Source organism: Nocardia sp. NPDC127526 (genome assembly GCF_042672265.1).
Taxonomy (GTDB): Bacteria; Actinomycetota; Actinomycetes; order Mycobacteriales; family Mycobacteriaceae; genus Nocardia.
This window is the reverse complement of record NZ_JBHXVO010000030.1, coordinates 1-48741: the sequence shown is the minus strand read 5'-3', so window position 1 is coordinate 48741 and position 48741 is coordinate 1. Positions and strand designations below refer to the sequence as shown.

Here is a 48741-nt window from a genome sequence, read left to right as displayed (position 1 = left end):
TTTTGGCCGGAATCCACCGCACGGGAGTGGATCCCGGCCAAAAGCATGCCGGGATGACAAGTGGGCATGCGGGATGACGGGTGGATGTGCCGGGATGACGACGGGCGTGTCTGCCTGGTCGCTCAGTGGCAGGCTGTGGCGATGCCGGACATCCAGGTGCGGATCGCCGCCCTCTGTTCGGGCGGCAGGTCGGCTTCCAGTTCCGCCTCGCGCCGGGCGACGGCGATGCGGGCTGCGGCGAAGCGTTCCCGGCCGCGGTCGGTGATGTAGATCTGGTGGCTGCGCTTGTCGGTGGGGTTGGGCCGGCGTTCGACCAGTTGGTCGGCTTCCAGTCCGGCGACCATCTCATTGGCGGCCTGGCGGGTGCTGGCCACTTCCCGGGCGATCTCGGCGACCGACATGCCCGCCCGCGCGCCGACCATCATCAGGGTCGCGTACTGCGAGGTGGACAGCCCGAAGTCCTTGAGTTCCTCGCCGATTGCGGCGCGCATGTTCAGCCAGACGCTGCGGACCATGAAGGTGAGTGATCCGTTCTCGTCCCAGTCCCCGCTCAAGGGCAGCCTTCCTCCCGGATTGACAGGTACCTGACAATCAAGCATTCTTTGAATCGTCAGGTTCTTGCCAATTTTACCGAAGGTGTTCATGACCACGCCTCCGACGCTGCCCATTGCGCGGCAGCGAATGATCCTCGCCGTCCTCCTGCTGTCCTCCGTGCTGATCTGGTTGGACAACACCATTCTCGGCACCGCCCTCGAAACCCTCGCCGACCCGGTGCACGGGCTCGGCGCCAATCCGGCCGAATTGCAGTGGGCCACCGGCTCTTACACCCTGATCTTCGCCGCGCTGATGTTCACCGCGGGCGCGCTGGGCGACCGGTTCGGCCATCGGACCGTTCTCGCAACGGGATTGGCGCTCTTCGCCGCCTCCTCGGTCTGGGCCGCCTACGCCGGTGACGTCGGCCAGCTGATCGCGGCGCGCGCCGCCATGGGGGTGGGCAGCGCGCTCATCATGCCCCCGACCATGGCCATCGTCACCTGGACCTTCACCGGCCCGGCCCGGGCCGCCGCCATCGGCCTGTTCTCCACCTCCGCGGGCATCGGATTGGCGGCGGGACCGCTGCTCGCCGGTCTGCTGCTCGACCACTTCTGGTGGGGCTCGGTGTTTCTCGTCAACCTTCCGGTGGTGGCCGTCGCGCTGGCGGGAATCGCCGCGCTGGTCCCGAACTTTCGCAGCCCCACCCGCCGGCCGCTGGATCCGGCCGGTCTGGCGCTGTCCGTCAGCGGGCTCGGCGCGCTGGCCTACGGCCTGATCAAGGCGGGACAGGTGGCGTCCTGGACCCCGCTCGACGTGTGGGCTCCCATCGTCGCCGGAATGGTCCTGCTGATCGTCTTCGTCCTCGTCGAATCACGCAGCGCCCAGCCCAGTTTCGATCCTCGCCTGCTCGCCGAGCGCACCTTCGGCGGCGGCAATGCCGCTCTCGGCCTGCTGTTCCTCGCCATGACCGCCGTCGGCTTCTACGGGGCCTTCTATCTCCAAGGCGCACGCGGCTTCTCGCCCCTGGAAGCGGGCCTGGCCAACGCCCCCGCCGCCCTCGGCGTGATCGTCGGCGGCCCGCTCGGCATCCGGCTGGTGCGCCGGTTCACGCTGCGCCCGGTCGCCGTCCCCGCCCTCGTCACCGCGGCCCTGGCCATGGGCAGCTTCGCCCTCTTCGGCCTGGACACCCCGATCATCTGGAACGAGATCGTCGTGTCGATCCAGGGCCTCGCCCTCGGCATTGTGATCGGCACGGTGACAGCGGCTTTGATGAGCACCCTGCCCCTGGAACGCGCGGGCGCGGGCTCGGCCGTCACCAATACGGTCCGCCAGACCGGCAGCGTCCTCGGCATCGCCATCGGCGGCACCATCATGTCGATCGTCTACAGCCGCGCCATGGCGGGCTCGGTCCAGGACCTCCCGCCCGCGGTGGCCGACCGGATGCGCGAATCCGCCGAACTGGCCCGCCCCACCGCCGCCGCCCTCGGCCGCCCCGATCTCGCGCACGCGGCCGACGACGCCTTCGTCCATGCGCTGCACGTCGGCGCGCTCTGGGTCATGGCCTTCACCCTCGTCGCCGCCGCCGTCCTCGCGATCACCCTGAGCCCCAGCGGTATTCGGTCTCAGTCCGCCAGCTCGGCGGCCGATTCCCTGCCTGCCTCGGAGCAGCCCCGCAGAAAGTCGGTGATGACCTCGAGCTCGGCAGGCGAGTAGCGGTCGCACAGCGCGTCCATGCGCCCGTTCATGCCCGAGAGCATGCGGTAGAGCTCCGGGTTGCGGTCCCGCACCGCGCGGACGGTGACAGCGCGGCGGTCGGTGGATTCGGGGTCGCGTTCCCGGATCACCCAGCCGCCGCGCTGCAGGCGATCGAGGATGCCGGTGAGCGTGGCGGGATGCAGCCCGGCCAGGCGGGCCAGCGCGCTGGGGGTGAGCGGCCCGTGCCGGCTGACCAGATCAAGGCAGGTCCAGTCGGCGTCCTTGAGCTCGATCCGGCTGCCGAAACGCCGGTTGAGCAGGGACAACTGCGTGTTCAGCTCCCGCATGGCCGCCTTGACCTCGGTGGTCAGTCGCCGGCGCCGGCGAGCATCCTCCGAATCTAGTACGGAACTCATATTGTATGAACCTCAAATCATATTGTATGGTTCTCATATGATACGACGCCCGAAGGACAGCGGGGTCGTGACCGGGAGGACAACATCATGAACATCGTCGTTTTCGGAGCCAATGGGCCCACCGGCCGCCTGCTCACCGAACAAGCACTGGCGGAAGGGCATCGGGTGGCCGCGGTGACCCGCAAGCCGGAATCGTTTCCGCTGCGGCACGATCGGCTCGAGGTGATCGGGGCGGACGTCTTCGACCCGGCGGCCGTGGCGGAAGCCGTCGCCGGGCGGGACGCGGTGGTCTCCGTGCTCGGGGTGCCGTTCGGCAAGGAACCCATCACCACCTATTCGCGCGGCGTGGGCAATATCGTCGCCGGGATGCGGGTCCACGGGGTGCGCCGGCTGATCGCGGTGAGTTCCAGCGCGGTCGACCCGCACCCGTACCCGGGCGCGGGATTCGTGTTCAACCGGATCATGCAGCCCTATGTCACCAAGGTGATGGGCAAGACCCTCTATGCGGACATGACGCGCATGGAGGACCTCATCCGCGCGACCGATCTGGACTGGACCATCGTGCGGCCGAGCGGGCTGTACGAACTGCCGGAGGTCACCGACTACATCATGGCCGAGGGGCGTTCCGATCACCGGTTCACCTCGCGCCGCGATCTCGCGGCGAGCCTGCTCCGGCTCGCCGGGGATCGCGGCTATGCGGGGAAGACGGTCGGGGTCGTCACCACGGTCGACAACCCCGGCATGTTTCAGCTCATCCGGCAGGAAGCGTTCTCCGGCAGCTGATTCCGGCTCAGTTGTAGACCTTGGCCACTCCGTCGAGCAGTCGCTCCAGGGTTTCGTAGCCGGGCAGATCGACGACGTCGATCAGGTCCGGGGTCACCGGGACCTCGGTGCGGCTCGCGACCTGAGCGAACAGGGCCGGGTCGTTCGGGCGGAAGCCGTGTTCGGCCGCGAGACGCTGCAACTCCGCATCGGTGGACAGCAGCTTCCCGATCCGATCGCCGTTGTCGTTCAACGGCACCACCGTGTGCTGCGACAGCACGGTGGGCGAGGGATACATGAGCATCATGTCCGGCTTCAACCGGCCCTGGACCGCGGCGTCCACATACTGCGCCTCGTAGATCCACACCAGCGGAGCCGGGCCCATGCCTGCCGCCAGGTACTCCTGGAACGGCCCGTCCGTGCTGTTCTCGGTGTAGCCCTGCCGGGTGAACAGGCGCGAAACCCGCGACAGCGCATGGTCTTCGGCCGCGGTGCCGCGCACGATGGAGTTCTCGTTGGCGACGTAGGCCGCCACCGCCAGATACATGGCCGCCGAGCTCGAGGTGCGCGGATCGGTGGTGGAGATGAGCACATGCTTGCGGACCGGATAGGAGGTATTGCCCGCCAGCTCGTCCCACTGGGTGCCCTTCTCCACCAACTCCAGGTACTTCGCCATATCGAGGATGGGCGTTGGACCCGGCCGCACCACGCCCGCCGCGGTGAGCAGCTCGGCGATCGGCTCGAAGGTGGCGATGGCCATGGGGGAGGAGAACGGGGTGTACTTGCCGCTCACAGTGCGCTGCCGCTGGATTCGCTCGGCGGCGGTCGTGCTGGACGGGAAGGCGAAGTCGTAGCCGCCCAGATCCACCGAGGTGGCGATCTGCCGCGAACCGGCCGGATCCACCTCGGCCCGCACGCCGTGCTTCGCGAGCGTGTCGATCACCTTCGGATCGGAGAAGAACCCGATCTTTTCCGAGCCCACCACGCCGCGAATCGTGGTGAGCGTCGCCGGAGCCGCCGCCGGCGGCGCCGAATCCGGTTGCCGCACCGCCAGTGCCACCGCGACGACGAGCACCAGCACCACGGCCGCCGCCAGCCCGCCGAGAATCCGCTTATCGCCGGTCAAAGTGTCCAGCAGGTTACCGGCAGTCGAATTCGCTTTGTCCCCCACGGAAATTGCCGAAGCATTATCCGAATTCGACTGCGGGGTATCTTGTTCCGCCTCCTCGGGCGTCAGTTCCCGCCGCGCAATGCGCTCCACCAGAATGGGAACGAATTCGCGAATGGCATGGCCGTCGAACCGCTGCCGCACCGCCCCCACCACGGCCGTGACCTGGTCGGCGCCGTGTTCGTCGCCATAGGCTTCGACCAGGCGATTCGTCAGCTCCAGCAGAGCCTTTTCTTCCCGGGCAGTATCGACCGCCACGCTGTCTCCCTCGACCTCACACCGGAATTTGATTGCACGGCAGAGAAATACGCCTGCCGACGCGCGACAACCTTACCGGCATACCGCGCCGATTTCCGATCGACGCGGAAATCGGCGCGGTCCGGGTGGATATCGAATTCGGTCCGGGCCGAGGGAAATTCGGCCCGCTGATTCAGGGCTGACCTGGGAATGCGATGGTCGCCGGGTTGGCGCCCAGGATGGACTGCCATGTGGCCAGTCGCACAGCCGATTCGGTGAGCGCCTCGACCGCGGTGCGCCGCACCTCCGGCGTGCCCGCGGTCTCCACCGCCGCGCGCCAGGCGGTGGCGCAATCGGTTTCGACCGCGACCGCCAGCTTGGCCGCCGGAATCGGATCGTCCACCACGAAGGGGGAGGTGTACGCGGCATCCGGCGCGGGCACGGCCGCGCCGAGCGACTTCAGCGCATCGGCGGTCGCGTCCCGGCGCACCCGGTGCGCGGCGGTGTACTCCGAAACCAGCTTGGCCCGATCGATATTCGCATAGGCCGCGATGACGCCGTAGGCGTAGACGGCCGCGTACTCGGCGCCCAGAGCGGCCGTGAGCGCCTGCTGATCAGGTGTGGTCATGCGAGCAATACCCCCGCGTGCGTCGCGCAGGCGGCACTGATCGAGGCGAGCAGCCCGGCGCGGTAATCGGACAGCTGAACGGACAACTCGGCCGCCGACCGCCCGGCAGCGGTCAGCTGGTCGCGCAGGGTGGTCACCGCCGGCGGCGGTGTCGGCGCGGCAGGCGTCACCGGGGGCGTCCGGTACGACGGCTTGGTCCCGTCCCCGTAGGTGCCGATGGCGCGATCGATCTCGGTGCGCAGTGCGGTCGCGTGCTCGGTGCGCTGCGCCGCGATGGTCTCCAGCGCGCGGGCCTTGTCGGGCGCGGTGGCAATGGCCGCGGTCGCGGCGGCGGCGTCCACCAGCGCCGACTCCTCCTGAGCCAGCAGCGGATCCGGGGCCGCCGGGACCTTGTCGTCCGTGCACGCGCTCAGCACACCCGCGGCGGCGATGGCCACCGCGCCGCCGCCGGCCAGCCGCAGCACGGTGCGGCGGCCCACCGGGGGACTCGGGAATGGTGGCGAGGCGCTGGGCCCGCCCGGCACGGATACGCCGCTCTCACTGCTTGGCACGGATACATGGTGCCAGCCGTCGCAGCACGTTTGCCGCGCCAGGGCCGTCGGATACGCTGTGATCTCGATCGATTTACCGCCGCTACGGGCGCGTCGCTGCTGGACACGCCGTCTGCGCCCCAGCAAAACGCCCAGATGGGCACGCGTCGACCATGCCGAACTCGAGACCGATGGCTGGTCCTTTACACTCTTCCAGCGCGTTACGCTAGATCTTCGGCGGGGTATTTCGCCGTCTCGCCCGAAACCGCGCGTTGCCCGATCCGACAACTCAACCCGTCACAACTGAACCAGGAGCCGCCCCACATGCCGATGCCGACCGAGGAAAGGGTGAGCCAGCTAGTTGCTGGACTCGTCGAACGCCGAGGATTCGACCTCGAAGGCGTCGATATTTCGGCTGCCGGGACGGCGCACACCAAGGTGAAGGTGACGGTCGACAGCGACGGCTCCGCCGATCTGGACGCCGTCGCCCAATTGAGTTCGGAACTATCGGAAGCTCTCGACGAGGCCGGCGACTTCGGTGAGACCCCGTATCTGCTGGAGGTCACCACCCCCGGCATCGATCGCCCCCTCACCGAGCTACGCCACTGGCGCCGCGCCCAGGGCCGCAAGGTCAAGGTCACGCTGCGCCCCGGCGTCGAATCTCCGGAGGAGAAGGGCAAGTCGCGGTTCGAGGCCCGCGTCGGCGCCGCCACCGACACCGAGGTGGCGCTGGTCCTCGGCGGCAAGCGGAAACCACACCGGGTGACGGTGCCGCTGGCCGATATCGAGTTCGCCGTCGTCCAGGTGGAGTTCGCTCCCCCCGGCGCGGCCGAACTGGAACTGGCAGGGGGAGTAGCGCCGGGCCGTCCCCAGCCCGGCGCCCAGGAGGAATCCACTGAAGACGAAGCAGCAGCGTCCGATTCATTGACCGAAGGGATCGTGGAATGAACATCGAAATCGAAGCCCTGCGTGCGATAGTCGCCGACAAGGGAATCTCGATGGAGACGGTGATCTCCGCGATCGAGTCGGCCTTGCTCACCGCCTACCGGCACACCGAGGGGCATCAGCCCAACGCCCGCATCGACATCAACCAGAAGACCGGTGTCGTGCGCGTCATGGCCCGCGAGCTCGACGCCGACGGCAATGTCATCTCCGAATGGGACGACACCCCCGAGGGGTTCGGCCGCATCGCCGCCACCACCGCCCGCCAGGTCGTGCTGCAGCGGCTGCGCGACGCCGAGAACGAGAAGTCCTTCGGCGAGTTCTCCACCCATGAGGGCGACATCGTCGGCGGCGTGGTGCAGCGCGATGCCCGCATGAACGCCCGCGGCACCGTGGTGGTGCGCATCGGCAGCGAGGCGCACGGCGCCGAGGGCGTCATCCCGCCCGCCGAGCAGGTGCCCGGTGAGACCTACGAGCACGGCGATCGCATCAAGTGCTACGTCGTCGGCGTCTCCCGCGGCCCGCGCGGCCCGCAGATCACCCTGTCGCGCACCCACCCCAATCTGGTGCGCCGCCTGTTCGCCCTCGAGGTCCCCGAGATCGCCGACGGCTCGGTCGAGATCGTGGCCGTGGCCCGCGAGGCCGGGCACCGCTCCAAGATCGCGGTCCGCTCCACCGTGCCCGGCGTCAACGCCAAGGGCGCCTGCATCGGCCCGATGGGTCAGCGCGTGCGCAATGTGATGAGCGAACTGGCCGGCGAGAAGATCGACATCATCGACTACGCCGAGGATCCGGCCGCCTTCGTCGGGAATGCGTTGTCGCCGTCGAAAGTTGTCTCCGTCACGATCGTGGACCCCGAAGCGCGCGCCGCGCGGGTCGTGGTCCCGGACTTCCAGCTCTCCCTCGCCATCGGCAAGGAGGGTCAGAATGCCCGCCTGGCGGCCCGGCTGACCGGCTGGCGGATCGATATTCGCAGTGATGCGGCCCCCGACGTCGCAGGTGGAGTGCGTACGGAGGCGGGACGGGGCTAGAAACCCGGGAGCGCTGCGCGCGCTGTCCCGGTAGCGTCGATCGCGCTCGGATCGACCAAGATCGCAAGGTGGAACAGACCCCTCGGATGACAGCTTGGTAACTTCCAAAGGGTACGGATGCGGAGATCGGGACATGACAGCGGTACAGTGGACGCAGGCTCAGCGCGAGTCTCCGGCCCCTTCGCGTGCCGCACGGGAACGATCGAGATCAGAACCCGTACGGACCTGCATCGGATGTCGGAAACGAGAGTTGGCCGCCGAGTTGTTGCGAATCGTGGCGCAAGACGCTGGGGACTCCCAGACGATTGCGATCGTTCCCGATCCGCGGCGCAGACTGCCCGGAAGGGGTGCCTGGTTGCACCCCTCTTCGTCTTGTCTGAGTTTCGCGACCCGGCGCCGAGCATTCGGCAGAGCACTACGAGTGTCCGGATATCTGGATATCTCAGCCCTGGAGCATTACGTAGAGAACAGGCACGAGCACTCATGAGCACACCGTGAAGTCCCAGCGATGATCGGCCATCGGAAATAATCTGAGGTCGTGCGGGCGCCCCTTCCCAAAAGGGTTGCCACGCTCGACCTCTCAGTGAGGAGAGCAGTGGCAGGCAAGGCCCGCGTGCACGAGTTGGCGAAAGAACTCGGTGTCACGAGCAAAGAACTACTCGCGCGGCTCAAGGAGCAGGGCGAGTTCGTGAAGTCGGCGTCGTCGACGGTGGAGGCCCCCGTCGCACGCCGCTTGCGGGAATCGTTCGCGGCGAAGAACGCCCCGGCGAACGGCACCGCGAAGTCCGCAGCCAAGCCCGGCGATGCGCCGCGCCCGGCTGCCAAGCCGTCCCCGGCCAATGCCGGTCCGCGCCCCGGCGCACCCCGTCCGGCCGCACCGGCTCCGGCCGCTCCGGCTCCGGCCCCCGCGCCGAAGCCCGCGGCCGCCGAACAGGCCGCCCCGGCGGCTCCGTCCCCGGCCGCGGCTGCCAAGCCCGCTCCGGCGGTCCGGCCCGGTCCGGCCCCGAAGCCCGCGGCGCGTGAAACCGCCGCTCCCGCAGCGGCTTCCGCCGCTCCGGCCACTCCGGCGCAGCCGTCCCAGCGTCCGACCCCGGGCGCCCCGCGTCCGGCGCAGCCGGGCCAGCAGGGTCAGACCCCGCGTCCGGCGCAGCAGTCCGGCGCCCCGGCCCCGGGCCCGCGTCCGGCCGGTCCGAAGCCGGGTCCGAAGACCCCGCGCGTCGGCAACAACCCCTTCTCTTCCGCGCCCGAGCGGCCCCAGCCGCGTCCGGCGCAGCCGGGTCCGCGTCCGGGCCAGGGCCAGGGTCAGGGCGGTCCCCGTCCGGGCCAGGGCCAGGGTGGCCCGCGTCCGGGGCAGGGCGGTCCGCGCCCGGGTCCCGGTCAGGGCGGTCCCCGTCCGGCTCCGGGTCAGGGTGGCCCGCGTCCGGGTGGCGCCCAGGGTGGCGGCCCCCGTCCGGGTGGACCGCGTCCGAGCCCCGGCTCCATGCCTCCCCGTCCTAATCCGGGTGCGATGCCGCAGCGCGCGGCGCGTCCGGGTCCCGGCGCCGGTGGCGGCGCGGGTCGTCCGGCGCGTCCGGGTGGTCCGGGCGCCGGCCGTCCCGCCGGCGGCGGCGGTCCGTACCGCGGTGGCGGTGGCGGCGCTCCGGGCGCCGGTGGCGCTCCGGCCGGTGCCGGTGGCGGCGCCGCGGGTGGTTTCCGCGGTCGTCCCGGTGGCGGTGGCGGCGGTCGTCCGGGTTCGGGCGGCGGTCGCGGCGGTGCCGCGGGTGCCTTCGGACGTCCGGGTGGCGCGCCCCGCAAGGGCCGCAAGTCGAAGCGGGCGAAGCGCGCCGAGTACGAGTCGATGCAGGCGCCCGCCGTCGGCGGCGTGCGGCTGCCGCGCGGCAACGGCGAGATCATCCGTCTTGCCCGCGGCGCGTCGCTGTCCGATTTCGCCGAGAAGATCGGCGCCAACCCGGCCTCGCTGGTGCAGGCGCTGTTCAACCTCGGTGAGATGGTCACCGCGACCCAGTCGGTGAACGAGGAGACCCTCGAGCTGCTGGGTTCGGAGATGAACTACGTCGTGCACGTGGTCTCCCCGGAGGATGAGGACCGCGAGCTGCTCGCCAACTTCGACCTCACCTACGGCGAGGACGACGGCGACGAAGAGGATCTGCAGTCCCGCCCGCCGGTGGTGACCGTCATGGGTCACGTCGACCACGGTAAGACCCGACTGCTGGACACCATCCGTAAGGCCAATGTCCGTGAGGGCGAGGCCGGCGGCATCACCCAGCACATCGGCGCCTACCAGGTGCTGTCCGAGGTCAACGGTGAGGATCGACTGATCACCTTCATCGATACCCCGGGTCACGAGGCGTTCACCGCCATGCGTGCCCGTGGTGCGAAGGCCACCGATATCGCGATCCTCGTGGTCGCGGCCGACGACGGCGTCATGCCGCAGACGGTGGAGGCCATCAACCACGCGCAGGCCGCGGACGTGCCGATCGTGGTGGCGGTCAACAAGATCGATAAGGAAGGCGCGAATCCGCAGAAGATTCGCCAGCAGCTGACCGAATACGGTCTGGTCGCCGAGGAATACGGCGGCGAGACCATGTTCGTCGACATCTCGGCCAAGCAGGGCACCAATATCGAGTCGCTGCTGGAAGCGGTCGTCCTGACCGCCGACGCGGCCCTCGATCTGCGGGCGAACCCGGACATGGACGCGCAGGGTGTGGCCATCGAAGCCCACCTCGACCGCGGTCGCGGCCCGGTCGCCACGGTGCTCATCCAGCGCGGCACGCTGCGCGTCGGCGACTCGGTCGTGGCGGGCGACGCCTACGGTCGCGTGCGCCGCATGGTCGACGAGCACGGCGACGACGTCGAGGCGGCGCTGCCGTCGCGGCCCGTCCAGGTCATCGGCTTCACCTCGGTGCCGGGCGCGGGTGACAACCTGCTCGTGGTCGAGGAGGACCGCATCGCGCGGCAGATCGCCGATCGCCGCAATGCTCGCAAGCGCAACGCCCTGGCCGCGCGCAGCCGCAAGCGGATCTCCCTGGAAGATCTGGATGCCGCTCTGAAGGAGACCTCGGAGCTGAACCTGATCCTCAAGGGCGACAACTCCGGTACCGTCGAGGCCCTCGAAGAGGCGCTGCTCGGTATCGATGTGGGCGACGAGGTGCGACTGCGCGTCATCGACCGCGGTGTCGGTGGCGTCACCGAGACCAATGTCAACCTGGCCTCGGCCTCGAACGCGATCATTATCGGGTTCAATGTCCGGGCCGATGGCAAGGCGGCCTCCGCGGCCAACCGCGAGGGCGTCGACATTCGGTACTACTCGGTCATCTACCAGGCCATCGACGAGATCGAGAAGGCCCTCAAGGGTCTGCTCAAGCCGATCTACGAAGAGGTCGAGCTGGGTCGGGCGGAGATCCGCCAGATCTTCCGCTCCTCCAAGTTCGGCAATATCGCGGGCTGCATGGTGCTCTCGGGTTCGGTCAAGCGCAATGCCAAGGCGCGCCTGCTGCGGGACAATGTCGTGGTCGCCGAGACCGTGACGATCTCCTCGCTGCGGCGCGAGAAGGACGACGCGACCGAGGTCCGCGAGGGCTTCGAGTGCGGTATGACGCTCACCTACAACGATATTCGTGAGGGCGACGTCATCGAGGCCTACGAGCTGCGCGAGAAGCCGCGCGACTAGGAGTACAGTGCGATCGCTGGGTCCGGAGCAATCCGGGCCCGGCGATGCCGTACCGGTCCACGGGTTTCCGTGGGCCACTTACCAATCCGGCGCGTTCCCGCGTACGCCTTTTGGGCGCGTTGGTTTTACGAGAATAAGTGCGTGCGCGACACATGGGAGACAAGTTGTTCTTCGGAGCGCTCGAATTCGACATCCTGCTCGGCGATGTGCATTCGCTCAAGCAGAAGCGCTCCGTCATCCGCCCGATCATCGCGGACCTCCAGAGAATGGGTGTCTGCGCCGTCGAAGGTGGGGAACACGACCTTTACCGGCGTACGTTGCTCGGTGTGGCGATGGTCAGCGTAGGCATGAGCCATCTCACCCAGGTGCTGGACAAGTGTGAACGGCACGTGGCGGACCGCCCGGAGTTACAGTTGCTGGCGGTACGCCGCCGCGTCTTCGGACCCGAAGACTGAATCGATTACGTGAGGAGGGCATGGCCATGGTGGATCAGGCCAGGGCACGCCGACTCGCCAAGCGGATCTCCACGATCGTGGCTACGGCCATCGAATACGAGATCAAGGATCCGCGGCTGCGTTTCGTCACCGTCACCGATACCAAGGTGACCGGTGATCTGCGGGAAGCCACCATTTACTACACGGTGATGGGGGAGACCCTCGACGCCGAACCGGACTACGCGGAAGCGGCCGCCGGGCTGGAGAAGGCCAAGGGCATTCTCCGCTCCAAGGTCGGCGCGGGCACCGGCGTCAAGTTCACCCCGATCCTGTCCTTCGCCCTCGACACCGTCCCGGACGCCGCCAAGCAGATGGAGGAGTTGCTGGCTCGCGCCCGCGCCGCCGATGCTCGTGTCGCCCAGGTCGCGGTCGGCGCCACCTATGCCGGTGACGCCGATCCGTACAAGGCCGACGACGAAGACGACGACGAAGACTGACCTGCGGTCGCGAACCGGGGAGGAGACGCGCCGGTGACGGAACAGGTCGATCTGGCCGCGGCGGTGTCGGTGCTCGACACCGCCCGATCGGTCACGGTGCTCTGCCACGTCCAGCCCGATGCCGACACCATCGGCAGCGGGCTGGCGCTGGCGCAGGTGCTGCATCGGCGCGGGGTGCCCGTGCGGGTGTCCTTCGCCGAGCCGGCGGAGCTGCCGGCCTCCATGCGATCGCTGCCGGGCATCGAATTGCTGGTGCCCCCGGCGGAGGTGCCGCGGGAGGTCGACGTGCTGGTGGCGGTGGACTGCGGGAGCGCGGGGCGGTTGGGTGCGCTGCAGGACCGGCTGTCCGGTGCGCGGGTCAGCCTGGTGCTGGATCACCATCGCTCCAATACCCGCTTCGGCACCGTGAACGTGGTCGACGAATCGGCCGAATCGACCGCGGGTCTCATTGCCCGCATTCTGGACGCCTGGGGTGAGCCCATCGATCGCGATGTGGCGCATTGCCTCTATGCCGGGCTGGTCACCGATACCGGGTCCTTCAAATGGGCGCGTCCCGGCTCGCACGCGCTCGCCGAGCGGCTGCTGGCCACCGGTATCGACGGCGCGGGCATTACCCGCACGCTCATGGACACCCATCCCTTCGGCTGGCTGACCATGCTGTCGCGGGTGCTGGCCTCGGCGCAGCTGGATCGCGAGGCGGCCGCGGGCGCGGGGCTGGTGTACGCCTTCGTGCGCCGGGAGGATCTCGACGGGGTGCGCTCCGAAGAGGTGGAGAGCATTATCGACCTGGTCCGCACCACCTCCGAGGCCGAGGTGGCGGCCGTCTTCAAGGAGTCCCGCTCCCAGCCCGAGCAGTGGACGGTCTCGCTGCGCTCGCACGATTCCGCCGACGGCTCGCCCGGGGTGGACGTTGCCCGTGTGGCGACCGCGCTCGGCGGCGGCGGACATCGTTATGCGGCAGGCTATTCCACTTCCGGAACGCCGGAAGACCTGGTCGCGGCCTTGCTGGGGGAGCTCGGCGGGTGCTGAGGCACGGCGGATGTGATATCCGGCACGGACATCCACCTGCTCCCGGATGTAACGAATCCGGATTACCCGGCGCGGCTTAGCTATTCGATAGCGATCATCTACAAGAGCTGATCAAAGACAGTTTCTCTGTATTTGGCCGAACTGCGGAGCAGTCGGCACACTTCGAGCAATCCACTTGATAAATCTGCTTGGAGTAGTGCTGTGCGTAAAACGTCCCGTCTCGCGGTAGTCCTGGTCGCCACGGCGGCCGTCCTCGGTTCGGCGGCCGGAACCGCCGTCGCCGTCGATCCGCCCGCGACCGGCTCCCACTCGCCGGCGATCGCCCCTGTGAGCGACGCGGAGCGAGCCGAACTCGTCCAGCTCTCCGACCCGGCCACCCTGCGCGACCTGCACGACGGCGAGCAGCGCATGAACCGCATCGCCGCGATCTTCACCGCCCACAAGGACCGCCGCGGCATCTTCGCCGTCTTCTATCGCAACATCCTGCGCGACGCCAACCCGCTGCTCGATCAGGGCCGCTTCGACGACCCGGTCTGGGCGCGCAAGGTCAGCTACGCCTTCTTCCACGAATACCTGGCCAACCTGCACGGTCACCTCGCCGGCGGCCCGGTCACCCCCGGCTGGCAGCGCTACTACGCCATGGCCGCCGACCCCTCCCGCTCGGCGGGCCGCGTCGCCGGCGCGGGCCTCGACGCCCACCTGCTCATCGACTTCCCGAAGGCCATCGCCGACACCGGCACCCGCCTCTCGAACACCCGAGACTTCTTCACCATCGGCGACGCCCTAATCGGCACCACCCACAACATCACCGACGAACTGAAGTCCGAATACGGCGCCCAGCTAGCCGACTTCTTCAACCTGTACTTCGTCGGCAAAGCGGGCGACGTCGTCCTCGGCGACGGCAATACCAGCTACGTCCTGTTCCAGAGCGTCCGCGGCACCGCCCTGTCCCAGGGCATCGCCATGGAGAACCGCGTCACCGACGGCCCGGCCGAACTGTCCATGCAGGGCCTGTACTACACCGCCGAGGCCGTCTTCGACGGCTTGGAGGCCGCCGGCTGGGTCTGACAGATACCAGTCAGGCTGGTCACCTCTGACACCATTGCTGATGCGAGTGGGTTTCGAGGAGGCGGCACAATGGCTTGGCAGCAGATTTTTCTCATTGCGCTGGAGGACTACCGGCAGCGCCGAGAGACGGCTCATGTGCTGGAGTTGGGCCGCCGCTCGAACGCTGACAACAAGGGTCTCCTGGATCGCCTGGCCGACGCGTGAAAACTCCACGCTGCCAAGCTGATCGGTGCGCCCTCACTATGATGGCCGCTGGAATGGCGGACCCGTTGGCCGCGGGTGCCGGAGGATGAGTCTGGAGGAGAGCCTGCTGTGACGACCGCGCTGATCATCGGTGACGTTCAAGTGGGGATCACGGACGGTTATCCGTTCGCCAAGAGTGTCGTGCCGCCGCTCGCCGACCTGCTCCCGCGCGCCCGCGCGGCCGGTGTTCGCGTTGTGTTCGTGCGCTTCGCCATGCGGGGCAACGGGACTGATCTGCCGCCGGGCAACGCGATGTTCAAGTCGTTCTTCGAGTCCGGGGACGGGTTCCATGAAGGGTCGGCCGGAACCGAGATCGCGCTGCCGGTCGCGGACGAGGACATTGTGGTGGTGAAGCGCCGGGCGAGTGCGTTCGCGGGGACCGATCTCGACCTCGTGCTCCGGGCGGGCGGCGTCGATACGCTCGCGATCGCCGGGGTCGCGACCAGTGCGATGGTGGCCGCGACCTGCTATGACGCGGCTGATCGCGGATATGGGGTGACCGTGCTGCGGGACGGCTGCGCCGACGGTGATACGGCCGTGCACGACTTCTTCATGGACGCCGTCTTCCCCAGCCGGGGCCACGAGGTCGTGGCCTGTGCCGAGTGGAAACCTGCCTGACCACCGCGGGGCTGCCATGCCCGCGCGGGTGGGCCTGCCGAAGCTGAAGCGAATTGCCGAACGTAGGCCTCGGGGGTGCCGAGCACCGTGGTGATCTTGGTGGGTCCGACGCCGGCGCCGACGGCCGCGCGCCGGAAGTCGGGTTGCAGAAGGTCGCGTACGGGTAGGTGCGCGCGCCCCGGGATGACGCCCGGGTGGTGCGGTCGGCGTGCGCGGCCGTCGGTGTCGTAGGGGTGTGGGAGGGTGATCGGATGCGCAATGGTGAGGACCGCGGGGTGGACGGGGCGGGTGAGCCGGGCTGGGCCGTGGCGGACGTCGCGACGCGCAAGCGCGGGGACGAGGCGGTGCAGGCCGGGCCGCGGCGGATTCTCGGGATCGCGGTGCCGACGCTGGGGGTGCTGGTCGCGGAACCGATCTATCTGCTGTTCGATATGGCGGTGGTCGGCCGCTTGGGAGCGCTGGCGCTGGCTGGGCTCGCGGTCGGCGGATTGATTCTGGCACAGGTCAGTTCGCAGCTGACGTTTCTGAGTTATGGGACGACGGCGCGGTCTTCGCGGCGGCACGGGGCCGGGGACGAGGCCGGGGCGGTCGAAGAAGGAGTGCAGGCCAGTTGGATCGCGGCCGGGGTGGGGGTGGTGATTCTCCTTCTGCTGCAGGTGTTCGCGGGGCCGGTGACGCGGGCCATCGCGGGTGGCGGCGATATCGCCGAGGAAGCGTTGCCGTGGTTGCGGATCGCGCTGTTCGGGGTGCCGTTGATCCTGTTGTCCATGGCCGGGAACGGGTGGATGCGCGGGGTGCAGCAGACGCGGCGGCCGCTGGTGTATGTGGTTGCCGGGCTGGTGATTTCGGCGGTGCTGTGCCCGGTGCTGGTGCACGGGCTGTTGGGTGCGCCGCGGTGGGAGCTGGCGGGGTCGGCCGTGGCGAATGTGGTGGGGCAGTTGGTGGCCGGGGGATTGTTCGTGCGGGCGTTGTTCGTCGCGAAGGTGCCGTTGCGGCCGCGCTTCGAGGTCATGCGCGCCCAGTTGGTGCTCGGCCGGGATCTGATCGCGCGCAGTCTCGCCTTCCAGGCGTGCTTCGTGTCCGCGGCGGCCGTGGCGTCCCGGTTCGGGGCGGCCTCGGTGGCGGCGCATCAACTGGTCCTGCAGTTGTGGAACTTCCTGGCGCTCACCCTGGATTCGCTGGCGATCGCGGCGCAGACCCTGGTGGGCGCGGCGCTGGGGGCCGGGAACGCCCGGGGCGCACAGGGTCTCGCGCGGCGGATCACCGGGTGGTCCACGGCCTTCGCGGTGGTGCTGGCGGCGGCGTTCGCGGCCGGGTACGCGCTGATACCGCGGCTGTTCACCGAGGATCCGTCGGTGCTGGAACGCACCCACGTGGTGTGGTGGTTCTTCGTGGGACTCATCCCGGTCGCCGGTGTGGTGTTCGCGCTCGACGGCGTGCTGCTCGGCGCTGGTGACGCCGCCTTCCTGCGCAATGCCACCCTTGGCTCGGCCCTGCTGGGCTTCCTACCCGCCATCTGGCTCTCGCTCGCCTACGACTGGGGCATCGCCGGAATCTGGTCCGGGCTGGTCGCTTTCATGGTGCTGCGGCTGGTCGCGGTCTGCTGGCGGGCGCTGTCCGGACGCTGGGCCCGAGTCGGCGCGGAGGTGCCGCGCCGACTCGCGTGAGTCCGGAGTCGGTGTGTTGTCGATTCCGAACCTGCTTGCCGGCGATTCTGGACCTGCTTGCCAGCGGGGTGTGCACCGAGGAGAAGGCGGCGTCGGTCCGGGCGCACCTCGCGTCGGTCACCGGCGGCCGACTCGGCGTCAGGGGGCCGGGGTCACCAGGCCCGCTTCGTAGGCGGCGATGACCAGTTGAACGCGGTCTCGCGCAAGGAGTTTGGCGAGGATGCGGCTGACGTGGGTTTTGACGGTGAGGGGGCTCAGGACCAGGGATTCGGCGATTTCGGCGTTGGTGAGGCCGCGGGCTATGAGGATGAGGACGTCCAGTTCGCGGTCGGTCAGCGTCGAGATGGATGGGCGGGGAGCTGGATCGGGGAGGGTGCGGACGCGGGTGATGACGGCGGCGGTGGCGCTGGGGGAGAGGAGGGCTTCGCCGGCGGCGATGGTGCGGATGGCGTCGAGGAGGGCGGCGGGTTTGGTGTCCTTGATGAGGAAGCCGCTGGCGCCGGCGCGGAGGGCGGCCAGGACATTGTCGTCGGTGTCGTAGGTGGTGAGGACGAGAACCCGTACGCCCGCGAGGTTTTCGTCGGCGGCGATCTCGGCGGTGGCGGCGATGCCGTCCAGGTCGGGCATGCGGATGTCCATGACCACGACGTCGGCGCGTTCGGTGCGGGCCAGGGTGACGGCCTCGCGGCCGGTGGCGGCCTCGCCGACGACCCGCATATCGGCGGCCGAGGCGATGAGGAGGGCGAAGGCGCCGCGTACCAGGGCCTGGTCGTCCGCCAAGAGGACTCGGATCATGGGCGAGCCTCCATCGACGCATCGGTTGCCGGGTGCGGTGCGGTCCGCTCGGCACGGTCCACCAGGCGTGCGGCCGAGTCGTACACCGCCGACTCGGGTTCGCTGGCCGGAATGCGTGCGGCCTCGGGTTCGCTGGTCGGGATCGGTGTCGCCTCGGGTTCGCCGGCCGGGGTGGGTGCGCCCTCGGGCATGTTGGGCGGGATCGGTGCAGCCACGGGCTTGTTGGGCGGGATCGGGGCCGGTGTGGGGCTCGAGTGGCCGCTGACCGGGAGTGCGGCGGCGATCTCGAAGCCGCCGCCGGTATCGGTCGCGGAGACGGTGCCACCTATCGCCGTGGCGCGTTCGATCATGCCGCGGATACCGAAACCGGTGGTGGCCATGGAGTTTCCGGGGTCACCGTGCTGCCGGCCGCGGCCGTTGTCGGTGATGCCGATGAGCAGGCGGTCGGTGCGGTAGTCGAGGCGCACGGTCGCGATGGTTGCCTGTGCGTGTTTGGCGATATTGGTGAGGGCCTCTTGAATGATGCGGTAGCCGACCAGTTCCACGGTCGGAGCCAGTGGGCGCTGGTGTCCGGCTGTCACGAATTCCACGGTGACTCCGGCGGCTTCGGCGTGTTCGGCCAGCGCGCGTACTCGGGTGAGATCGGGCAGGGGCTCTCGGGAAGCGTCGGTCTCCCGGGCGCCCCCGCTCGGGGCGCGGAGCACGCCGACGGTCGCGGCGAGTTCGGCGCGGGCGTCGGCGCAGGCGTCGGAGATGGTTTCCAGTGCATCGATGACGGTGCGCGAGTCGGCATGTCGCTCGGTGAGCAGGTGCGCGGCCACCCCGGCCTGCACCTGGATGACGGTGATGGTGTGCGCGAGGAGGTCGTGCAGGTCGCGGGCGATGCGCAGGCGTTCCTCGGTGACCTGGCGGCGGGCCTCCTCGTCGCGGGTGCGTTCGGCGCGTTCGGCGCGATCCAGGACTTCGGCGATGTAGGCGCGATGCAATCGGACCGCTTCACCGGCCACGCAGGCGAGCACGATCCAGCCGACCGCGCCGAAGGTTTGCAGTGCGGTGTTCTCGTTCGCGGTGCGGGAGAAGAGGATTCCGCCGGCCGCGAGGGCCATGACAGCGAGGATGACGCCGGCGGTGCGGCGCCGGTTGCCGTGCCGGGCGACCGTGTACAGCGCGAGGATGGTCGAGGGAATGATCGCCTCGTGCGGGAATTCGTTCGCATGATACGGAATCGCCAGTGCCGTATGGGTGATCAGCACCGCCATCGGATACCTGCGCCGCGCGATCAACGGCAGGGTCGCCGACACCAGCAGCGCGATGCCTGAGCCGTTGATCTGTTCGCTCGCCGGTATCAGGAAGCTCGCCACCAGTTCCGCGAGCAGGACGAGGCCCATGAGCAGGCCGTCGATCCACCACACGCGGTTCATTCCCGCCATTGTGCGGCAGTGGCGGGCCGGGCGTGTACTCCGTGCGGAGTATTCGCAACAGCCGACCCCGGGCGGACGTTTTCTCGTCGGCTTCCCGCGACGCTGCTCTCATGCCCGATGCGAGGAGTCAATCATGGGAATGAAAGCCAGAGCGCTACTGCTCTTCGGCCTGTGGATCGCGGTGCTCGCCGCGATGGTGCCGTTTGCCGGTGGGCTCGATGATGTGAAGTCCGACAAGGAAACCGATTACCTGCCCGCCTCGGCGCAGTCGACCATGGCCGCGCAGCTCGAGCAGACGTTGCCCGGCGGGACCGAGAACGTCTTTCTCGTGGTGTACGAGCGTGATTCGGGTGTCACCGAGGCGGATCGCGCCACCGCCGCGGCCCAGTACAGCGCGTTGCGGGCGACGTACGGCAGTGCGAGCGGACCGGATCGGCCCATTGCCTCCGCCGATGGGAAAGCCCTGATGTATCCGGTTATGGTCGGCGAATCCCATGGTGAACCGTCTTCCTACATCGAGGAATTCCGCTCGGCCGTGGCCGAGCATCCCGCCGGGCTGACCGTGCAGGTCGCCGGGCCCGGGGCGCTCTCGGCCGATTTCGAGGGCGCGTTCGAGGGCATCGACGAGCGGCTGCTGCTGGTGACGGTGCTCGTGGTGACCGTCATCCTGCTGCTCACCTACCGCAGCCCGCTGCTGTGGCTGGTGCCGCTGCTCGCGGTGGCGGGCGCGAACCTGCTGTCCATGGCCGCCGTGTACGGCCTGGCCAAAACCTTGGACGTCACCGTCAACGATCAGAGCGCCGCGGTGCTCACCATCCTGGTCTTCGGCGTCGGCACCGACTACGCCCTGCTCATCGTCGCCCGCTATCGCGAAGAGCTGCGCCATCATTCGGATGTCGTCATCGCCATGCTGGCCGCGCTGCGCCGCTCGGTCCCCGCCATCGCCGCCTCCGCCGCCACGGTCAGCCTCGGCCTGCTGTGCCTGCTGGCCGCCGATATGAACAATGCCGCCGGCATGGGCCCGGTCGGTGCGGCCGGCATCCTGTGCACCCTGCTGGTCATGGTGACCCTGTTCCCCGCCCTGCTGGTGCTGTGCGGCCGCTGGATCTTCTGGCCCCGCGTGCCCCGCCCGCAATCCGGCGCCATCGCCCGCGCGACCCTGTGGGATCGCATCGGCGCGCATATCGCCCGCCGCCCGGTGGTTTCGGCTGCCGCCTCGGTGGCCGTGCTGGCCATCCTCGGCCTCGGCCTGCTCGGCAACACCGGATCCCTCTCTCGCGCCGACCAATTCGTCGACACCCCGGAATCGGTCCACGGCCAAACCGCCATCGCCGCGCACTTCCCCGAACGCGCCGGCACCCCACTGCTGGTCATGGCCCCCAACGCCGTCCGCGACACCGTTCTCCGCGCCGTGGAATCCGACCCTGGCATCGGCTCGGCAGAAGCGGGCCGCGCCGGCCCCGAATTCTCCGAGATCACCGCCATCCCACGCGACCCCGCCGACTCGGCCACCGAATACGCCACCATCGACCGCCTCCGCACCAACCTCGGCAACCTGGCCCCCGGCACGGTAATAGGCGGCCCCAGCGCCTCCAACCTCGATATCGCCGACGCCTCCACCCGCGACCGCTGGGTGGTCATCCCCCTCGTCCTGTTGGTGGTGACCGCTGTTCTCGCCCTGCTCCTGCGCTCCCTCGCCGCCCCTCTCGGCCTCCTGCTGACCGTCGTCCTGTCCTTCGGATCGGCTTTGGGCGCAAGCGTTCTCGCCTTCGAACACCTCTTCGGCTTCACCGGCTTGGACTCGGGCCTGATCCTCTTCGCCTTCCTGTTCCTGGTAGCCCTCGGCGTCGACTACAACATTTTCCTGGTGAGCCGCGCCCGCGAAGAGGCCCGCCGAATCGGCACCCGCCCCGGCATGCTCCGCAGCCTCTCCGTCACCGGCGGCGTGATCACCTCCGCCGGAATCGTCCTGGCCGCCACCTTCGCCGTCCTGACCACCCTCCCCCTGGTCTCCCTGGCCCAAATAGGTTTCGCCGTAGCCTTCGGCGTCCTCCTCGACACCCTCCTGGTCCGCTCCATCCTGGTCCCGGCCCTCACCATGCTCGCCGGCGACCGCGTCTGGTGGCCCGCCCGCCTCCCGCGCCCCGTACCGGGTCGATCCCCGTCCACCACACGGGATCCCGAATCCATCATGGTGTAGCGGAAACCCCGAAACAGTACATCCCAACAGCGAAAAACAGCACCCGACCAGGAATAATGGTCGGGTGTCAGCTGATCTTCACGCCCGACTTCTCGACGATGCCGCGTTGGAATCCTCTTCGGTGGTCGCGAACAACGCCATGAACCGCCTTCGCGGCCTGTCCGGCGTCAACAGCTATGCCCGCGAACTCGGTTTCGATCCCTACGAACGCCTGGCAACCATCCTGCGCGGCAACCCGCATGCCGCGGTCCGCTGGATCGACGTGTGCTGCGGTTCGGGGCGGGCGCTCCTCGAGGCCGAGGACCGCTTCGCCACCGAGTTCCCCACCGCCGACATCGCCATCACCGGCATCGACCTGGTGAACCACTTCCTCGCCACCCCGCGCACCCCTCACCTGCGGCTGCTCACCGCCAGCGCCGCCACCTGGCACCCCGACGCCCCCGCCGACCTGGTCACCTGTGTCCACGGCCTGCACTATCTCGGCGACAAACTGGCCGTGCTGACGGCCATGACCCAATGGACCAGGCCCGGTGGATCCTTCGCCGCCGATTTCGATCCCCACGCGATCCGCAACCCCGACGGCTCCTCGGCCGCCCGCCCGGTCCTGGCCGAGTTGCGCGCGGCCGGCCTGACCTACGACCGGCGTCGCCGGCGCCTGTCCGGCACCGACTTCCGTCCGCCGAATTTCACCGCCGCCTACCTCGGCGCGGACGACACCGCGGGCCCCGGCTACACCGGCCAGCACGCGGTGACGTCGTACTACGACTTCGGGTAGCCACGTGCCGGACCGGTCTAATCGATGGCCTTGCTGATCAGGGTGATCGCCGCGAACACTCCGCCGACGACGATCAGGCCGTAGTGGTTCGTGGATCTGGAGTAGTCGTAGGTGGAGGCGGCGATGGTGATCGCCGCGATCAGGAATAGCAGGCGCTTCATGGTGGCTCCCACGGCTTCGATTTCACCGTAGAAGATCGATTTCTGTTGTGCCACAGCGGAATAAGCGACTGGCAGTGCAGCGGCGGGGATGGGGCGGCGTTCGGCGGGACGGACCGCCCAGTCCCTGTGGAGCCGCTATACGAGCAGTTTGCCGCCGTCGATGGTGATGATCTCGCCGGTGATCCAGGAGCTGGAGGGTTCGGCCAGGCGGGTGATCCAGGAGCTGATGTCGTGGACGGTGCCGATGCGGCCCGCGGGGACGGAGGCGGCGTATTGGGTGTACCAGTCCTGGACGGCCTCGGGGGGCATGCCGGCAATGCCGAGGATCGGGGTGTCGACCTGGCCGGGAGCCACGCCGTTGACTCGGATTCCCTTGGGGCCGAGTTCGACTGCCCAGCTGCGGACGAGACTGTCGACGGCGGCCTTGCTGGCGGAGTAGACGGAGGAACCGGCTCCGGCCAGACGGGCGGAGATGCTGGAGACGAGGACGATATTGCCGCCCACGCGCAGCAGGGGCAGCAGGCGGGCGGTGAGCAGGACTGGGCCGGTGACATTGATGTCGAGCTGCGCTCGGACCGCGTCGGCGTCGAGCGCGTCGAGAGGCGTGTTGCGGAAGATGCCCGCATTGTGGACCAAAACATCGAGGCGGCCGCCGTGCTCGGTGATCGCCGCGGCTACCGCGTCGGCGCCTTCGGGCGTGGTGACGTCGGCGACCACCGGGATCAGTGCCGGATGTTCGGCGGCGGCTTCGTCGAGGGTTTCGCGGCGGCGGCCGGTAATGACGACACCGGCCGCCCCCTGTTCGGCGAACGCCAGCGCCGCTGCCCGCCCGATACCGGTGCCGCCACCGGTGACCACGATGTACTGATCGGCAAACGTCTTCTCGGACAAGATCTCTCCTTCGAACAGCGGCCAGGGTGACCGAGTGCACGAGGAGCCAACGTGGTACACGCGAAGATGTATTCCCGTGCATGGAATCTGCCGGGCGATTCGCGGGCAGCGCGGGGCTATTGCGTCGGTGCGGGGATTGCGTTGATGAGGCCGCCGTCGATGAGCAGATCCTCGCCGTTGATGTAGGACGCCTCGGGAGAGGCGAGGAAGGCCACGGCGGCGGCCACTTCGTCGGAGGAGCCGACGCGTCCGGCGGGGACCGTTGCGGCGACGGCGTTTTGGGCGGCGACAGGGAGTTCGGCGCGGAAGGCGGGGGTGTCGATGTACCCGGGGCTTACCGAGTTGACGCGGATTCCCCTGGGGGACAGTTCGGTGGCGAGGGTGCGGGCCAGGTTGTGGACTGCGGCTTTGGTGGCGGAGTAGAGGGCGGAGGCGGGGAAGCCGCGGTAGGGGGCGAAGCTGGCGTTGATGACGATTGCGGCCCGGTCGGACAGCAGGGGGATGGTGTGCTGGAGGGTGAAGAAGGCCGTTTTGAAGTTGGTGTCGAGGACGCGGTAGAACTCGGATTCGGTGACGTCGGCGATGGGCTGGAAGGAGCCGATGCCCGCATTGGCGAACACCACGTCGAGGCGGCCGTAGCGGTCGCGGATGGTGGTGGCGAGGGTTTCGATATCGGTGAGGTTCGTTGCGTCGCCGGGGATTCCGGTGGCGCGGTCGCCGATCTGTGCGACGGCCTCGTCGAGGCGGGCCTTGTCGCGGCCGGTGATGATCACCTGTGCGCCCTCGGCGGCGAGGCGGTGCGCGGTGGCCAGGCCCATGCCGCTGGAACCGCCGGTGACCAGAGCGATCTTGCCGTCGAATCGGAAGCTGTTGTGTGTCATGGGCACAAGCGTGCCGTCGGCGGCCGGGGGTAGACAGTGCGTGTTTATGGTGGGTGTGGCACCACCAGGATCGCGCGGATCGGCATCACCCGGATCGGCGGGTCAGCTTGCTTCGGTCAAAGGTTCGGCGAGACGTAGGTGGGGGAGGCGTTCCAGGCGCGCCGCGGTGTCGGTGGCGGGCTGCGGGTTGTAGAGCACCAGATGCCAATCCGGATGGTCGGCGACGGTGAGGGTGGTCGCGTCGAAGTACAGCTCACCAGCTTCGGGATGGCGCAGGGCGTTCACGGCCTGGACGGGGACGCCCACGTCGTGGCGTTCCCACAGGGCGGCGAATTCGGGGCTGCGTGCGCTGAGCCGCTCGACCACGCCGCACACCTCGGGTTGGCCGGAGCAGTGCGCGGTATCGGCGCGGAAGGCGGCCACCACGGCGGGTGCGGCCGATTCCCACACCTCGCCCATGGCGCGGTAGCGGGGATTGGTGAAGTAGGTGATCAGGCAGTGCTGGGGGCCGTCGTCGTAGCCGAAGACCAGGCGCGCGGTGTCGTTGAACGCCAGGATGTTCCAGTATCGGTCGCGCAGGACGGCGGGCCGCCGGCCCCAGGCCTCGAGCAACTGGCGCACTTCGTCGGTGACCGCCGCTCCGGGCTCGCCGCAGGCGGGCGGCGGGTTCATTCCGGCCAGCACGTAGAGGTGCGCGCGTTCGCGATCGCTGAGCAGCAGCGCGCGAGCGACCGCATCCAGCACATCGGCCGAGACCGAGATATCGCGCCCCTGTTCGAGCCAGGTGTACCAGGACACCCCCACGCCGGCCAGGACGGCGACTTCCTCACGCCGCAGCCCCGGCGTCCGACGTCGCCCCGCCGCGGGAATTCCCACGTCTCCCGGCGTGATTCGCGCTCGCCGCGAGCGCAGGAAGTCCGAGAGCTGCTCGCGCCGCCGGAGTACGGAATCGCTGGTCATAAGCCACGGTAACAATGACCGCCCGCGCACGGGAAATGGGGCCGGTTCAGCCCTCCGCGGCGGCTTCCTCCGCCGTGACTTTCACGGAATCGCTTATGGCATAAGCGGATTAAAGAAAATCGACCGGTCCGTCGAAGGATTGTCAAGGGGGCTTTCGGATCTGTCCAGGCCCCTTGTGGAGGTGTCATGCTGAGAACGTGGCTTCGGGGCGCTCGCTCGAATGGTCTGGCGGATACGCCCACACGGCCCACCTTCCACTGGCGCAGGGGGCGGCGCGCGATCGAGCCGAACCGGCATGCAGACCTTCCTCCTGTTCCTGTTCAGACGCAAGGATGGAGACACGGCGATGGCATGGCAATGGAGCGACCAAGGCAGCCCGCAAGGCCGCACTGTGGACCCGAACGCGATCGCGACGGCCACCTATCAAGGCAACCCGTACGCGTTCGTGCGTACGAAAGATGGCCACCTGTCGGTGAATTCGTGGGACGGCGGGAAATGGAACTGGTCCGACCAAGGAACTCCCCAGGCTCGCACGGTCGATCCCAATGCGATCGCGTCGGTCGCCTACCAAGACCGGCCCTACGTATTCGTGCGCGGCAGCGATGGTCATCTGTGGGTGAACTGGTGGGACGGCGGGAAGTGGAACTGGTCGGATCAGGGTGGTCAGATCGATCCGGACGCGATCGCGACGGTCACCTACCAAGATCGGCCCTACGTGTTCGTGCGCGGCAGGAATGATGGTCATCTGTGGGTGAACTGGTGGGATGGCGGGAAGTGGAACTGGTCGGATCAGGGTGGTCAGATCGATCCGGACGCGATCGCGGCGGTGACGTACCAGGGGAATCCGTATGTGTTCGTGCGTGGTAGCAATGATGGTCATCTGTGGGTGAACTGGTGGGATGGCGGGAAGTGGAACTGGTCGGATCAGGGCGGTCAGATCGATCCCGACGCGATCGCGACGGTCACCTACCAAGACCGGCCCTACGTGTTCGTGCGCGGCAGCAATGACGGTCATCTGTGGGTGAACTGGTGGGACGGCGCGAAATGGAACTGGTCCGACCAAGGAACTCCCCAGGGCCGCACGGTCGATCCGAACGCGATCGCGACGGTCACCTATCAAAACCGGCCCTACGTGTTCGTCCGTGCCAGTGACGGGCACCTGTGGGTGAATTGGTGGTCGTAATCGCGGCTCGAGGTCGTGCCGGTTGACGGAAGCCACTCCGTGAGCAGCCCTTCGCCGTCCGGGCGGCGGGCTGCTCCGCTGTTCTACGGGTGCAGGGGTTCAGCTCTCCTCGGCGGCGCGGCGGGCCAGGTTGGCGGCGACTTCGGCCTGCCAGTTCGCATTGGCGTGGTTGGTGTCGACCTCGTATTCGAAGCGGGCGGTCATTTCCGGGGTGATGTCGGCGACGTCCACATAGAACTGCTCGTACCAGCGGCGGTGCTGATAGACGGGCCCGTCTTCCTGGGTGAGCAGCGGATTGTCGATGCGCGTCTTGTGTTTCCAGATCTCTACGTCCTGGAGGAATCCGACGCCGAAGCTCTTGCCGAAGGACTTGGCCAGTTTGGCGGACTTCTCCGGCGGCAGGCCCTCGATGCGCTGGACGCTCACACCCCACTGCAGCATGAACGAGTTGTTCGTGACGGGGTAATGGCAGTTGATCAGAACGACTTCCACGGTGTTGTCGCCGAAGTCGTTGTGCAAGTAGTTGATCATGTACGAGGGCCCGTAATAGGACGCCTCCGAACGCAGCAGCGACACCTGCCCGTAGTTGGAGCCGCTGTACATATCGGGACGGCCCTTCGACTGCAGGAACTGTGTCGAGACGTGCCCTTCGAACACATTCTTGAAATACACCGGATAGGCATAGTGAATGTAGAAGAAGTGCGCCATATCGACGTTGTTGTCGATGATTTCGCGGCAGTGCGCGCCCTCGATGAGCAGGGTGTTCCAATCCCAGTCGCTCCAGCGATCGGTCTCGATGCCCTCGATGTGCGGTATGGCGACCTCGGGCGGCGGCGGATTGCCCTCGGGATCGTTCCAGACGAAGAACTGCCCGTTCTCCTCGCAGGTGATCCAGGATCGGGTGCGCGCCAGCGGCGGGACCCGGCGCGCGTACGGGATGGCCGCGCATTTCCCGTCGCCGCGCCAGCGCCAATCGTGGAAGGGGCAGGCGATATTGTCGTCCTTGACGCTGCCGTAGGACAGATCCGCGCCCATGTGCCGGCAGTAGCCGTCCAGGGCGTGCAGCTTCCCCTGGCTGTCCGCCCAGATCACCAGCTTGCCGCCGAAGGCATTGACCGAGTGCGGGTTTCCGTCGCGGAACGATTCGGCCAGCCCGAGACAGTGCCAGCCGCGCGCGAATCGCGTAATCGGTTCTCCGACATCGATGGTGCGGACCTGATGGGTCGCATGCGTCGCCATGTGCCGAGATTAAGCGTCAGTGCTTAACCGGGCAAGGGTTATTGATCTTTTGCCGCCTCGCGATACCGCCGCACAATTACTTTCGCGGGCCGCAGCGAACGCCCGGCAGCGGTGAGCCCGGGCTGGATCACCTCGGAGATCGTGCGGTCCAGGCTCGGATCCGCCGCGGCGGCAACATCGGCGGCTTCCATGGTGAGCGCGTCGAATTCACTGTCCGGAGCCGGATCCACGAGCTGCCCGCCGCGCCCGGCCAGCAGCCGCTCCACCCGCGCGGCGAACGCCTCGAAGGCAATGCGCTCGGTCTCGGAGGCGGCGGTGGCCGCGAAGGAGCGGGCATCGTTGTAGAGCGCGAACAAATCGACGACGAGGGGAACGTCCGCGCCGGCCCGCTCGCGCTGGGCCCGCGCCTTGGCGTCGTCGGCCAGCCGCTCCAGCGTCCCGGCCTGGCGGGCCAGCACCCGGGCGAGGTCGTCGATGCGCTCGGTGATCTGGTCGAAGCTGGTCGCCGCACCTGATTCGGTCATGCCGAAACGATAATCCCCGGTGTCGGTTGCGGCTGCTACGATCGCGCCCATGGCGGTTTTCGGAATCGACCTGGGGACAACAAATTCGGCGATTGCAAGAATCGATGCTGACGGCCGCCCAGAAGTACTGATCGGGATGAACGGGGAGCCCACGGTTCCCTCGGTGGTGTTGTTCGCCTCCGGCTTCGACCATGTGGTGGGCGAGGGCGCGCGGCGGCAGGCCCGCCTGGATCCCGAGCATGTGTGCGCGCTGGTCAAGCGGCGGATGGGGGATGCGGACTGGCGGTTCGTGGCGCACGGACAGACCTGGTCGGCGCCCGCGGTGTCCTCCCTGATTCTCAAGAGCCTGGCCGCGGACGCCGAATTCGGCGGCGGCGAAACGGTGCAGCGGGTGGTCATCACCGTGCCCGCGTATTTCGGCGACGAGGAGCGGCGCGCCACCATTCAGGCCGGTACGTACGCCGGTTTCGATGTGGCGGGCGTGCTGTCGGAGCCCATTGCGGCCGCGCTGTCCTACGGGTTCGGGCGGCTCGACGGCAGTATCGATATCGGCAAGGGCGGGGCGCGCGAGACCGTGCTGGTCTACGACCTCGGCGGCGGCACCTTCGACGCGACCGTCATCGAATTGGCGGACCGGCGCATCTCGGTGCTCGCGGTGGAGGGCGATCATCAGCTCGGCGGCGCGGATTGGGACGAGCGCATCGCCCTGCACCTGTCGCAGCAGTTCTGCGCCGCCAATCCCGATGCCGAGGATCCGCTCGACGATTCGGCCGGATCGCAGATGCTGGTGCTGGCGGCCGAACAGGCCAAACGCGAACTCAGCGAGCGGGAGAGCACCGAGATCGTCATCGCCCACGACGGCGCCCGCGCGGTGGTCACCCTGACCCGCGCCGAGATGGAGGCCATGACGGCTTCCCTGCTGCGCCGCACGCTCGATCTCACCCGGGCGTGCATCACCGAGGCGGGCAAGCGCGGTGTGCACCAGGTGGATCGGCTGCTGCTGGTCGGCGGTTCCTCGCGCATGCCCATGGTGGCCGAGGGGCTGCGGAAGGAATTGGGCCTCATCGGCGAATTGCGCGATCCCGATCTGTCGGTGGCGCGCGGCGCGGCGCTCTACGGCGAGAAGCTGGAAATGGAGCGGCTCATCATCGCCGATCTGGTGACCCGCGGTCGCCTGCGCGACGGCGCTTCCCTGTCCGAGGCGGCTCCGGACGATCTGAACCAGTCCCTGGCCCGGGTCGCCGCCTCCTTCGGGCAGCCGGTGGGCCTGGTCAAGCGCATGCTCGAAATCCAGGTCGACACCGTGGTGTCGCGCGGTTTCGGCGTGCTCGCGCTCGACCCGTACAACGGCTTGGCCGCCAGCTGGCTGGTGCATCGCAATCAGACGCTGCCGATTCGGGTGCGCCGCTCCTACGGCACCGTGCGCGCCGATCAGGATCAGATCGAGCTGACCATCGTCGAACAGCAGGGCCAGGCCGCCTCCACCCGTCCCGAGGATACGAAAATACTGGTGGAGGGCCGGATTCGCGATATCCCGCCCGGCTACCCGGCCGGCAGTGAAGTCCAGGTGACCTTCGAGATGGGTTTCGACGGCGTCCTGCACGTCACCGCCTACCACGTGGACGCGCACATGCCGCTCGCCCTGTCGGTGCAGACCGGGGCGACCCTGTCCCAGGCCGATGTGGCGCGGGAACTGGATCAGTTGCAGCGCACCCGCCGCCGAACCGTCTGAGCGCAACCATGCACGCCTTCGACCCCAACGATTACCGCAAGCGAGTGCTGGCCGCCGTGGAACGCCGCGGCGGTCTCGAGCACGCGGATTGCTTCGAGCTCTACGACATTCCGCTGGAGGAGTCGGATCGGCTCAGCGACGCCGAGGTGCAGGCGCGCGTGGACGAGGTGTGGGCGTTCTGGCAGAAGCAGCGCGACCATCCCAAATACCGGGTGCTGGTGGGCCTGCTGGTGGACGCGCACGAGGAGCTGCGCGATCCGCTGCTGTACGCCGGCTCGCGGCGGGTGGAGGCCGAACGCGTCAAACAGCAACGCGCCCGGCGTGATTCGGAACGCTACGAAATGCTCGACACCGCCATCGAGCGGCTCGTGCAGCGGCACGGCGGCATTCCGGCGAGCAAGATCCCGGGGCTCGAGGACATCGGCAAGATGGGCAACCTGACCGCCGCCGAAATCGAGGCCCGCATTCGCCGCCATCGCATTCTCGAGGAGACCGCCGCGCCCGCCCCGGCGGCGACCAGCGCGGTGAGCGCCGGACGGCGGCAGCAGATCCGCAAACTGCTGGCCGAATACGAACGCCTGCTGCCCGGCGATCCGGTGCCGACACTGCTCGCCCTGCTGCGCCTGGATTTCACCAAGGCCCATCAGACCGGCGAAATCCGTTTGCGCGCGGAGGCTTTGCGCGCCCGGACCCGCGAGCTGCCGCCCGGCCGCGTGCGGGTGGTGCTGGACGAGCTGCTGGTGCACATCAAGGACCTCCTCGAAGCCGGCGGCAGCGCCGTCGACGACTACCTGCAGGCCGTCATCGAGGATGCGACCGAAGCCCTGCGCCCGCAGGTGCGGGCGGCGGTGCTGGTGGAAGACCACCTCATCGAAGGCGATTTCGAATACCTCGTCGGCGAGGGCATAGCCGCGGGCCTGGACCGCGCACACGCCGAACAAGTGCTCCTCGCCCTGGTCACCGAACTCGGCACGACCATCGAGGGTCGCGAGCACCTCGCGGGCACCACACATCGGGGACCGGGCGGCGCAGGCTCCGGCGCTGCTGGCGCAGGCACCAGCGGTCCGGGTGCCAGCGGCGCAGGCACCGGTGGCTCGCGCTCTGGCAGTGCGGGCTCCGGCGGCATGGGTGCTGGTGGCGCGGGCGGCGGCGTTGCTGGCGCAGGCACCAGCGGTCCGGGTGCCAGCGGTGGAAGCTCCGGTGGCTCGCGCTCTGGCAGCGCGGGCTCCGGCGGCACGGGCACCGGCAGCGCGAGCGCTTGGCGCTCGGATTCGACTGCGGCGGACCGTGGTTCACATCGGACGCCGACCCCACCCGCGCGGGCTTGGGAGGAGCCGCTCAAGGCGGCGCGCGCGGCCTTGCGCCGTGGCCGCCCCAAGGAAGCGTGGCAGCAGGTGGCCGACGCCCAGCGCAAGGTGGGCGGCGACCCCGCGGGCAGCACGGCGGTCCGCCCGGTCGCCGAGGAAGTGGATCGGGTCTTGGCCGAGGCCGCCCAGCGGTGGCGCGCGGCCTCCGTCAGCTGTGCGGGCAAGCGATTCGTCGAGGCCCTGGAAAGCTTGGAGTACTTGGAGCGCAGCGCTTCCGACGTACCCAATCCCGACCACCGCGGCCCGAACCTGGAGCAGCTGCTCACCCAGGCCCGCGCCGCGCTCACCGAGGCCGATCGCATGCTGGCCGCGGCCCCGGCCGCCCCGCCCGCCTCCCGAATGCGGGCGCTGCTGGCGGTTTTCGACGTCTGCGCCGATCACGCCGGAGCCGCCGCCGCGCTGTCGGCCCTGCCGGTCGACGCCCCGCCGCAGGTGCAGGCCACCCGCAAACCCGACGGCACCGTGGTCATCACCTGGTCGCCCTCCGCCACCGAACAAGCCGAATACCGCGTCACCCGTTTACAACCCGACGGCTCCTGGCGCGTGGTCGGCCGCACCCGCGGCACCACCCTCGAGGACGGCGGCGCCACCACCGGCCCGGTCCCCGTCTACGGCGTCGTCGCCTCGGTCTCCGGCCGCACCTCCGAGCTCAGCCGCTCCGACGGCCCGGCCCGCCCGGCGCACTCTGCAGCGGGTGCGGCTTCGGCCGAGCGCTCCGCCCCGGCGGCAGACCCCACCCCCAGCGGCATGCCCGTCGTCTCCGCCCTCACCGTGCAAGGCGGCCTGCTCACCTTCGAATGGCCCACCGGCATCACCGAGGTCATGGTCGTGGCCCGCGCCGACGCCCCTCCCACCGACCCGGACGATCCCGAAGCCACCCGCAAGTGGAAGGTCACCAACACCCGCTACCAGATCGACGGCGGCGTGAAACTCCCCGCCGACCTCCCGCGCCCCTGCCACCTGGCCATCGCCTCCTGCCGCCGCGACGGCGGAACCCTGGCCGTGGCGGCGGGATTCGCGCCCAACGCCCGCATTCGCTGGGTCGGTTGATCGTCTGCGAATCCCGGCGTGGGAATCTGGTGGCGGCCGATGTCGTTGCTGCGAGGACGGTCGTGAGCAGAGAGGCGGAGCTGGGTGATTCCGAAACTGATGGCGGTGAGCGACATCCATGTCGGGCATCAGGGCAATAAACCCGTGGTCGAGTCGATCCGGGCGGATTCACCCGAGGACTGGCTGATCCTCGCCGGTGACGTGGGGGAGAAGACCGAGGACATCCGGTGGGCGCTGGAAACCCTGCGCGGGCGGTTCGCCAAGATCATCTGGGTGCCCGGTAATCACGAATTGTGGACCACGGCAAAGGATTCCGTGCAGATGCACGGTGCGGCGCGGTACGACTACCTGGTGTCGATCTGCCGTGACCTGGATGTGCTCACGCCGGAGGATCCGTTTCCGGTGTGGGAGGGCGCGGGGGCGGAGGCGCACGGGGGCGCGGTCACCCTTGCTCCGATGTTCACCCTCTACGACTACTCCTGGCTGCCGCAGGGGGCCAAGACCAAGGCCGAGGGGCTGGCCATCGCCCGCGAGCGCAATGTGGTGGCCACCGACGAATTCCTGCTCTCCCCGGACCCGTACGTCACCCGCGACGCCTGGTGTCACGCCCGGGTGCAGTACACCAAGCGCCGCCTCGACGCGCTGCCCGCCGAGACCCCGCTGGTCCTCATCAATCACTGGCCGCTGCTGCGCCAGCCCGTCGACATGATGTGGTACCCGGAGTTCGCGCTGTGGTGCGGCACCGACCTCACCTCCGACTGGCACACCAGCTACAACGTGGTCTGTGCCGTCTACGGCCACCTGCACATTCCTCGCACCGCCTTCTATGACGGCGTGCGTTTCGAGGAAGTCTCGCTCGGCTACCCGCGCGAATGGCAGCGTCGCGGCCTGCCCGACAAGTTGCTGCGTCAGATCCTCCCGAATCCGGAGTACGGCCCGGACGATCTCAACGAGTGGGGCGGCCACTTCAAGATCACCCCGGAGATGCGCGAGCTCGCCCAGAAGATGCGCGCCCAAGTCGACAAGCGCCGCGGCATCTCCTGACCGGATCTCCTTGTCCCGAGTCCGGTCCTCGTCACCGGTCCGGCGTCGTCACGGCGTCCGGAACGCTCGCCGGTAAGCGCCCGGAGTCGTGCCCACCTGGGCGCGGAACCGGCGTCGCAGATTGACCGCCGAGCCCAGACCGACCCGGTCCGCGATGGCCTCGACCGGCAGATCCGTCTCTTCCAGCAGGGTGCGCGCCTCGGAAACCCGGCGCGCCAGCAGCCACGCGCCCGGCCCGGTGCCGAGTTGATCGGTGAAGCGCCGGGCCAGGGTGCGGGGTGAGACGTTCAGGTGCGCGGCGAGATCGTCCACGGACAGCGGCGCTGCCAGGCGTTCCCCGGCCCACTCCAGCAATCCGTCCAGGGCGTCCTCGGGCGGTGGGGCCGGTGCGTACTGGACCTGCCCGCCGTCGCGATGCGGCGGCATCACCATGTGCCGGGCGATGAGGGCCGCGTGCGCCGCCCCGTGATCCTGCCGGACCAGGTGCAGGCACAGGTCGATGCCCGCGCCGGCGCCGGCGCTCGTGGCCACATCGCCGTGATCGACGTAGAGCCGGTCCGGCTCCACCCGAACCCGCGGGAACTCCTGCTGCAACTGTGCGGCGCGCGCCCAGTGCGTGGTGGCCGCGCGGCCATCGAGGAGTCCGGTGCGGGCCAGTGCGAACACCCCGGAGCAGATGGTGACCAGTCGCGCCCCGCGCGCATGCGCCCGCAGCAGCGCGCGGCGCACCCGATCCGACAGCGGCGTCTCCACGGGCGTCCATCCGGGGATTAGCACGGTATCCGCCGATGCGAGCGCCGAGAGGTCGCGCGAGACCGCGATGTCGTAGCCCGCGGTCGTCGGCACCGGTCCGGGCGTCTCCGTGCACACCTCGAACTCGTAGTACTGCGGCACGACCTCCCGTCGCGTACCGAAAACCTCGACGGCGCAGCCGAGTTCGAAGGTCGACTGGACCGGCCGCACCAGAGCCACCACGCGATGCATGGCAGAAATGTACCCAATGATGTCGTACTCGACACTGTCCGGCCCCGCCTCGTGCGCGGCATCGTGGGGGCATGAACCCAGAGATCCTCGCCCAGGAGGGCTACACATCCGTTTCCGTCACCGAATCCCCTGTGCGCGAACTCTTTCCGGGGATCCGCCTGCGCAAGCTGTGGACGGGACCGGACGGCGCGCAAGCCAATGTCCTGGAGATGGATCCGGGCACCTCCTGGCCGCAGCGTGATGTCCACGAGCCCGGTCCGGAGGAGGTCTATGTGGTCGCGGGCGTGTTCAACGACGGAGCCCGCGACTACCCGGCCGGAACCTTCCTGCACGCCCCGGCAGGTTCCTGGCACGTGCCCACGACCGAGACCGGCTGCACGCTGTTCGTCTTCTACCCCGAGGGCTGATTCCCGCCGTGCGGTAACGGTGAGATTGCTGAACGGGTGGATGGCGTGCGAGTCATCTCGTGAGCAGTGATGATGGGGGACGTGCGTGAGTTGCTGCCGCAGCTGATCGATCGGGTCCGGCAGGGCCCGGTCGCTCTCGCCCGCGTCGTGGCCGTCACGGGGGGCGGGCCGCGCGCGGCCGGGGCGGCCATGCTGGTGACCGGGGAGGGGGAAGTCGTCGGGTCGGTATCGGGGGGATGTGTCGAGGCGGCGGTGGTCGACTCGGCGATGGGCGTGCTCGATGGCGGCGACGCGGTGCTCGAGCATTTCGGTATCGCCGATCCCGAGGGGGTGGCGATCGGGTTGACCTGTGGCGGTGAGATGGAGGTGTTCGTCGAACGGGTCACGGTGGACCGGCTCGGCGATCTGCTGGCACTGGAATGCGAGATCCGGCAAGGTCGTCCGGTCGCGTTGGTCACCACGCTCGACGATGCGCCGTCGTGGTGGTTGATCGGCTCGGGTGAGCCGGGGGCGGGTGTGAGCCGGGATGCGGTGCACCTGGCGCGGGCGGGGCGCACCGGCACGATCGGGCTGGACGAGTGCGAGCCGACGGCGTTTCCGCCGCGTGCGTTCGTGCAGAGTTTCGGCCCGCCCGCGCGAATGATTCTGGCGGGGGCCAATGATTTCGTGCGGGCGCTGAGCCGGCTCGGCGGACAGCTCGGATATCGGGTCACCGTGGTCGACGCGCGCGAAACCTTCGCCACCGCAGCACGATTCCCGGCAGCCGACGAGGTGGTGGTGGACTGGCCGCATCGGTATCTGCGGCGGGAGCACGAGCGCGGCCGCATCGATGCCCGCACGGTGGTCTGCGTGCTCACCCACGACACCAAATTCGATGTGCCCCTGCTGGCCGAGGCGCTGGGCATCGAGGACATCGGTTTCATCGGAGCGCTCGGGTCGCGGCGCACCCACGCCGATCGGCTGGGACGGCTGGCCGAGGCCGGGGTGAGTCCGGATCAGTTGCGGCGGCTGCGCAGCCCGGTGGGGCTGGACCTCAATGCGTCCACGCCGGAGGAGACCGCGGTGTCCATCGCGGCACAGATCATCGCCGAATCCGGTGGCGCGTCGGGCCGCCCGCTCGCGGCGACGGACGGCCCGATTCACCACTGAGGCAACGGGTTCAGATCAGGTGCTCGATGCGCACCGGGACTTCGCGAATGCGTTTGCCGGTGGCGTGATGGATCGCATTGATGATGGCCGCGGCCGCGCCGACCATGCCGAGTTCGCCGAGGCCCTTCACGCCCAGGGGATTCACCACCGAGTCCTCTTCCTCGACGAAGGAGATGTCCACCTCGGGAGCGTCCGCGTTGACCGGCAAGAGGTATTCCAGCAGTGAGGGATTGGCCCAACTGCCGTCGCGTGTATCGGGCAGCGTCGCTTCCATCAAGGCTTGCGACAGGCCCCAATTCAGCCCGCCCAGCACCTGGCTGCGCGCCAGTTTGGTATTGAGAACGCGCCCCGGTGCGTACGCGCCCACCATGCGGCGCACCCGGACCAGACCCAGTTCCGGATCCACCGCGACCTCGGCGAACTGCGCGCCGAAGCTCATCATCCCGAACGGCTGCCCCTGGGCCGGGGGATTCCAGGTGCCGATCGTCTCCACATCGGTGAGGTGATTGCGTCCCAGCAGGGTCGAGTACTCCTCGCGCACACTGGGATTCGCGCGCAGGCAGAGTGCGCCGTCGCGGCCTTCGACCTCCACCGCCGCATGCCCGTGCAAGGGCGACGCGGTATCGCCCGCGGCCAATTCGATGAGCTGTGCCAGCAGGTCGGTGCACGCCGTGTGCACCGCCGCGCTGATGATGCCCGCGCCCATGGAGCCCACGGCGGCCGCGATATTCGGATAGTCGGTATCGCCGATATCGACGCGGATCCGGTCGAACGCAATGCCGAGGGCGTCACCGGCCACCTGCGCCATGGTCGTCGCCACGCCGGTGCCGAAGTCCTGGGTGCCCGCCTGGACGATCAGCGACCCGTCGGCCAGCAGCCGGGCATGTGCCCGCTGTGGCTGACCGGGTTCGTATGCCGGATAGCCCGCCGTGGCCATGCCCCAGCCGAGCACCCAGTTCCCGTCCGTGCGTGGGCCTTTCCGATATTCGTCCGCCGACCAGCCGAACCGTTCGGCGGCCGTGCGCACGCACTCGGCGTACCCGTCCGAACTCCACGGATGCCCGCTCTCCGGATCGACGGCGGCGTGATTGCGCAGCCGCAGCTCCACCGGATCCATGCCGAGTTCGGTGGCGAGTTCGTCGACGGCGCATTCGAGGGCCGCCATGCCGGAGGCCTCGCCGGGCCCGCGCATGAAGGTCGGCGACATGGTGTTGCCGCGAATCAGCTCGTACTTCCCGTCCCAGTTGGGGATGGCGTACGCCTGCCCGGCCACGCCGAGCGACGGTTCGGCCCAATCGTCGAAAGGCGAAGTGAGGGAAAGCTTGTGGTGCCGCAGCCCGGTGAACGTCCCGGTGGCATCGCACACCAGGGTGACCCGCTGCTCCTGCTCCTCGCGCAATCCGGTGCCGTAGAACATCTGCGCGCGGTCCAGCACCACCTTGACCGGACGGCCCAGCTCCCGCGCGATCATGGGCGCGAGCGTGACATGCGGCCATATCAGAGCCTTCGCGCCGAAGCCGCCGCCCACGTAATGGGCCACCACACGCACATTGGCGGGTGAAATGCCGAGGTAGGCGGCGATCGTCGCCTGCGAGGCGGCGACCCCCTGGGTGGTGTCGTACACCGTGACCGTGTCCCCGTCCCACACCGCGGCGGTCGCCGAGCATTCGATCGGATTGTGGTGGTTGGCGGCGAAATGGTAAGTGGCGTCCACCATATGGGCGGCCTGCTTCGCCGCGGCCTCGAAATCGCCGCGGGACTGCGCCGCCGGAATCATGCCGCAGAAGATCTTGTCGGGCAGGTAGGCGGCGTCGCGGCCGTCCTCGATTCGTACCAGCGCCCTGCGCTCGTCGTAGTCGGCGGTGACCAGTTCCGCTGCCCGCTGCGCCTCCTCGAAGGTATCGGCGACCACCACCGCGATGGGCTGGCCGAAGTAGTGAATCGTGGTGTCCTGCAAGGGGAAGAAGGTCTGTCCCGGTGCCGGTCCGCCGAAACCGGAGGGCCACTGCGGCGGGATGTCGGCCACCTTCGGCAGGTTCTCATGAGTGAAGACCGCCACGGCCCCGGCGGCCATGGCGGCGGCGGTGTCGATGGCGCGCACGGCGCCGCTGCCCACCTCGGCGCCCACGATCACCGCGTGGGCCAGGCCGTGCATCGGGATCTCCGCGGCGTACTGCGCCGCACCGGTGACCTTGGCGCGGCCGTCGAGCCGATCGAAACCCTGGCCGACCAGCGGCCGGGACGCGGTGGCGGTCATTTGAAACCTCCCAGCGGATACACCTGCGGGCGTACGATTTCCAGCGCCCGCACCAAGGTGCGCTGGGCGAGTTCGACCTTGAAGGCGTTCATGGGATGCGAGGCGTCGGCCGCCGCCAGCTCGGCCGCTGCCGCCTTGGCGAAATTGGCGGTGGTGGCGGCCTTTCCGATGAGCTGGGCTTCCGCGGTGCGGGCCCGCCACGGCTTCGTGCCCACGCCGCCCAGCCCGATCCGCACGTCGACCACCGTGCCGTCGGCGACGTTCAGCGCGACGGCCGCGGAAGTGAGGGCGAACTCGTAGGATTCGCGATCGCGCACCTTGAGGTAGTGCGAATTGGCGGCGAACGGCAAGGGCGGCACATCGATTCGCGTGATCAGCTCATCGTCGGCGATCGGATGCTCGAGGTGCGGGGTATTGCCGGGCAGCATGAAGAACTCGTCGAACCCGATGGTGCGCTCCCCGCGCGGGCCCCACACGGTGACCGTCGCGTCCAGGGCCACCAGGGGGATGGCCACATCCGAGGGGTGGGTGGCGAAGCACATCGGGCTGGTGCCGAGAATCGCATGGCCGCGGTGTATTCCGTCCACGGCCGCGCACCCGGATCCGGGCTCGCGCTTGTTGCAGGCCTGCCCGGGTTCGCGGAAATAGGCGCAGCGCACCTTCTGCATGAGGTTGCCGCCCATGGTGGCCATATTCCGCAGCTGCGCCGACGCGCCCTTCCACAGCGCCACCGACAGGAACGGATAGCGTTCCACCACACCGGGTTCGGCGGCCACCTCGCTCATCTTCGCGAGCGCGCCGATGCGCAGCCCGCCTTCGGGCGTGTGCTCGATCCCGCCCAGCGGCAGCCAGGTGATGTCGACGACATTGTCCGGCTCCATGGCGCCGATGCGCAGCATGTCCACCAGGGTGGTGCCGCCGGCCAGGAAAACCGTTCGCGGCCTGGCGGTTACGGTGGTCACGGCCTGTTCGACAGTGGTGGGACGGGCGTAGGAGATGGGTTTCACGGCAGCTCTCCCGCCGCCCGGTTCATGGCGTCGCGGGCGGTGCACACCGCGTCCCGGATGTTCTGATAGGCCGCGCACCGGCAGATATTGCCGCTCATCCATTCGGCGATCTCGGCCTCGGATCCGGCGTGCCCCTCCTCGATGCATTTGATGGCCGACATGATCTGGCCCGAGGTGCAGTAGCCGCACTGGAATCCGTCGGCCTCGAGGAAGGCCTGCTGCACGGGATGCAGCGCCTCGCCGTCGGCGACGCCCTCGATGGTGGTGATCTCGCGTCCCTCGGCGGCGAGGGCGAGGGTCAGGCAGGACAGCACCCGCCGGTTGTCCAGCCAGACCGTGCAGGCGCCGCAGCCGCCCTGATCACAGCCCTTCTTGGTGCCGGTGAGATGCAGATGCTCGCGCAGGGCGTCGAGCAGGCTGGTGCGCGGTTCCAGGACCGCGAAGTGGTCGTGGCCGTTGACCCGCAATGTCGCCATGATGCGGGACGGGCCGATGAATTCCGCCGGTTGCGCGCTGATGCGGCCCGGTGACTGCTCGATGGACATCCTTCGCCTCCTTGCCGCGCGGATCCCCGAGGATGCCGCGGTGGTCGCCGGACTGCGTCTGGTGATGAGCTGGCAAAATCCTAGCAACCATCCGCTGGTCGTGCAGGGTGAATGCGGACCGGTAGGCTCGATGCGTTGAGTGTGGTGCGAGCAGGAGGCGGGTCATCGAGCAGCGGGCGGTCGCGGCGACCTCAGGGGAAACGAACCTGGGATCGGCGCGCTTGATCGGAACGATTCTTCCCAATGGCGTCGCGGCCGCGGAGCTGACGACCTATCCGGAGGGTCTGCAGCCGCATCCGAGCGAGGAGCATCTGATCTCCCGGGCGGTGGAGAAGCGGCGGCGCGATTTCATCGGCGCCCGGCACTGCGCCCGGCAGGCGCTCGCCGAGCTGGGCGAACCGGCCGTGGCGATCGGCAAGGGCGGGACCGGGGAACCGCTGTTCCCGCGCGGCATCGTCGGCAGCCTCACCCATTGCGACGGCTATCGGGCCGCCGCGCTGGCGCACAAACTGCGTTTCCGCTCCATCGGCATCGATGCCGAACCGCACGGACAGCTGCCCGAGGGCGTGCTCGATTCGGTGAGCCTGCCGACCGAACGCGACTGGCTGCGGACCGTGCTGCCCGGCACCGGCCTGCACCTGGATCGACTGCTGTTCTGCGCCAAGGAGGCCACCTACAAGACGTGGTTCCCGCTCACCGGCCGCTGGCTCGGGTTCGAGGACGCGCACATCACCTTCACTGTCGACGAGGAATCCGACGGCGCGGGCGCGGGCGCTTTCCACAGCGAACTGCTGGTGCCCGGCAACACCACCGACGGCGGCGCACCCCTGAAGTCCTTCGACGGCCGCTGGCTCATTGCCGACGGCCTCATCCTGACCGCGATCGTGGAGGCCTGATGGGCGAGCAGCGGACTCCCGTGGTCGGCGCGCTCGGCGGCCTGCTCATTGTCGACAAGGACGGCGGCTGGACCAGTCACGATGTGGTCGCCAAGAGCCGAAGGCTGTTGCGCACCAAGAAGGTCGGCCACGCCGGCACCCTCGACCCGATGGCCACCGGCGTGCTGGTGCTCGGCGTCGAACGCGCCACCAAACTGCTCGGCCAGCTCATCCTGACCACCAAGGCCTACACCGCCACCATTCGCCTCGGCCAGTCCACCATTACCGATGACGCCGAGGGCGAGATCACCGCGACCACCCCGGCCGCCCACCTCGCCGATGCCGAAATCGCCGCCGCCGTAGCCGAATTGACCGGCGACATTCAGCAGGTTCCGGCAACGGTCAGCGCCATCAAGGTGAACGGCGAACGCGCCTATGCCCGCGCTCGTGCGGGGGAGGACGTGGAGCTGGCCGCCCGCCCGATCACCGTCAGCCGCTTCGACATCCTGGCCCGCCGCGATATCGACACCGGCGCAACCACTTTCGTGGATCTCGATGTCGAGGTCGAATGTTCCTCGGGCACCTACATCCGGGCCCTGGCCCGCGATCTCGGCGAAAAGCTCGGCGTCGGCGGCCATCTCACCGCCCTGCGCCGCACCCGCGTCGGCCCCTTCACCCTCGAGCACGCCCGCACCCTCGATCAGCTGACCGCGGCGGCCGAGGCCGGCGAACCCCTGCTCAGCCTGGGTATCGACGAGGCCGTCCGCACCGCCTTCCCCACCCGCGACATCACCGAAGCCCAGGCCGAGGACCTGCGCAACGGGCGCTGGCTGGACCCCATCGGCCTGCCCGGCGTCTACGCGGCCATCGACTCCGCCGGCCACGCCATCGCCCTGCTGAAGGAAAGCGGAAAGCGCGCCGCGTCGGTCATGGTGGTCCGCCCGGCCAATCTCTGAATGTCCGCGCGGCGACGCGCGAAACATTCGTCGCAAACTTGCTGGAATCGGAGAGATCTGGCACGGTTGAAAGTGGTCTTGATCATTTCGTCCCTCAATGGTGAGGAGATTGAGAATGAACGTCGGACTGTCGGATGAGATATCCAGCAATGCGTTTGAATTCCTCGGGATCGGGAACTCCAGTCGCCCTCTCCATATCGTGCTGGTAGCCCCGCCCTATTTCGATATCCCCCCTACCGGTTACGGCGGCGTCGAGGCGGTGGTCGCCACCCTGGCCGACGAACTCGTCGATCACGGGCACCGGGTCACCCTGATCGGTGCTGGTCGCGACGGTACGAAGGCGCGCTTCATCCGGGCGTGGGGCGAACTGCTCACGCAGCGGCTGGGCGAGCCCTACCCGGAGATCGTCAATGCCATGAAGGTGTGGCGGATCATCGAGAAATTGCACGCCGAAGATCCCATCGATGTCGTGCACGATCACACCTTCGCCGGGCCGTTGAATGCGACGGCGTATCGGACGCTCGGAATACCGACCGTGCTGACCGTGCACGGGCCGGTCGACGACGAGATTCACGAGTATTACCGATCCCTGGACCGCAGTGTGAAACTCGTGGCCATCAGCGACCGGCAACGGGAATTGGCGTCCGACCTGAATTGGATCGGGCGGGTGCACAACGCGATTCGGCCGGACGAATGGCCGTTCCACGAGGAGAAGATGGATTACGCGCTGTTCCTCGGCCGGTACGCCCCGTACAAGGGACCGCACCTGGCCCTGGAGGCGGCGCACGCGGCCGGGATACGGCTGGTGCTGGCGGGCAAATGCAATGAGCCGGCGGAGAAGTCGTTCTTCGAGGAGCAGGTCCGGCCGCTGCTCACCGACACCGATCGGGTCTTCGGCGAGGCCGATGCCCGGGCCAAGCGGCAACTGCTGGCCTCGGCGCGGTGCCTGCTGTTCCCGATTCGCTGGGAGGAGCCCTTCGGCATCGTCATGATCGAGTCGATGGTGTGCGGCACACCGGTGGTGGCGCTGCGCGGCGGCGCGGTGGCCGAGGTCGTCGACCACGGTGTCACCGGGTTCGTCTGCGACGATCCGGCCGAACTGCCCGAGGCCATCGCGCGGGCGGGCGAACTGGACCCGCACGCGTGCCGGCAGCGGGTCGAGGAACGGTTCGCCGCGGGCCGTTTCGCCCACGGGTACGAGGGCATCTATCGCCGGGCGATCGCGGGCGGCCCGTCCCGGAAAACGCACCTGCCGATCGTCATCGGGCAGAGCGCCAACAACGGGCTCAGGTCCCGCCGGTGAGCATCTTCAACGCCGGACCGCCGGCCGCGACGGGCGGCGGTCCGGTGACGATGGTCGAGGCGGGCACCTTCTGCCTGTCCGATCAGCTCGGCGATATGCACGCGGGGTCGGCGCAGGGCCTGTTCTATCGTGACGCCCGGGTCATCAGCCGCTGGGAGTTGCGCTTGGACGGCCATGCGCCGGAACAGCTTTCGGTCATGCCCTCGGAGGCGTTCCGGACCCGATTCGTGGCGCGCATGCCGCCGCGCCAGGGCGTCGCCGACGCCACCGTGCTGGTGCTGCGCAAGCGCATGATCGGGGACGGCATGCGCGAGAAGATCATTGTGCGCAATCTCGGCGACGAGGACACCGCGGTGACCCTCACGCTCACCGTGGATTCCGATTTCGCCGACCTGTTCGCGGTCAAGGAGGGCCGCTCGAATACCGGCGGCTGCGATTTCACCGTCGCCGACGGCGGACTGCGGCTGACCGATCGCCAGGATGCCGGTCGCGGGCTGGTGATCACCGCGACCGGCGATCCGGTGGTGCAACCGGGCCAGCTGTCCTGGCGGGTGGTGGTGCCGCGCCGCGAGAGCTGGCACACGGTGGTGGAATGCCAACCGCTGCTGGGACATCGGGCCGTCCCCATGAACCTCGACGACGCCGACGAGGACAGCCCCACCAGCAAGATCCGGGAGTGGCGCGCCAATGCCACCCGCCTCACCGCCGACGGCGCGGGCCTGAGCGCCATTCTGGCGCGCACCGAGAGCGATCTGGGCGCCCTGCGCATGGACGACTCCGACGACGGCGCCATGTACGTGGCTGCGGGCGCGCCCTGGTTCATGGCGCTGTTCGGCCGCGACAGCCTGCTCACCTCCTGGATGGCGCTGCTGCTGGACTCCGACCTGGCCCTGGGCACCCTGCGCCGGCTGGCGAAACTGCAAGGCACACAGGTCGATCCGATCACCGAGGAGGAACCCGGCCGCATCATGCACGAAATGCGGCACGGCCCCTCCGGCGATCAGGTGCTCGGCGGCACCGTCTACTACGGCACCGTCGACGCCACCCCCTTGTTCGTCATGCTGCTGGCCGAATGCCGCCGCTGGGGCGTCGACGAGGACGCCATCAAGGAACTGCTGCCCGCCGCCGACGCCGCCCTGGCCTGGATCGACCACTACGGCGACGCCGACGGCGACGGCTTCGCCGAATACCGTCGCAAGACCGATCGCGGCCTGGCCAACCAGGGCTGGAAAGACAGCTGGGACGCAATAAGTTTCGCCGACGGCCACCTGGCCGACCCGCCCATCGCCCTGTGCGAGGTGCAGGGCTACGTCTACGCGGCCCGCCTGGGCCGCGCCGACCTGGCCGAAGCCTTCGGCGACACCGCCACCGCCACCCGCCTGCGCGCCCGGGCCGCGGACCTGAAAACCCGTTTCGACGAAGCCTTCTGGATGCCCGGCCCGGGCTGGTACGCCATGGCCCTGGACGGCGCCAAACGTCAGGTCGACTCCCTGGGAAGCAATGTCGCCCAATGCCTCTGGACCGGCATAGTCCCCGACGAACGCGCCGCCACCCTCATCGAGCGCCTCGCCGCCGAGGACATGGACAGCGGATTCGGCCTGCGGACCCTCTCCGCGAACATGCGCCGCTACAACCCCATGGGCTACCACACCGGCTCGGTCTGGCCCCACGACTCCGCGATCGCGGTCGCCGGACTCCTGCGCTACCGCCACATCCCCGGCGCGGTCGAACTCGCCGAACGCCTCTCCGGCGGCCTGGTGGAGGCCATCCTCGAATTCGGCGCCCGCCCACCCGAACTCTTCTGTGGCTTCGCCCGCCGGGACCTGAGATCCCCGGTCCCGTACCCCACGTCGTGCTCCCCGCAGGCCTGGGCCAGCGCCGCCCCACTGCTGCTCATGCGGTCGTTCCTCGGCCTGTCGCCGAACGTGCCGCAGCGCACCCTCACGGTCGCGCCGCGACTGCCCGAGCGGGCCGGGCGCGTGCGGTTGTCGGATCTGCGACTCGGACCCGCGACGGTGACCATCGAGGCGCAGGGAACCACCGTGAAAGTCGATGGCCTGCCCGGTGATTGGCAGCTGATCCAGGCGTAATCCGGTCGATCCGGCCTGCCGCCCGGAGTCGGCCGTCGGGGGAGCGCTCTCCATATCCGTAGGGTGATATGCGCATCTAACTACGCATTTCGGGCGTTTCGTGCTGGACGGAATGCAATGGGCATTGACCTGCGGTAATTCTTGTCGGCCCGGCGCCGATACGCCGGTATCGAGGTTTGATCGGAGGGGATCGGCGATGCGATCAGGGCGGATAGTTCGAGCGATGCTGATGAGCGGGGTGGTGGTGATCGCAACGGCCTGCGGGTCGGATGACGGCGGATCATCGGGGCCGGAGACCGCCACGGCGGGGAGCGCCATCACATCGGTATCCACGAGGCCGGTGACGACGGAGCCGACTTCGGATGCGCCGGTGGGGAAGAACGGCGGGACCACGCCGGGCGGGGCGCCGGGGCCGGTGGCGCCGGGGCAGCCGCAGGAACCCGGTCCGCTGCCGGACAAGTCGACGGTGCTGATTCAGACGCTGACGGTGCAGGGGGTGGCGATTCCCTATGTGCCGGTGAATCTTCGGCTGTATCAACCGTGTGATCCGGCGTCACGGGATCTGCCGGAGGGGACGCCGGAGGTGCGGCGATGGGACGGGCTCACCGATGCCAATGGGCAGACCGGATTCCTGGTTCCGGTGGGCTGCTACCGATTCGGGATGGAGGCGCCGCTGGGGACGAATCCGGTGCCCGAGGGGCTGCACACGCTGTTCGTGGAGCAGGAAGGGCAGATTGTGTACGGGCGGTTGCGGTTCCAGGATCCGGCGCCGGATCCGGTGTGCGCCTCGCAGACGATCCTGCACGATCTGGGGGAGGGGCCGCCGTATACGACGACCCTCGCGACGGTGAGCGAGTGCGATGGGTTCTGGGCGGTCATCGTCTGGGATATGCCGGGGGACAGTCAGCGGATCGTGCATCGCGGGTACGACTTCGGGTGGCGGAATTACGTGTACTTCCCGCACGACGTGTGCTGGAGTCAGGCGAAAGCCGATGGGGTTCCGGCGAATCTGGAGAAGTACTTCCTGAAGTGCTGACGGGGCTCACCGCGATCGCAGCGGTGCGAGCGCGCCCAGTGCCGCGCCGACACAGGCGTCGCGCAGCACTGGGCGTGGGCAATGGCGGGTCTCCAGCCAGTCGACGGTGAGCACCCGGACGAAGGTCAGCCAGCTCATGAGGATCGACGAAACCGTCTTGCGCGCCGCGGGTTCGACGTCGAGGATGTCGAGAATGCGGTCGCGGAGGCGGCCGAGTTCGCCGGTGATGATGGCTTGGATGGCGGGATCGCCGATGAGGATCCGGTTGGCGGCCAGGATGGATTTGGCATTGGCCTCGAAATAGTCGAAGTGCACGTCGAGCCCGGCGGCCAGCTGCTCGGCGAGCGGGAGCGCGGTGTCGAAGGTGGTGTCCACCAGCAGTTGTTCGGCCGCGCGCTGGTACACCGCCACGAAAAGGTCGCGCTTGCTGGGGAAGTGGCGGTACAGCAGGGCGCGGGAGACCCCGGCCGCGGTCGCGACGTCCTCCATGAGCACGGCTTGGTAGTCGTGGGTGGCGAAGAGCCGCTCGCCGGCGTCGATGAGCAGGCGGCGGCGGTCCTCGGGGGCGAGTCGGCGGCGGGTGGTCACGGCCCACAGCTTAGTTGACGTGTGTCTACTAGCGTCGTAGCCTCGGCTTAGTAGACATACGTCAACTAGCGGCACTCGGTTCGGGAGGTTCTGATGACGGCTGCGCTCAAATGGCTGAGCCTGACCATGGGGTGGGCCTGTGTGGCGATCGGCGTGCTGCACATGGCGCTCGGCATCGACTCGGTACCCGATATGGCCGGCTCCGGCGTGACCGCCGACAGTCAGAGCCGCTTCTTCGGCGCGATCTTCCTCGGCTACGGCCTGGCCTGGGTGTGGGCCGTACGCCGGAATCCCATCGACACCACCGCCATTCGCTGGCTCGCGGGCATCTTCGCGCTCGGCGCCCTGGGCCGGTTCATCTCCATTGCCGTGCACGGCTGGCCGCACTGGTTCCAGCTGGTGCTGACCGCCATCGAAGTGGTGCTGCCGCCGATCTGGTGCTGGCTGGCCGCGGCCGAGGACGCGCGCAGTGGGCGCACCCCGGCCGCAGTGAGCCCGGCCTGAGCGGACCGCTACCGGCCGAGCAGGCTGTGCGCGAGATAGGCGGCCTCGGCGGCCAGTCCGGGCGGGTTGGTGGCGATGAACATGGAGGAGGCCGCGAGATTCCCGAGGATGCGCCAGGCCGGGTCCGGCCGCCCGGCGACCAGCAGAGCGCGGGTGGCGGGGTGCACGGCCAGGCCGCCGGCCGGATGCGGTTCGGCGGCTCGCGCCTCGAGCAGCGCGCTCACCAGGGGCTCGGTGTCCTGGGGCGTGGTGTAGGCCGAGGGATTCACCGCATTGAGCACCACATCCGCCGTCCACTCGGTGTCATCGCGCACGGTGAACCCGCCGCCGGCGCGGGCCTCGATCTTGCGCACCCCGGGCCGCAGCCGCAGCTGACCCGAATCCAGCAGGCGCAGCATGATTTTCGCATTGTGCGGCACCATGGGCGAGCTGACGCCGTTGACGGTGCGGAAATGCGCGGTCCGCAGCACGGCCCGGTCCGCCTCCGCCAGCCGCGGCCAGGCGATCGGGCCGGTGACGCGAATGAGCATGGCCAGCAACCGGAGTCCCGCGTGCGGTGAATCGACGGCCGCCAGCTGGCGGCGCAGGCGCTCGACCGGCGGCTCGGTCTCGGCGGTGAGGATCTCGGTGGCGAGGGTGTCGAAATCCTGGCCCAGCTCGGCGAGTTCGGCGCGCACGAGCGAGACCAGCTCGGCGAAGGTCACCTCGGTGCGCGGCGCGATCGCCTCCGGGGTGAGATGTCGCGGTTGCAGCCGCATGGGCCGCTGCTGGACGAATGGCAGAGTGCCGGTGCGGGACACGAATGTGATCGGCCCGGTGTGGCCGTGCGCGGTGAGACCGGCCGCGATATCGACCGCCGTGAGACCGCTGCCGATGACGGCGACGTGCGCGCCCGCGGGTATCCCGGGCAGGGTACGGGCCAGCGGATACGGTTCCCCGACATAGCCGGGCGCACCGGTCAGCCCGTAATGGTCACGGGGACGGCCGCTTCCGACGCCGAGCACGGCGCGGTCCACCGGCACCGCGTAGCCGTCCTCGGTGTGCAGGACCGCCCCGCCGTCCCGCGAGAACCCGGTGACCCGCGACTGCACGACACTGACCCGGCACCCGGTGGCCCGCAAGGCGGTGATGGCGGCACGGGCGGTGTCCTGCAGATAGCGGCCGTAGAGCGCACGCGGCACCAGCGGCTGACCGAGACTCTCGTCGAGATAGCCCGCGATATCGTCGCGTTCGCTCAGCCAGCGCTGAAAGTGCGCCGGATCGCCCGCGCGAATGGACATGATCGGGGGCGGTGCGTTCACCCGCACGGCCTCGATATCGGGCTGATAGGCCCGGCCCCGCCACAGCGTCTCCGCCCCGTCGAACACGGTGACGGCCCGCGGCGCCCGATCCGCCGCGGCGAGTGCGTCCAGCAGGCCGACCGCGGCGGCGCCCGAGCCGACGATCCCGATGTGCATGACAGTGCTCCCTTGCGATCCAACGATGATGACGCCGCCCAGCCTCATCGGATCGCCGCGGCGATCCCATCCCGCAAATGCGGGGAAATACCGGCGCCCTCAGCCGCGCCCGAAGCGTGTGGACAGAAGTCCCACTCGTCATCCCGGCGTGCATTTGGCCGGGATAAACCACGCCGTGCGATAACATTCAC

46 protein-coding genes are annotated in these 48741 nt (G+C 68.8%); 27 read left to right on the top strand and 19 right to left on the bottom strand.

The window, feature by feature from the left end:
* Window positions 1–122: 122 nt before the first annotated feature.
* Window positions 123–644, bottom strand: a complete 522-nt coding sequence (locus tag ACFVIV_RS32405) for a MarR family winged helix-turn-helix transcriptional regulator (protein ID WP_379202956.1) — start codon at window positions 642–644, stop codon at window positions 123–125.
* Between ACFVIV_RS32405 and ACFVIV_RS32400 the strand changes: the two genes are divergently transcribed.
* Entirely contained in the window at window positions 643–2247 is a 1605-nt protein-coding gene (locus ACFVIV_RS32400; protein WP_379202954.1) for an MFS transporter, read from the top strand. The two genes, ACFVIV_RS32405 and ACFVIV_RS32400, sit on opposite strands and share 2 nt — an antisense overlap.
* Here ACFVIV_RS32400 and ACFVIV_RS32395 read toward each other — a convergent pair.
* The gene (locus tag ACFVIV_RS32395) at window positions 2157–2645 is read right to left on the bottom strand and encodes a MarR family winged helix-turn-helix transcriptional regulator (protein WP_379202953.1); all 489 of its coding nucleotides are present in this window, start codon (window positions 2643–2645) and stop codon (window positions 2157–2159) included. The two genes, ACFVIV_RS32400 and ACFVIV_RS32395, sit on opposite strands and share 91 nt — an antisense overlap.
* Window positions 2646–2732: 87 nt before the next feature.
* Between ACFVIV_RS32395 and ACFVIV_RS32390 the strand changes: the two genes are divergently transcribed.
* The gene (locus ACFVIV_RS32390; protein WP_379202951.1) at window positions 2733–3428 is read left to right on the top strand and encodes an NAD(P)-dependent oxidoreductase; all 696 of its coding nucleotides are present in this window, start codon (window positions 2733–2735) and stop codon (window positions 3426–3428) included.
* 7 nt (window positions 3429–3435) lie between these two features.
* On the opposite strand, the gene ACFVIV_RS32385 is transcribed toward ACFVIV_RS32390, so the two are convergent.
* The 3 genes from ACFVIV_RS32385 to ACFVIV_RS32375 all read right to left on the bottom strand — a co-directional run bounded on the left by ACFVIV_RS32385 (window position 3436) and on the right by ACFVIV_RS32375 (window position 5991).
* Entirely contained in the window at window positions 3436–4833 is a 1398-nt protein-coding gene (locus ACFVIV_RS32385; protein ID WP_379202950.1) for a three-helix bundle dimerization domain-containing protein, read from the bottom strand.
* Between the two features lie 172 nt (window positions 4834–5005).
* A complete protein-coding gene (locus ACFVIV_RS32380) occupies window positions 5006–5440 on the bottom strand; it encodes a ferritin-like domain-containing protein (protein WP_379202948.1) in 435 nt (144 codons plus the stop codon).
* Window positions 5437–5991: a hypothetical protein gene (locus tag ACFVIV_RS32375; protein ID WP_379202946.1), complete on the bottom strand. Its 555-nt coding sequence runs from the start codon at window positions 5989–5991 to the stop codon at window positions 5437–5439. Before ACFVIV_RS32375 ends, ACFVIV_RS32380 begins: the two co-directional genes overlap by 4 nt.
* 303 nt (window positions 5992–6294) lie before the next feature.
* Between ACFVIV_RS32375 and rimP the strand changes: the two genes are divergently transcribed.
* From rimP to ACFVIV_RS32320, 11 genes are all read left to right on the top strand, one after another.
* Window positions 6295–6918, top strand: coding sequence for a ribosome maturation factor RimP (gene rimP / locus ACFVIV_RS32370; protein WP_379202944.1), 624 nt, complete (start codon window positions 6295–6297; stop codon window positions 6916–6918).
* Window positions 6915–7943 (top strand): transcription termination factor NusA, encoded by a 1029-nt coding sequence (nusA, locus tag ACFVIV_RS32365; protein ID WP_379202942.1) that lies wholly within the window; start codon window positions 6915–6917, stop codon window positions 7941–7943. The genes rimP and nusA overlap by 4 nt, the downstream gene beginning before the upstream one ends.
* A gap of 133 nt (window positions 7944–8076) precedes the next feature.
* Window positions 8077–8430: a YlxR family protein gene (locus ACFVIV_RS32360; RefSeq protein WP_379202940.1), complete on the top strand. Its 354-nt coding sequence runs from the start codon at window positions 8077–8079 to the stop codon at window positions 8428–8430.
* Between the two features lie 108 nt (window positions 8431–8538).
* Window positions 8539–11613 carry a translation initiation factor IF-2 gene (infB, locus tag ACFVIV_RS32355; protein WP_379202938.1) on the top strand — a complete coding sequence of 1025 codons (3075 nt, stop codon included), beginning with the start codon at window positions 8539–8541 and terminating at the stop codon, window positions 11611–11613.
* Window positions 11614–11777: 164 nt separating this feature from the next.
* Window positions 11778–12068 carry a DUF503 domain-containing protein gene (locus tag ACFVIV_RS32350; RefSeq protein ID WP_379203029.1) on the top strand — a complete coding sequence of 97 codons (291 nt, stop codon included), beginning with the start codon at window positions 11778–11780 and terminating at the stop codon, window positions 12066–12068.
* Between the two features lie 26 nt (window positions 12069–12094).
* Entirely contained in the window at window positions 12095–12544 is a 450-nt protein-coding gene (gene rbfA / locus ACFVIV_RS32345; protein WP_067548794.1) for a 30S ribosome-binding factor RbfA, read from the top strand.
* Between the two features lie 33 nt (window positions 12545–12577).
* Entirely contained in the window at window positions 12578–13573 is a 996-nt protein-coding gene (locus ACFVIV_RS32340) for a bifunctional oligoribonuclease/PAP phosphatase NrnA (RefSeq protein ID WP_379202936.1), read from the top strand.
* 201 nt (window positions 13574–13774) lie between these two features.
* Window positions 13775–14641, top strand: a complete 867-nt coding sequence (locus ACFVIV_RS32335) for a DUF5995 family protein (RefSeq protein ID WP_379202934.1) — start codon at window positions 13775–13777, stop codon at window positions 14639–14641.
* 69 nt (window positions 14642–14710) lie between these two features.
* The gene (locus tag ACFVIV_RS32330; protein WP_379202932.1) at window positions 14711–14845 is read left to right on the top strand and encodes a hypothetical protein; all 135 of its coding nucleotides are present in this window, start codon (window positions 14711–14713) and stop codon (window positions 14843–14845) included.
* A gap of 108 nt (window positions 14846–14953) precedes the next feature.
* Window positions 14954–15502, top strand: coding sequence for a cysteine hydrolase family protein (locus ACFVIV_RS32325; protein WP_379202930.1), 549 nt, complete (start codon window positions 14954–14956; stop codon window positions 15500–15502).
* Window positions 15503–15807: 305 nt separating this feature from the next.
* Entirely contained in the window at window positions 15808–17169 is a 1362-nt protein-coding gene (locus ACFVIV_RS32320) for an MATE family efflux transporter (protein WP_379203027.1), read from the top strand.
* Between the two features lie 138 nt (window positions 17170–17307).
* Here ACFVIV_RS32320 and ACFVIV_RS32315 read toward each other — a convergent pair whose 3' ends face one another.
* A complete protein-coding gene (locus ACFVIV_RS32315) occupies window positions 17308–17964 on the bottom strand; it encodes a response regulator (RefSeq protein ID WP_379202928.1) in 657 nt (218 codons plus the stop codon).
* On the bottom strand, window positions 17961–19385 hold the full coding sequence (locus ACFVIV_RS32310; protein ID WP_379202926.1) for a histidine kinase: 1425 nt from the start codon (window positions 19383–19385) through the stop codon (window positions 17961–17963). Before ACFVIV_RS32310 ends, ACFVIV_RS32315 begins: the two co-directional genes overlap by 4 nt.
* 133 nt (window positions 19386–19518) lie before the next feature.
* Here ACFVIV_RS32310 and ACFVIV_RS32305 point away from each other — a divergent pair, with 133 nt between their 5' ends.
* Together ACFVIV_RS32305 and ACFVIV_RS32300 are read left to right on the top strand one after the other, a co-directional pair.
* A complete protein-coding gene (locus ACFVIV_RS32305) occupies window positions 19519–21585 on the top strand; it encodes an MMPL family transporter (RefSeq protein ID WP_379202924.1) in 2067 nt (688 codons plus the stop codon).
* Window positions 21586–21649: 64 nt separating this feature from the next.
* On the top strand, window positions 21650–22360 hold the full coding sequence (locus ACFVIV_RS32300) for a class I SAM-dependent methyltransferase (RefSeq protein ID WP_379202922.1): 711 nt from the start codon (window positions 21650–21652) through the stop codon (window positions 22358–22360).
* Window positions 22361–22377: 17 nt separating this feature from the next.
* On the opposite strand, the gene ACFVIV_RS32295 is transcribed toward ACFVIV_RS32300, so the two are convergent.
* The 4 genes from ACFVIV_RS32295 to ACFVIV_RS32280 all read right to left on the bottom strand — a co-directional run bounded on the left by ACFVIV_RS32295 (window position 22378) and on the right by ACFVIV_RS32280 (window position 25253).
* On the bottom strand, window positions 22378–22521 hold the full coding sequence (locus ACFVIV_RS32295) for a hypothetical protein (RefSeq protein WP_379202920.1): 144 nt from the start codon (window positions 22519–22521) through the stop codon (window positions 22378–22380).
* Window positions 22522–22656: 135 nt separating this feature from the next.
* Window positions 22657–23412 (bottom strand): SDR family NAD(P)-dependent oxidoreductase, encoded by a 756-nt coding sequence (locus ACFVIV_RS32290; protein WP_379202918.1) that lies wholly within the window; start codon window positions 23410–23412, stop codon window positions 22657–22659.
* Between the two features lie 116 nt (window positions 23413–23528).
* A complete protein-coding gene (locus tag ACFVIV_RS32285) occupies window positions 23529–24293 on the bottom strand; it encodes a glucose 1-dehydrogenase (protein WP_379202916.1) in 765 nt (254 codons plus the stop codon).
* Window positions 24294–24395: 102 nt separating this feature from the next.
* On the bottom strand, window positions 24396–25253 hold the full coding sequence (locus tag ACFVIV_RS32280) for a helix-turn-helix transcriptional regulator (RefSeq protein ID WP_379202914.1): 858 nt from the start codon (window positions 25251–25253) through the stop codon (window positions 24396–24398).
* A 295-nt stretch (window positions 25254–25548) separates the two neighbouring features.
* Between ACFVIV_RS32280 and ACFVIV_RS32275 the strand changes: the two genes are divergently transcribed.
* The gene (locus ACFVIV_RS32275) at window positions 25549–26436 is read left to right on the top strand and encodes a hypothetical protein (RefSeq protein WP_379202912.1); all 888 of its coding nucleotides are present in this window, start codon (window positions 25549–25551) and stop codon (window positions 26434–26436) included.
* A 99-nt stretch (window positions 26437–26535) separates the two neighbouring features.
* Here the strand turns inward: ACFVIV_RS32275 and ACFVIV_RS32270 are convergent, their stop codons facing one another.
* Entirely contained in the window at window positions 26536–27675 is a 1140-nt protein-coding gene (locus ACFVIV_RS32270) for a Rieske 2Fe-2S domain-containing protein (RefSeq protein ID WP_379202910.1), read from the bottom strand.
* Window positions 27676–27713: 38 nt separating this feature from the next.
* On the bottom strand, window positions 27714–28199 hold the full coding sequence (grpE, locus tag ACFVIV_RS32265) for a nucleotide exchange factor GrpE (RefSeq protein ID WP_379202908.1): 486 nt from the start codon (window positions 28197–28199) through the stop codon (window positions 27714–27716).
* 49 nt (window positions 28200–28248) lie between these two features.
* On the opposite strand from grpE, the gene ACFVIV_RS32260 reads away from it, so the two are divergent.
* The 3 genes from ACFVIV_RS32260 (at window position 28249) to ACFVIV_RS32250 (ending at window position 33392) form a co-directional block, all read left to right on the top strand.
* Window positions 28249–29931 (top strand): Hsp70 family protein, encoded by a 1683-nt coding sequence (locus ACFVIV_RS32260; RefSeq protein ID WP_379202906.1) that lies wholly within the window; start codon window positions 28249–28251, stop codon window positions 29929–29931.
* A gap of 8 nt (window positions 29932–29939) precedes the next feature.
* Entirely contained in the window at window positions 29940–32348 is a 2409-nt protein-coding gene (locus ACFVIV_RS32255; RefSeq protein WP_379202904.1) for a hypothetical protein, read from the top strand.
* A gap of 84 nt (window positions 32349–32432) precedes the next feature.
* The gene (locus ACFVIV_RS32250; RefSeq protein ID WP_379202902.1) at window positions 32433–33392 is read left to right on the top strand and encodes a metallophosphoesterase family protein; all 960 of its coding nucleotides are present in this window, start codon (window positions 32433–32435) and stop codon (window positions 33390–33392) included.
* 48 nt (window positions 33393–33440) lie between these two features.
* Here the strand turns inward: ACFVIV_RS32250 and ACFVIV_RS32245 are convergent, their stop codons facing one another.
* The gene (locus tag ACFVIV_RS32245; protein ID WP_379202900.1) at window positions 33441–34376 is read right to left on the bottom strand and encodes a GlxA family transcriptional regulator; all 936 of its coding nucleotides are present in this window, start codon (window positions 34374–34376) and stop codon (window positions 33441–33443) included.
* A 71-nt stretch (window positions 34377–34447) separates the two neighbouring features.
* Here ACFVIV_RS32245 and ACFVIV_RS32240 point away from each other — a divergent pair, with 71 nt between their 5' ends.
* Together ACFVIV_RS32240 and ACFVIV_RS32235 are read left to right on the top strand one after the other, a co-directional pair.
* Entirely contained in the window at window positions 34448–34783 is a 336-nt protein-coding gene (locus ACFVIV_RS32240) for a cupin domain-containing protein (protein ID WP_379202898.1), read from the top strand.
* Window positions 34784–34864: 81 nt separating this feature from the next.
* Window positions 34865–35932 (top strand): XdhC family protein, encoded by a 1068-nt coding sequence (locus ACFVIV_RS32235; protein ID WP_379202896.1) that lies wholly within the window; start codon window positions 34865–34867, stop codon window positions 35930–35932.
* A 10-nt stretch (window positions 35933–35942) separates the two neighbouring features.
* Here ACFVIV_RS32235 and ACFVIV_RS32230 read toward each other — a convergent pair whose 3' ends face one another.
* From ACFVIV_RS32230 to ACFVIV_RS32220, 3 genes are read right to left on the bottom strand one after another with little or no spacing between them, the layout of a single operon-like run.
* Window positions 35943–38189, bottom strand: a complete 2247-nt coding sequence (locus ACFVIV_RS32230) for a xanthine dehydrogenase family protein molybdopterin-binding subunit (RefSeq protein WP_379202894.1) — start codon at window positions 38187–38189, stop codon at window positions 35943–35945.
* The gene (locus tag ACFVIV_RS32225; RefSeq protein ID WP_379202892.1) at window positions 38186–39196 is read right to left on the bottom strand and encodes an FAD binding domain-containing protein; all 1011 of its coding nucleotides are present in this window, start codon (window positions 39194–39196) and stop codon (window positions 38186–38188) included. The genes ACFVIV_RS32230 and ACFVIV_RS32225 overlap by 4 nt, the downstream gene beginning before the upstream one ends.
* Complete coding sequence (locus tag ACFVIV_RS32220) at window positions 39193–39741, bottom strand: (2Fe-2S)-binding protein (RefSeq protein WP_379202890.1); 549 nt, start codon at window positions 39739–39741, stop codon at window positions 39193–39195. Before ACFVIV_RS32220 ends, ACFVIV_RS32225 begins: the two co-directional genes overlap by 4 nt.
* A 221-nt stretch (window positions 39742–39962) precedes the next feature.
* Here ACFVIV_RS32220 and npt point away from each other — a divergent pair, with 221 nt between their 5' ends.
* The 5 genes from npt (at window position 39963) to ACFVIV_RS32195 (ending at window position 46001) form a co-directional block, all read left to right on the top strand.
* Window positions 39963–40637, top strand: coding sequence for a 4'-phosphopantetheinyl transferase Npt (gene npt, locus ACFVIV_RS32215; protein ID WP_379202888.1), 675 nt, complete (start codon window positions 39963–39965; stop codon window positions 40635–40637).
* A complete protein-coding gene (gene truB, locus ACFVIV_RS32210; protein ID WP_379202886.1) occupies window positions 40637–41572 on the top strand; it encodes a tRNA pseudouridine(55) synthase TruB in 936 nt (311 codons plus the stop codon). Before npt ends, truB begins: the two co-directional genes overlap by 1 nt.
* A 115-nt stretch (window positions 41573–41687) precedes the next feature.
* Window positions 41688–42875: a glycosyltransferase family 4 protein gene (locus ACFVIV_RS32205; RefSeq protein WP_379202884.1), complete on the top strand. Its 1188-nt coding sequence runs from the start codon at window positions 41688–41690 to the stop codon at window positions 42873–42875.
* A gap of 50 nt (window positions 42876–42925) precedes the next feature.
* Window positions 42926–44965, top strand: a complete 2040-nt coding sequence (locus tag ACFVIV_RS32200; protein ID WP_379203025.1) for a glycogen debranching N-terminal domain-containing protein — start codon at window positions 42926–42928, stop codon at window positions 44963–44965.
* 223 nt (window positions 44966–45188) lie between these two features.
* Entirely contained in the window at window positions 45189–46001 is an 813-nt protein-coding gene (locus ACFVIV_RS32195; RefSeq protein ID WP_379202882.1) for a hypothetical protein, read from the top strand.
* Window positions 46002–46007: 6 nt separating this feature from the next.
* On the opposite strand, the gene ACFVIV_RS32190 is transcribed toward ACFVIV_RS32195, so the two are convergent.
* Complete coding sequence (locus tag ACFVIV_RS32190; protein ID WP_379202880.1) at window positions 46008–46589, bottom strand: TetR/AcrR family transcriptional regulator; 582 nt, start codon at window positions 46587–46589, stop codon at window positions 46008–46010.
* A 93-nt stretch (window positions 46590–46682) separates the two neighbouring features.
* On the opposite strand from ACFVIV_RS32190, the gene ACFVIV_RS32185 reads away from it, so the two are divergent.
* Window positions 46683–47093, top strand: a complete 411-nt coding sequence (locus ACFVIV_RS32185; RefSeq protein ID WP_379202878.1) for a DUF4345 domain-containing protein — start codon at window positions 46683–46685, stop codon at window positions 47091–47093.
* 8 nt (window positions 47094–47101) lie between these two features.
* Here the strand turns inward: ACFVIV_RS32185 and ACFVIV_RS32180 are convergent, their stop codons facing one another.
* On the bottom strand, window positions 47102–48550 hold the full coding sequence (locus tag ACFVIV_RS32180) for an FAD/NAD(P)-binding protein (protein WP_379202876.1): 1449 nt from the start codon (window positions 48548–48550) through the stop codon (window positions 47102–47104).
* Between the last annotated feature and the right edge of the window lie 191 nt (window positions 48551–48741).

Excerpts from the sequence above, each read along its gene's own strand:
- ACFVIV_RS32240 (WP_379202898.1), top strand. The coding sequence starts at position 34,448 with ATGAACCCAGAGATCCTCGCCCAGGAGGGCTACACATCCGTTTCCGTC.
- ACFVIV_RS32185 (WP_379202878.1), top strand. The coding sequence starts at position 46,683 with ATGACGGCTGCGCTCAAATGGCTGAGCCTGACCATGGGGTGGGCCTGT.
- ACFVIV_RS32395 (WP_379202953.1), bottom strand. The coding sequence starts at position 2,645 with ATGAGTTCCGTACTAGATTCGGAGGATGCTCGCCGGCGCCGGCGACTG.
- ACFVIV_RS32245 (WP_379202900.1), bottom strand. The coding sequence starts at position 34,376 with ATGCATCGCGTGGTGGCTCTGGTGCGGCCGGTCCAGTCGACCTTCGAA.
- ACFVIV_RS32180 (WP_379202876.1), bottom strand. The coding sequence starts at position 48,550 with ATGCACATCGGGATCGTCGGCTCGGGCGCCGCCGCGGTCGGCCTGCTG.
- ACFVIV_RS32230 (WP_379202894.1), bottom strand. The coding sequence starts at position 38,189 with ATGACCGCCACCGCGTCCCGGCCGCTGGTCGGCCAGGGTTTCGATCGG.
- nusA (WP_379202942.1), top strand. The coding sequence starts at position 6,915 with ATGAACATCGAAATCGAAGCCCTGCGTGCGATAGTCGCCGACAAGGGA.
- ACFVIV_RS32405 (WP_379202956.1), bottom strand. The coding sequence starts at position 644 with ATGAACACCTTCGGTAAAATTGGCAAGAACCTGACGATTCAAAGAATG.
- ACFVIV_RS32280 (WP_379202914.1), bottom strand. The coding sequence starts at position 25,253 with ATGACCAGCGATTCCGTACTCCGGCGGCGCGAGCAGCTCTCGGACTTC.
- ACFVIV_RS32360 (WP_379202940.1), top strand. The coding sequence starts at position 8,077 with ATGACAGCGGTACAGTGGACGCAGGCTCAGCGCGAGTCTCCGGCCCCT.
- ACFVIV_RS32220 (WP_379202890.1), bottom strand. The coding sequence starts at position 39,741 with ATGTCCATCGAGCAGTCACCGGGCCGCATCAGCGCGCAACCGGCGGAA.
- ACFVIV_RS32200 (WP_379203025.1), top strand. The coding sequence starts at position 42,926 with ATGGTCGAGGCGGGCACCTTCTGCCTGTCCGATCAGCTCGGCGATATG.
- ACFVIV_RS32270 (WP_379202910.1), bottom strand. The coding sequence starts at position 27,675 with ATGGCGACGCATGCGACCCATCAGGTCCGCACCATCGATGTCGGAGAA.
- ACFVIV_RS32195 (WP_379202882.1), top strand. The coding sequence starts at position 45,189 with ATGCTGATGAGCGGGGTGGTGGTGATCGCAACGGCCTGCGGGTCGGAT.
- ACFVIV_RS32400 (WP_379202954.1), top strand. The coding sequence starts at position 643 with ATGACCACGCCTCCGACGCTGCCCATTGCGCGGCAGCGAATGATCCTC.
- ACFVIV_RS32275 (WP_379202912.1), top strand. The coding sequence starts at position 25,549 with ATGCAGACCTTCCTCCTGTTCCTGTTCAGACGCAAGGATGGAGACACG.
- ACFVIV_RS32330 (WP_379202932.1), top strand. The coding sequence starts at position 14,711 with ATGGCTTGGCAGCAGATTTTTCTCATTGCGCTGGAGGACTACCGGCAG.
- grpE (WP_379202908.1), bottom strand. The coding sequence starts at position 28,199 with ATGACCGAATCAGGTGCGGCGACCAGCTTCGACCAGATCACCGAGCGC.
- ACFVIV_RS32390 (WP_379202951.1), top strand. The coding sequence starts at position 2,733 with ATGAACATCGTCGTTTTCGGAGCCAATGGGCCCACCGGCCGCCTGCTC.
- ACFVIV_RS32205 (WP_379202884.1), top strand. The coding sequence starts at position 41,688 with ATGAACGTCGGACTGTCGGATGAGATATCCAGCAATGCGTTTGAATTC.
- ACFVIV_RS32255 (WP_379202904.1), top strand. The coding sequence starts at position 29,940 with ATGCACGCCTTCGACCCCAACGATTACCGCAAGCGAGTGCTGGCCGCC.
- truB (WP_379202886.1), top strand. The coding sequence starts at position 40,637 with ATGGGCGAGCAGCGGACTCCCGTGGTCGGCGCGCTCGGCGGCCTGCTC.
- rimP (WP_379202944.1), top strand. The coding sequence starts at position 6,295 with ATGCCGATGCCGACCGAGGAAAGGGTGAGCCAGCTAGTTGCTGGACTC.
- ACFVIV_RS32380 (WP_379202948.1), bottom strand. The coding sequence starts at position 5,440 with ATGACCACACCTGATCAGCAGGCGCTCACGGCCGCTCTGGGCGCCGAG.
- ACFVIV_RS32315 (WP_379202928.1), bottom strand. The coding sequence starts at position 17,964 with ATGATCCGAGTCCTCTTGGCGGACGACCAGGCCCTGGTACGCGGCGCC.
- rbfA (WP_067548794.1), top strand. The coding sequence starts at position 12,095 with ATGGTGGATCAGGCCAGGGCACGCCGACTCGCCAAGCGGATCTCCACG.
- ACFVIV_RS32295 (WP_379202920.1), bottom strand. The coding sequence starts at position 22,521 with ATGAAGCGCCTGCTATTCCTGATCGCGGCGATCACCATCGCCGCCTCC.
- ACFVIV_RS32305 (WP_379202924.1), top strand. The coding sequence starts at position 19,519 with ATGGGAATGAAAGCCAGAGCGCTACTGCTCTTCGGCCTGTGGATCGCG.
- ACFVIV_RS32260 (WP_379202906.1), top strand. The coding sequence starts at position 28,249 with ATGGCGGTTTTCGGAATCGACCTGGGGACAACAAATTCGGCGATTGCA.
- ACFVIV_RS32310 (WP_379202926.1), bottom strand. The coding sequence starts at position 19,385 with ATGAACCGCGTGTGGTGGATCGACGGCCTGCTCATGGGCCTCGTCCTG.
- ACFVIV_RS32285 (WP_379202916.1), bottom strand. The coding sequence starts at position 24,293 with ATGACACACAACAGCTTCCGATTCGACGGCAAGATCGCTCTGGTCACC.